This is a genomic window from Armatimonadota bacterium (genome assembly GCA_023511795.1).
Classification (GTDB): domain Bacteria; phylum Armatimonadota; class UBA5829; order DTJY01; family DTJY01; genus JAIMAU01.
In genome coordinates, this window is record JAIMAU010000010.1 from 1 (window position 1) to 57,671 (window position 57,671).

41 protein-coding genes (1 of these 41 running past the window's edge) are annotated in these 57,671 nt (G+C 48.5%); 30 read left to right on the top strand and 11 right to left on the bottom strand.

Annotation, left to right across the window (positions count from 1 at the left end):
* The 8 genes from K6T99_09265 to K6T99_09300 form a co-directional block, all read left to right on the top strand.
* Positions 1-1,492, top strand: a 1,492-nt coding sequence (locus tag K6T99_09265) for an insulinase family protein (protein MCL6520011.1), incomplete at its 5' end; no start/stop codon positions are given.
* Entirely contained in the window at positions 1,493-2,806 is a 1,314-nt protein-coding gene (locus tag K6T99_09270; GenBank protein ID MCL6520012.1) for an insulinase family protein, read from the top strand.
* A 97-nt stretch (positions 2,807-2,903) separates the two neighbouring features.
* Positions 2,904-7,451 carry an FtsX-like permease family protein gene (locus K6T99_09275; protein MCL6520013.1) on the top strand — a complete coding sequence of 1,516 codons (4,548 nt, stop codon included), beginning with the start codon at positions 2,904-2,906 and terminating at the stop codon, positions 7,449-7,451.
* Between the two features lie 54 nt (positions 7,452-7,505).
* Positions 7,506-9,485 carry a peptide transporter gene (locus K6T99_09280; protein MCL6520014.1) on the top strand — a complete coding sequence of 660 codons (1,980 nt, stop codon included), beginning with the start codon at positions 7,506-7,508 and terminating at the stop codon, positions 9,483-9,485.
* Positions 9,486-9,557: 72 nt separating this feature from the next.
* On the top strand, positions 9,558-10,469 hold the full coding sequence (locus K6T99_09285; protein ID MCL6520015.1) for a hypothetical protein: 912 nt from the start codon (positions 9,558-9,560) through the stop codon (positions 10,467-10,469).
* The gene (locus K6T99_09290) at positions 10,470-10,907 is read left to right on the top strand and encodes a PqqD family protein (protein ID MCL6520016.1); all 438 of its coding nucleotides are present in this window, start codon (positions 10,470-10,472) and stop codon (positions 10,905-10,907) included.
* Positions 10,885-11,514, top strand: coding sequence for an FtsX-like permease family protein (locus tag K6T99_09295; protein ID MCL6520017.1), 630 nt, complete (start codon positions 10,885-10,887; stop codon positions 11,512-11,514). The genes K6T99_09290 and K6T99_09295 overlap by 23 nt, the downstream gene beginning before the upstream one ends.
* Positions 11,515-11,632: 118 nt before the next feature.
* Positions 11,633-12,373, top strand: coding sequence for an ABC transporter ATP-binding protein (locus tag K6T99_09300; GenBank protein MCL6520018.1), 741 nt, complete (start codon positions 11,633-11,635; stop codon positions 12,371-12,373).
* Between the two features lie 81 nt (positions 12,374-12,454).
* On the opposite strand, the gene K6T99_09305 is transcribed toward K6T99_09300, so the two are convergent.
* Positions 12,455-15,127: an FAD-dependent oxidoreductase gene (locus K6T99_09305; GenBank protein MCL6520019.1), complete on the bottom strand. Its 2,673-nt coding sequence runs from the start codon at positions 15,125-15,127 to the stop codon at positions 12,455-12,457.
* Between the two features lie 133 nt (positions 15,128-15,260).
* Here K6T99_09305 and K6T99_09310 point away from each other — a divergent pair, with 133 nt between their 5' ends.
* Together K6T99_09310 and K6T99_09315 are read left to right on the top strand one after the other, a co-directional pair.
* Positions 15,261-18,383: a hypothetical protein gene (locus K6T99_09310; protein ID MCL6520020.1), complete on the top strand. Its 3,123-nt coding sequence runs from the start codon at positions 15,261-15,263 to the stop codon at positions 18,381-18,383.
* 31 nt (positions 18,384-18,414) lie between these two features.
* Positions 18,415-19,647, top strand: a complete 1,233-nt coding sequence (locus K6T99_09315; protein ID MCL6520021.1) for a hypothetical protein — start codon at positions 18,415-18,417, stop codon at positions 19,645-19,647.
* Here K6T99_09315 and K6T99_09320 read toward each other — a convergent pair.
* Genes K6T99_09320 through K6T99_09345 form a run of 6 tightly spaced genes read right to left on the bottom strand, consistent with a single transcriptional unit; the run spans position 19,644 to position 31,841 of the window.
* Positions 19,644-22,757 carry a DUF6259 domain-containing protein gene (locus K6T99_09320; protein MCL6520022.1) on the bottom strand — a complete coding sequence of 1,038 codons (3,114 nt, stop codon included), beginning with the start codon at positions 22,755-22,757 and terminating at the stop codon, positions 19,644-19,646. The genes K6T99_09315 and K6T99_09320 overlap by 4 nt on opposite strands.
* A gap of 57 nt (positions 22,758-22,814) precedes the next feature.
* A complete protein-coding gene (locus tag K6T99_09325) occupies positions 22,815-24,563 on the bottom strand; it encodes a hypothetical protein (protein MCL6520023.1) in 1,749 nt (582 codons plus the stop codon).
* Between the two features lie 10 nt (positions 24,564-24,573).
* Entirely contained in the window at positions 24,574-26,571 is a 1,998-nt protein-coding gene (locus K6T99_09330; protein ID MCL6520024.1) for a glycoside hydrolase family 20 zincin-like fold domain-containing protein, read from the bottom strand.
* A gap of 7 nt (positions 26,572-26,578) precedes the next feature.
* Positions 26,579-27,970: an FAD-dependent oxidoreductase gene (locus K6T99_09335; protein MCL6520025.1), complete on the bottom strand. Its 1,392-nt coding sequence runs from the start codon at positions 27,968-27,970 to the stop codon at positions 26,579-26,581.
* Between the two features lie 46 nt (positions 27,971-28,016).
* Positions 28,017-29,183 (bottom strand): ADP-ribosylglycohydrolase family protein, encoded by a 1,167-nt coding sequence (locus K6T99_09340; protein ID MCL6520026.1) that lies wholly within the window; start codon positions 29,181-29,183, stop codon positions 28,017-28,019.
* A 30-nt stretch (positions 29,184-29,213) separates the two neighbouring features.
* A complete protein-coding gene (locus K6T99_09345) occupies positions 29,214-31,841 on the bottom strand; it encodes a hypothetical protein (protein MCL6520027.1) in 2,628 nt (875 codons plus the stop codon).
* 267 nt (positions 31,842-32,108) lie between these two features.
* Here K6T99_09345 and K6T99_09350 point away from each other — a divergent pair, with 267 nt between their 5' ends.
* From K6T99_09350 to K6T99_09405, 12 genes are all read left to right on the top strand, one after another.
* A complete protein-coding gene (locus K6T99_09350) occupies positions 32,109-33,200 on the top strand; it encodes a VanW family protein (protein MCL6520028.1) in 1,092 nt (363 codons plus the stop codon).
* Positions 33,201-33,368: 168 nt separating this feature from the next.
* A complete protein-coding gene (locus K6T99_09355; GenBank protein MCL6520029.1) occupies positions 33,369-34,613 on the top strand; it encodes a competence/damage-inducible protein A in 1,245 nt (414 codons plus the stop codon).
* A 92-nt stretch (positions 34,614-34,705) separates the two neighbouring features.
* Positions 34,706-35,275: an RNA 2',3'-cyclic phosphodiesterase gene (gene thpR, locus K6T99_09360; protein ID MCL6520030.1), complete on the top strand. Its 570-nt coding sequence runs from the start codon at positions 34,706-34,708 to the stop codon at positions 35,273-35,275.
* Positions 35,276-35,372: 97 nt separating this feature from the next.
* Entirely contained in the window at positions 35,373-36,425 is a 1,053-nt protein-coding gene (recA, locus tag K6T99_09365) for a recombinase RecA (protein MCL6520031.1), read from the top strand.
* 81 nt (positions 36,426-36,506) lie between these two features.
* A complete protein-coding gene (locus tag K6T99_09370) occupies positions 36,507-37,157 on the top strand; it encodes a RecX family transcriptional regulator (protein ID MCL6520032.1) in 651 nt (216 codons plus the stop codon).
* Positions 37,158-37,338: 181 nt separating this feature from the next.
* Positions 37,339-38,877 carry a ribonuclease Y gene (rny, locus tag K6T99_09375; protein MCL6520033.1) on the top strand — a complete coding sequence of 513 codons (1,539 nt, stop codon included), beginning with the start codon at positions 37,339-37,341 and terminating at the stop codon, positions 38,875-38,877.
* A gap of 18 nt (positions 38,878-38,895) precedes the next feature.
* Positions 38,896-39,681 carry a TIGR00282 family metallophosphoesterase gene (locus K6T99_09380; GenBank protein MCL6520034.1) on the top strand — a complete coding sequence of 262 codons (786 nt, stop codon included), beginning with the start codon at positions 38,896-38,898 and terminating at the stop codon, positions 39,679-39,681.
* Between the two features lie 77 nt (positions 39,682-39,758).
* Positions 39,759-40,667 (top strand): PKD domain-containing protein, encoded by a 909-nt coding sequence (locus tag K6T99_09385; GenBank protein MCL6520035.1) that lies wholly within the window; start codon positions 39,759-39,761, stop codon positions 40,665-40,667.
* A 5-nt stretch (positions 40,668-40,672) separates the two neighbouring features.
* A complete protein-coding gene (locus tag K6T99_09390; GenBank protein ID MCL6520036.1) occupies positions 40,673-41,545 on the top strand; it encodes a decaprenyl-phosphate phosphoribosyltransferase in 873 nt (290 codons plus the stop codon).
* Between the two features lie 180 nt (positions 41,546-41,725).
* Positions 41,726-42,169, top strand: coding sequence for a BlaI/MecI/CopY family transcriptional regulator (locus tag K6T99_09395; GenBank protein ID MCL6520037.1), 444 nt, complete (start codon positions 41,726-41,728; stop codon positions 42,167-42,169).
* Between the two features lie 198 nt (positions 42,170-42,367).
* Positions 42,368-42,934, top strand: a complete 567-nt coding sequence (locus K6T99_09400; GenBank protein MCL6520038.1) for a hypothetical protein — start codon at positions 42,368-42,370, stop codon at positions 42,932-42,934.
* An 85-nt stretch (positions 42,935-43,019) separates the two neighbouring features.
* A complete protein-coding gene (locus K6T99_09405; GenBank protein ID MCL6520039.1) occupies positions 43,020-44,762 on the top strand; it encodes an FAD-dependent oxidoreductase in 1,743 nt (580 codons plus the stop codon).
* Positions 44,763-44,765: 3 nt separating this feature from the next.
* On the opposite strand, the gene K6T99_09410 is transcribed toward K6T99_09405, so the two are convergent.
* Complete coding sequence (locus tag K6T99_09410; GenBank protein MCL6520040.1) at positions 44,766-45,749, bottom strand: sugar kinase; 984 nt, start codon at positions 45,747-45,749, stop codon at positions 44,766-44,768.
* A 38-nt stretch (positions 45,750-45,787) separates the two neighbouring features.
* Positions 45,788-46,432 carry a bifunctional 4-hydroxy-2-oxoglutarate aldolase/2-dehydro-3-deoxy-phosphogluconate aldolase gene (locus tag K6T99_09415; GenBank protein ID MCL6520041.1) on the bottom strand — a complete coding sequence of 215 codons (645 nt, stop codon included), beginning with the start codon at positions 46,430-46,432 and terminating at the stop codon, positions 45,788-45,790.
* A gap of 144 nt (positions 46,433-46,576) precedes the next feature.
* Here K6T99_09415 and K6T99_09420 point away from each other — a divergent pair, with 144 nt between their 5' ends.
* Genes K6T99_09420 through K6T99_09430 form a run of 3 tightly spaced genes read left to right on the top strand, consistent with a single transcriptional unit; the run spans position 46,577 to position 49,033 of the window.
* Positions 46,577-47,770, top strand: coding sequence for a family 10 glycosylhydrolase (locus K6T99_09420; protein ID MCL6520042.1), 1,194 nt, complete (start codon positions 46,577-46,579; stop codon positions 47,768-47,770).
* A 16-nt stretch (positions 47,771-47,786) separates the two neighbouring features.
* Complete coding sequence (rsmG, locus tag K6T99_09425; GenBank protein ID MCL6520043.1) at positions 47,787-48,509, top strand: 16S rRNA (guanine(527)-N(7))-methyltransferase RsmG; 723 nt, start codon at positions 47,787-47,789, stop codon at positions 48,507-48,509.
* 11 nt (positions 48,510-48,520) lie between these two features.
* On the top strand, positions 48,521-49,033 hold the full coding sequence (locus K6T99_09430) for an isoprenylcysteine carboxylmethyltransferase family protein (protein MCL6520044.1): 513 nt from the start codon (positions 48,521-48,523) through the stop codon (positions 49,031-49,033).
* Here the strand turns inward: K6T99_09430 and hemB are convergent.
* Positions 49,020-49,991 (bottom strand): porphobilinogen synthase, encoded by a 972-nt coding sequence (gene hemB, locus K6T99_09435; GenBank protein ID MCL6520045.1) that lies wholly within the window; start codon positions 49,989-49,991, stop codon positions 49,020-49,022. The genes K6T99_09430 and hemB overlap by 14 nt on opposite strands.
* A gap of 40 nt (positions 49,992-50,031) precedes the next feature.
* Entirely contained in the window at positions 50,032-50,844 is an 813-nt protein-coding gene (locus tag K6T99_09440; GenBank protein ID MCL6520046.1) for a sugar phosphate isomerase/epimerase, read from the bottom strand.
* 235 nt (positions 50,845-51,079) lie between these two features.
* On the opposite strand from K6T99_09440, the gene K6T99_09445 reads away from it, so the two are divergent.
* The 5 genes from K6T99_09445 to gltX form a co-directional block, all read left to right on the top strand.
* The gene (locus K6T99_09445; protein ID MCL6520047.1) at positions 51,080-51,343 is read left to right on the top strand and encodes a LuxR C-terminal-related transcriptional regulator; all 264 of its coding nucleotides are present in this window, start codon (positions 51,080-51,082) and stop codon (positions 51,341-51,343) included.
* A gap of 263 nt (positions 51,344-51,606) precedes the next feature.
* Positions 51,607-53,817 carry a DNA translocase FtsK gene (locus K6T99_09450; GenBank protein ID MCL6520048.1) on the top strand — a complete coding sequence of 737 codons (2,211 nt, stop codon included), beginning with the start codon at positions 51,607-51,609 and terminating at the stop codon, positions 53,815-53,817.
* A 14-nt stretch (positions 53,818-53,831) separates the two neighbouring features.
* The gene (gene rimO, locus K6T99_09455) at positions 53,832-55,190 is read left to right on the top strand and encodes a 30S ribosomal protein S12 methylthiotransferase RimO (GenBank protein ID MCL6520049.1); all 1,359 of its coding nucleotides are present in this window, start codon (positions 53,832-53,834) and stop codon (positions 55,188-55,190) included.
* Complete coding sequence (locus K6T99_09460) at positions 55,187-57,049, top strand: hypothetical protein (protein ID MCL6520050.1); 1,863 nt, start codon at positions 55,187-55,189, stop codon at positions 57,047-57,049. The genes rimO and K6T99_09460 overlap by 4 nt, the downstream gene beginning before the upstream one ends.
* Positions 57,049-57,671, top strand: partial view of a glutamate--tRNA ligase gene (gltX, locus tag K6T99_09465; GenBank protein ID MCL6520051.1) — the 5' portion only. The gene runs 850 nt beyond the window's last position; only the first 623 of its 1,473 coding nucleotides appear in the window; its start codon is at positions 57,049-57,051; the stop codon falls past the right edge of the window. The genes K6T99_09460 and gltX overlap by 1 nt, the downstream gene beginning before the upstream one ends.

Below are 57,671 nucleotides of genomic sequence, written 5' to 3' on the forward strand. Positions count from 1 at the left end.
CTCTAGCCAAACTGAGCTACACCCCGACAAAACAAATTATATCATTACTCGCCAAACAATGCAAGTAAATCGAATCGCAGAAATCTGTTCTCAGATGCGTTTGGAGGTTTTATATACGCGAGTGTTTAAAATAAGCTTATCACTTGAAAGCCGGAGATCCCCAAACTTGAGAAGTCTTTGGAACTTATCATTCATTACATTTTTCCTTTTTCTACTAGCCAATCTTGCCCAATCGGACCCAACCGATATGTTAGTAGCTAAGCTGCCAAGCGGCTTGACTGTCATCATACGTGAGAAGCACACAATCAACCTAGCGGCGGTTGATATTTGGATTAAAGCTGGTAGCATTAATGAGACAGAAGAGAATCGTGGTGTTTCTCATTTCGTTGAACATATGATCTTTAAAGGCACGCAAAAGTACGGTCTTGGCGAGATCGACCGCACTGTCGAAGGAATTGGCGCCGAGCTGAATGGCGGTACATCAAAAGATTATGTACATTTCTACACAACGGTTGCTAGTGAGTACCTGCCGGTAGCATTGGACGTTTTAGCAGATGCAATTATTAACGCACGCTTTGCACCAGAAGATTTTGAAAAGGAGCGTGGCGTCATTCTAGATGAGATTGCACGTGCAGAGAGCGACCCTTCCCAAAAAGCAATCAGCTTGTTCATGGAGACAGCCTACTCGGTTCATCCTTACCGGTTTCCTAGCACCGGAACGCGAGAATCTGTCCAAAAGCTTACTTTAAAGGATTTAGATGAATATTATTTAGCCCACTACACACCGGAAAACACCTGCATAGTAATAGTAGGGGATGTAAACTCTGAAGTGGCGCTCAATCTTGTAAAGACAAAGTTTGCAGATTTTCGCATGAAATCATCTAGGGCCGTGCAAGTCCCGCAAGAGCCCCTGCAGACAAAGCCAATTGTTCGAAGGGTTCATATGGATATCGACCAGGCTTACATTGTTCTGGGTGTGCGGGCACCCTCGGCATCCGAGTTCAAGGATATATGCGCACTTGACATACTTCTTGGTGTGCTGGGGGACAGCTACCGTGGACGGTTGTCCTCGATATTTACCGAAAAAGGGATACGGTTCACGAAAATTGACCCTGATTTCACGACTCGACGAGATCCAACTGTTTTCTTAGTGCTCGTAGCTGTTGACCCTGAGGATGCAAAAGAGGCAGAGACGGCTCTTCTGGGCGAATTTGATAGGCTTGCCCAGGAAGGATTGTTGGAATCGGAGATAGGCCAAGGCAAGCGTCTCGCCGTGGGAAGCGACCTTTTCGAGCGGGAAACTTTCTCTGGCGAAGCGCGGACGCTTGGTCTTGGCTATGTGCTTGGATTGCCCGAACTGGCATCGCACTATGCAGAGACCGTTCAGAACCTCGCCCGTGCCGAAGTTAACGCTGCCGTTCGGAAGTACTTTGGCGGGAACAAATATACTCTTGTGATAATAGAACCGCAAGTTTCAATGGAAGGAAGTTAGATGTATATTCGCCCTATCATAATCGCAATTATCATAACATTTGTTTTTAATTTTCCAGTAGCGGCTGCCAATCAGCCTGCTGTAAAAACAATTTTCAGCAACGGCTTGGTGCTAATAGTCAAACCTGAGCCGGAAGCCTCGACCGTGGCGATTGAAATCTTTATAAGAATGAATGTCAACGGTGAAGATAAGGCCACCCAGGGGTTGGGGCACCTGTTTGCAGGGTCAATCCTGGGCGGCACGAAAAGCCGCTCGCCTGGGAAAGTAGCACGCCTGTTCTCCGAGGTCGGAGGAAGCTTTCATGCAGTGTGGCAATGGGACTATCTGGAAATCTATGGTGTGACTGTTCCCGGGATGTGCAATGAGGCGCTGGCTCTGCTAGCTGATTCAGTTCGAAAGCCAGCATTTTATCCGGAAATAGTGGAATACTCTCGCTCGGTCGTACTCAAACAGGCAAAGGCATTCGAGAGCGAACCCTTCAACGCTGCATATGCCGAGCTCAGAAAGTCTCTTTATCCAGCAGGTCCTTACAGGCACGCATTTATTGGAGACCCTCAAGCCATTGGTAGGGTATCACGAGAACAGCTTGAAGCTTTCCATAGGCTTTGTGTAGCGCCAAATGATATAGTAATCTCTATTGCCGGAAAGGTCTCTTTTGAGAAAGTTTCTGAACAGGTGCAGAAACTTTTTAGCAATATGCCCTTTATTCAAAGGAGCGAAGGCACCCAAAAGTGGGACTCACCGGCTGAAGGCAAATTCGTCGTCAAAAATGTTGGGCCTGCAACATACTTAATGCTTGGTTTCCCTGCAGCAGGCATGGCATCGCCTGATTATCCAGCATTGGCAGTGGCGAACGTTATGCTTGGCGGCAATAAAAGTTCTATGCTATTTCGCAGACTCCGGGAAGAACTAGGAATAGGCTACCAAGTGGGAAGCTTCTATCCGAGCCTGCGAGGGCCAAGCCACATAGTAGCTTTTGTGGGGATGGATTCAGGTCGGGCAACTCAGCAGGTTATAGATACTGCAAAGGATGCCATCCTCCAGCAAGTGGCCAAACTTAAAGAGGGATTATTCACCGATGATGACCTTGAAAGAGCAAAGCGATATTTGATAGGGACGTACGCCGTTAAGCACGAAAGAGTAAGAGACCGAGCATTCTATCTTGGCTGGTACGAGATAATTGGCCTCGGTTATCAGTATGACACAGAGTACGCCAGCAAAATTAGAGCCGTTACGAGGGAGGATATTTGTCGAGTATGTGAGCGATATTTAGGCGTTCCGATAGCTTTTTCTAGTAGCAGTGCTAGCAGTTAACGAAACCCTTGACTATCTGTTGATTTTGCCTATATTGGTGTGCTATAATTCTGGCGCTTCAGATACACTGAAGCTTAGTTTTAGAAAGGAAAGCGGAATGTCTGTACGAAGGACTGTCTCCTTAGTTTTCCTGTTTTGCTTTCTAATCTTATCCGTATCCTACGCTGCCGAGCAGACCAAAGTAGATCCGGTTCTAGCTGCAAACTATCAAAAGCTTGCAGGCGAAGTAAGCGCTGCTAATATTGCCCGGACGATCAATACTCTATCGGCACAAGAGTCCCGTGTTGCCGGTTATCCAGGCTGTGATGCGGCAACGCAATATGTGTTAAACGAATTCAAGAAATTGGGGCTTGAGGATATCAAGGTTGAACCCTTTAAGGTTGCCGTCCCTGTTGATAAAGGTGCATCCCTTGAATTCAATGGAAAGTCCTACCGTCTTTATCCAATATGGCCCAATCTTGTACGGACATCACAACTTCCTAAAGAGGGCATAACAGGGCAATTAATTTACGCTGGCTCAGGAAAGCTCGCAGAGTTTGATGGATATGATGTTGACGGAAGCATCGTCATGATGGACTTTAACTCTGGTTCTGAGTGGCTTAATGCTCCGAGGCTAGGTGCCAAGGCGGTCATTTTTATTGAGCCTGACAGCACGATGCGCGGCGAAGCTGAAGCTAAGTTCATCTCCATCCCCGTTTCCATCCCTAGATTCTGGATATCGAAGGCAGACGCAGCATCACTTCAGGCACTTTGTGCAGTGAATCGGCCTCCTGTTGTGCGTGTCAAGTGTCGTATGCCGTGGGAGCGTCGCACGACCTATAATATTTCAGGCGTCATTAAAGGTACCGACCCAAAGCTTAAAAATCAGATTATAATTATTGAATCTTATTACGACTCGACCTCGGTAGTTCCTTCTTTATCGCCGGGCGCGGAGAATGCCTGTGGCATTGCCTCGATGCTCGAGCTGGCGCGAATCTTTAAAAAGCATCCGCCTGGTAGAACTGTTTGGTTCATAGCGACCAGTGCCCACTTCCAAAGTTTGCAGGGCATCCGTGAATATGTTGACCGCCACCTTCATGAGTTCCAGCGGCCGGGCACACGCGAGAAAATGGCCGCATGGTTCTCTCGAATCATCCCTGGAATGGGCCATCGGACTGTCCGCAAGCCGCCCCAAATTTATCTATTTGTTGGGCTGGACCTATCAAGCCAGACAAAGGGAGTTGGCGTTTTCTATAAAGGCTATTTCTATGATTGCAGGGAAGATATTCAAAATAAGTTTTCCGACATTGCCAGAGTCTGCCGCGAGAACACAGAAAAAATAGGAGCTGTACTTGGCTTTGACCCTGCGAAAGCCTTTGCGGACGGCGTGAACCCAATTGCGGGAAAGAACTGGCGAAACTTCATTCCAGGCAAAATCGCCCTTGATGCGGAAGCAGTCACGCTTGCGGGAGCTAGAGGAATATCGTTTGTAAGCACAGATGATGGCCGCGCACTTGTAGATACGCCGTTTGATGTAGCCGAGAAGGTAAACGTAGCAAATCTTGTTCAGCAAACTAGGCTACTTGCATGTCTTTTTTATCACATACTGCATGACACTAATAGCCCTGAGGCTGTGGATGTGCCTAAGTTTCCAATCACCGAGCCGTCAAACTTCGCTCGAATGACGCTTCAGGGCGGCTTCGCCAGGCTTCAAGGTCAGGTGCTAATCTTAAACCTGAAGAAGAGCTTCATCCCAAACACACCCGTGCCAAACACATTGGTAATAGTTAGACACGTTCATTTAAACAAGACCCTTATGGGCGTTCGCGGGAACATGATCGGAACTGTAGATAAGGAGGCAAGGTTTAGCTTCCCAGGGGTTGCGCCGCTGACCACATATCCTGGCCCACCCAGAAAGATGTCCGTGGCGGCTTATCGTCTTGATCCCGACAGCGGCGAGATCATATATTCACCTGACCAAGGCATATGGGGCGCGGATTTCTACCCCACGGAAATTCCAATAAATACTGGGATTAAGGACATACCTATTGTTGTATTCAAGTGCCGCTCGACTGCAATTTTCGACCTAATAGATCCCCAGTCTCTGCGCACCCTGCCGCAAATAGACATCTTTGAGGGCGAATCAAATGCAAGGCCTAGAATGTATGGCGTCTCCCTAGCCGTACCGGAGTGGCAGGTCTCGCACGTTGAAGATGTTGCCGTCATCTTTACAATGCCGAACACCCTTTTGAAGATAACAATGTCTGCCGGCCCGGCGGCGACTCGCCTAGTATTAATAAATGCCACAAAAGAGAAGCCTGAGGGCATAGGATATGTTGTTGGCAATGGCGTGCCGATAAAAAATACCTCCCTCAGGGTTGCAAAAGATATGTGGATTCTCGACGATTTCCGCATCAATCGCTTGAGAAAATACCGCATCATAAACGAGGGCATAGACAAACTTCATAAGCTAGCGGCAGACGAAATCAAACTTGCAGAAAAAGCATTGGCTGAGAAAAAATACTCCGTCTTCGATGCACATGCCCGTGCAGCTTGGGGTTATGAGTCTCGGGCCTATCCCGATGTCCAAAAGACGGCTAAGGATGTAGTAAACGGCGTCATTTTCTATCTAGCCTTGCTTTTACCCTTCGCATACTTTGCAGAGCGGCTACTCTTTGGGTTCTCGGACCTAAAGCGCCAATTGGCAACAGCGTTTGCCATTTTCTTGGGAATATTCGCGACTTTCCGATACTTCCATCCTGCGTTCGACATTACAATGAATCCGGTGATCGTGTTTATAGCATTCACCATGCTTGCGTTAAGCTTCCTTGTCACGGTGCTCGTAACAAACAGGTTTGAGGAACAGTTGAAAGCTCTGAATCGAAACATGAGCGGTGTTCACAAAGTTGACATCGGTCGGATGAGCATAGCGGCAGCGGCATTCTCGCTGGGCATCTCGAACATGAGAAGGCGGCGGGCTAGGACATTCTTAACATGTATAACGCTTATTCTTCTAACGTTCACAGTGCTTTCGTTTACATCCATTGTCCAGACGATGCGATTCAACAAAGTCCCAGCGCCAGGAAAGCCTAGGTACAACGGCTTGATGCTCAGAACCGCAATGTGGGAGCAGCTGCAAGAGCCGGCTTACCGGCTCCTCAAGGATGAGTTTGGAGCCACTAGAGCTGTCGCCCCACGGGCTTGGTACTACGGCGCCGCTCCTGGAGAGCAGACGTTCATGACCCTAAAGCGCAACGATAAGACCTTCGACGCCAGGGGGATTGTCGGATTCACTCCTGAAGAGAAGCGAGTAACTCATCCTGAAAAGGCATTGATAAAAGGTCGGTGGTTCAGGCCTAGCGATCGTTATGCAATGATTATTCCAGGGGCGATTGCAAAGGCACTCGAAATCACCGAGGAGGATGTTGGGAAGGCAAAGGTCACATTTAGCGGCGTAGAGTATACAATTATCGGCATAGTAGACAATGATAAATTTAAAAAGATAACCGACCTCGACCGCGAGCCTTTGACGCCAGTTGACTTTATCATGATGCAGAAACTTACCCAGCAGGGCAAGACGATGGGTGAAGCCGGATTCCGAGAATACACCCATCTTGAACCTGATACCGTCTTCTTCGTACCTTATCAGACTTTAATCAATTTAGGCGGAGAAATTCGCTCCATAGCCATCAACTTTGTAACTCCTGAGGAAGTCAAAGAGGTTTTGGACAAATTAATGCCAAGGCTTGGATTGAACCTCTATGCAGGGCTTGGCAACCGAACTTTCCGATACAGCTCCATTGCAACTAAATCCGGCAAGGGGTTCAGTGCAGTATTTATTCCTGTGCTTATTGCTGCCTTGATTGTTCTCAATACAATGTTAGGTTCTGTATACGAGCGCGTTCGCGAAATCGGCATATTTAGCTCACTAGGCCTGGCGCCAAACCATATTGCTATGCTTTTCATCGCCGAGGCGATGGTCTATGCCGTACTTGGCGCAGTTGCTGGCTATCTAATTGGGCAAGGCGCCTCGAAGTTGATTTATACATTCCATCTCTTGCCAGGGCTTTATCTGAACTTCAGTTCGCTATCGGCGGTGCTCTCGACGCTTATAGTAGTAGGCGTTGTCCTGCTCTCAACAATCTACCCCGCGAGAAAGGCATCAGAGGTGGCAACGCCTGCAATCGAGCGAAGTTGGAAGGTTCCAGACCCAGTAGGCGATGTTTGGAACATTTCACTTCCGTTTGCAGTAACGGGTGCGCAGGCGACAGGCGTCAACAAGTTCATCGCTGAATGGTTCGAGGCTTATGAAGAATACTCAGTTGGCGATTTCGTTACACAAAACGTCGAGACATCGGCATATGACTCTGAGTTTGGGAAAGCTTACCGAGTGCAGTGTAGGGCCTGGCTTGCGCCGTTTGACCTGGGCGTTAGCCAGGAGGTAATTCTCGATACAATTCCAACCTCGATGGAGGATGTATACGAGGTTCGCTTGACAATCAACCGCGAAAGCGGAGACATATCAAACTGGAAACGCGTTAACCGCAGGTTCCTAAACACACTAAGAAAGCAGTTCTTGATTTGGCGAACGTTGAGGGCAGAGGAGCGGGAGCGCTACCTTGCGACAAAGCCCCAAGCTGAGTCGGCATCTGCTCCTCAGGCCTAACCAGAGCTGCGTAATAGAAAGGAAGAGTTTAGGTTGCCGGTCGAAGAAAGTTCCATAGAAGCGGCCCGAGAAAGGGCTGAAGAAGCATCGTCTGAGGAAGGGCAGACTGAGAAATTTGAGGAAGGTTTTACTGGGAAGGCAATTGTAGGGGCGTTATTTATTGCCTTTATAATGCTTCCCGGTGCGTTGTATCTGGGTTTAGTCGCAGGCCAAGGACTTGGCCCAGCTGCACAATGGGTAACTATTGTTCTTTTCGCAGAAGTAGCCCGCCGCTCATTCATGCCCTTGAAGCGCCAAGAAATTTACATTTTATTCTACATTGCAGGCGGCCTTGCACACATGACAATGGGCGACCGCGGTATCTCCGGTGGGCCGTTTGGCACGCTGATATGGAACCAATACTTTGTGCAGAGCCCTCAAGCAGCAGCAATAGCCCATGAAATTCCCAGATGGGTTGTGCCCCAGCCTGGTTCTAAGGCATTAATCGAGCGGACTTTCTTCCACGCGGACTGGCTTGCCCCCATTCTTCTTTTGATAGTTGGCGAAATCCTCGGAAGGATGAATTGGATAGGCTTAGGTTACGCGCTTTTTAGGATTACCTCCGATGTTGAAAGGCTCCCCTTCCCGATGGCTCCAGTCGCGGCCTCGGGAGCAACCGCATTGGCGGAAGCATCTACTAAAGAGGAGTCTTGGCGGTGGCAGGTATTCTCGATTGGAACGATGGTTGGGCTAGTATTTGGCTTCTTCTACCTGGCGGTGCCGATTTTTACAGGTGTTGTGTTGAGCAAACCACTCATGTTGATACCAATTCCGTTTATTGATTTTGCGCGTAATACGGAACGCATACTGCCCGCTGCGTTGACCGGGATATCAGGCGACCTGGGAGGCGTTTTGACTGGCTTCGTGCTTCCATTCCAGATAGTCGTTGGGATGTTTATAAGCTCCATTGCATGTCAAGTAATCACAAATCCAATATTGCAAAGGCATGGTTTACTTCCAACTTGGCGATATGGAATGGATTCGATCAACACCCACCTATCGGTAAGTATTGACTTTTGGATGAGCGTTAGCGTAGGCATTAGTGTTGCGGTGGCTGTAATTGGCATATATGCAGTAATATCCTCGGCGGTTAAAGCCCGCGCCAATGCTCGCGAAAGCAGATTGGCACCGTACAGAATACCAGCTGGGCGCGGAGATTTTCCAATCGTAGTTGCAATTGCAGCATGGTTCTTTGCCACGCTAGGTTATATAATCATCGCACATCGACTTGTGCCGTTGTTTCCACTTTGGATTCTGATTGGCTTTGGTTTCTTCTATTCGCCGATCATGTCGTACGTTTCCGCTCGAATGTTCGGCTTGACTGGGCATGGCGTTGGCTTTCCATACGTAAGAGAAGCAACAGTCATCAAGAGTGGTTACCGTAATGCAGACATCTGGTTTGCGCCAATCCCCATTTATGATATGGGCTGGGCTGCGGCAAGATTTCGCGAAGTTGAACTCACGCGAACAAAATTTACAAGTGTTCTAAAGGCAGAGGCGCTGATGTTGCCTGTTATGCTAGTGGCGAGCTTCTTGTTCTGGGCTTTCTTTTGGCACACAAATCCAATCCCATCGCCGCAATTTCCCTATGCACAGAAATTCTGGCCGCTTTCGGCCACATTCCAATCCATATGGCTGACGGCAAACAAAGCTGGGGAAAGCAATTTCTTGCTTCAGGCGTTAAAGCCGAAGCTCATGGTCTATGGCGGCGTTGGAGCGTTTATGGTATTTACAATTTTGGCAATGGCAAGGGTGCCCCAGCTTTACTTCTATGGACTAGCAGGAGGAGTGGGTGCGTATCCCCACAGCACTATACCGCTTTTCATTGGGGCACTGCTAGGGCGGTACTATTTCGGAAGGCGGTTTGGTACGGATAAGTGGAGGATGTACACTCCCGTGTTATTGGCGGGATACTCCTGCGGTATGGGACTAATGGGTATGAGTGCTATTGCCCTTGCTTTGATTTCGAAGTCCGTCCAGGCGTTGCCATATTAGGGTTTCAATTTACATGATACCAAAACTTGCAAAAGTTTGACCACCTGCGATCAACAGTTATAAAATGGAGGTATGAAAAAAGAGAAAATTAGACGCACACTCGTCGGCTGGCAGGGAATTGTCGCAGAGGTTCCCTGTGATTGGAGCCTTGCCTCAATCGGAGGTGACGGGAAAAGCGGATACTTTCGCGTTGACAGCCCGCATAGCTTATCGCTCGAAGTTAAATGGTTCACTGGTTCTTCTGAACGGATTGACGTCCGCAGGCGGCTTGAGGAGTTTCTGAAAGATCTCGGAAGGAAAGCCAAAAAGCGCAAGGTTAATTTCGAACATAAGATAAAGTCGAAAGAAGACGGAACCATATCGTTTACATGGCAGGCTGATCGCAAAGCGGTTGGGAAACTCACGAGATGTGATCATTGCAGGCGTATCCTGATCGCCCAAGTAAGTGGTTTGAGCTCTGACAATGTTTCCGGTGTTGCATCCCAGATCCTGTCGTCGCTCATGGACCATTCCGAGGATGGTTGGCAGACATGGGCGGTTTATGATTTAATTGCCGAAGTGCCGCCTGACTACCGGTTGGAGAAACACCAACTAATGGCCGGTTATATTAGGCTTAACTTTCGCAAAGGTGTAAACCGTCTAACAATCGAACGATGGGGGCTTGCAGACGTAGCTCTGAGGAAGTGCACTTTTACTGAGTGGTATGCGGACAGGGTGCGTTATGATTTCCGCCCATTCCGATATTCTATGCAAGAGGTTGACTTCGATGGCGAGAGTGCTATCGAGGTTACGGGAAGGCGGCATGGGTTGAAAGAAATATTAAGGTCGGCTAGCGAGCTTCTCCGAGGAAAAAGTCCGGCTATATTTCTGGATGCTTGTGCTTGGGTTTGCGAGGAATCGAATAAGATATATGCGGTCCAAGCTGTACATTCACGGCAAGAGAAAGTATTTGACGAAGTAGTAGATAGAGTGGAGTGTCATTAGGTGGGTTCGCTTTATACTATCGCGGCTCAATATCTGCCTTTTATTAGAAAGAAGCCAGCGCTGAGCCGCCAACAAGCGCTCAAGACTCGGCCTATCAGGAATCCGCTGGTTGAATGGACGAAGGACGAACTGGGTGAGGTAAGCTTGTTTATTCCTAGGCGAAAAGACCGCATAGCGCGGATTCTGTGTTGGCTGTTTCGTGCGCCTGAAAAGCGCGAGATTGTGCTTGGTGAAGTCGGCGGCTTTGTCTGGGAGCTCTGCGATGGTGAACACAGCGTTGATTCGATAGTTTCAGCAATCACCAGTCGGTATAAGATTACACGACGAGAAGCAGAAGCGTCGGTGGGCGTATACCTGAAGATGCTAGCCGACCGAAAGCTTCTTGGTTTTCGAGTTGGAGGCAGTGGCAAGAAAAATGAACAAACCAGTCGAAAGTAAAGAAATTGGTCGGCAAATTCAGCTTCCATTGAGCAAAGCTTTCAGGATTAGCCTGACAAGTATAAGAATCAGATTTTGGCGCTCTATGATTACAGCTGGCGGCATATTTTTGGGAATCGCATTTCTTGCGTCAGTGCTTACGACTGCGCTAATCCAACAACATCTGCCAGGGCCTTCTGACCCTGCGGTTGCGGCGGAAGCAGCAAATCGTCGAACTTGGTTAGTAATCATGTCGCTAGTGGTCTGCACTGTGGGCATCACGAATTCCATGCTTATGTCTGTTACCGAAAGGTATAAAGAAATTGGCACAATGAAATGTTTGGGAGCGCTTGATATTTTCGTTGTGGAGCTTTTCTTATTGGAGGCGCTAATTCTTGGAATCATAGCGTCGTTCCTTGGTTGGATTGTAGGTTTCGGAAGTATCTCTCTTCTTGCACTGGCTACCCATGGCTGGGCGGTGGTTGGCAAGATTCACTCAATCCAAATATTAGAACACCTGGGGCTGTCCATGTTGGTTGGCGGATTGCTGACGGTAATTGCGACAATACCACCTGCAATAAGAGCGGCGAAAATGCCACCCGCAATTGCCTTAAGGGTGGAAATATAGCTTTAACTTTAGTTTGTCGGTTATGGGAAGCTTGGCGGGGCGGAGCAAATTCGTTCTGTCGTCTTTCTTGAAAAAGCATTATTTGCAGCCAACAGTAATTCTAAAGGGTGATAGACGAATGGCATCAAACGAGTATGTAGTTAGAACAAAGGACCTCTGCAAAGAGTTTGTTATGGGCGACACAGTTTTGCGGGCGCTCGATGGTGTGCAGCTCGATGTGCGCAGGGGTGAGTATATCTCAATAATGGGCCCCTCTGGCTCGGGGAAGTCTACGCTGTTTAACATGATTGGCGGGTTGGATAAGCCAACATCAGGTTCTGTATTTATTAATGACGTAGACATGGCACAGCTTGATGCACATGAGCTTGCTTATCTGCGGTGCAGAACCATCGGCTATATTTTCCAAACTTTCAACTTAATACCAGTGATGACAGCCCTAGAAAACGTCACCTTGCCGACAGTTTTCGCCGGAACCCCCACAGACGAAGGTATCGAGAAAGGTATAAAACTTCTGACTCTTGTTGGACTTGGTGATAGATTGCATCATAAGCCCTCTGAGCTTTCGGGTGGTCAGCAACAGCGCGTTGCTATCGCCCGAGCCTTAGCGAATGACCCCGCCATAATTCTTGCCGACGAGCCAACCGGAAACCTTGACCTCAAGACGGGAAAAGAAATAATACTGCTTCTAAAAAGGCTCAATCAGGAACAAGGGGTAACTATTATCTCCGCGACCCATGACCTTAAGATGATTGACGTCTCCGACCGCGTTGTCTGGATACGAGATGGCAAGATAGAGCGCATCGAGGAGAGGTCGGAAATTGAGCTAAAGGTAGGCGAACTTGAGGGCGTCGAGCAGTAGGCAGTACCGCTAAGGATTTCGTTCATAGGGGACAGGCTGTCAATCACGCGCTGTAAAAGCAAATAGGCGTTTTCTGTGTTTTTAACCGCGCCGAAGGTCTTGGTCGATTGTACGTGCTGCGCGCATGCCCTCCGCAACCGCCTGCACGACAGTAGAGCCACCATTAACTACATCTCCGCCGGCATATACTCGGGGCCGTGAAGTTCGGCAATGCTCATCAACCTTAATCAGCCGGTCTTTGGTAAGTTCTACACCTGGAATTAGGTCTGCTATATCAGGGGAAAGCTCCTGACCGAGCGCCTCAAGCACCAGGTCGACCTCCAAAAGGGATTCGCTTCCAGGCAAAACCTTGGGCTTGCGCCTTCCCGATGCATCCGGTTCTTGCAGTACTGTGCGAGCAATCTTAATCCCAATCAGCCGCCCTTCAGCGTCATACTCATATCCTAGCGGTTGTGTAAGAAGCAGAAAGTGGATGCCAAGAGCCAGAGCCTGAGTCCTTTCCGCTGGCCATGCGGGCATCTCAGCGAACGAACGCCTATAGATGAGGTAAACGTCATGCGCACCAAGAAGATTCGCCTGGTTGGCAGCATCCATGGCGGTGTTTCCTCCGCCGATTACAGCAACGCGAGAAGGCATGCTCACTTTTCCCTTTTTGCATAGATATAAGAATCTGATGGCTTCTTCAACTCCTAATAACCGGCCAGCCGTATTAAATTTGCCCTCAGTTATGGGAAGAGACCAACTTTGCGTTTTCCAGTTAGTTAACTTCCCCGTTAGGCCAATGCCAAGGAAAACAGCGTCATATTCCTCAAGGAATTTGTCAAGCTGCCGTTCTTTGGACAACCCCTGGCCTTTGCGGATTTTTATGCGGTCTTTGGGAATGCCTGCTAAAATTGCTTCGAGCTCAGCTTCGAAGTCGCTTTGTTTAATGCGGTTGTTAGGAATTGCAGTGGCCGCTATGCCGCCGATTTCATCCTTTTCAAATATATCAACAGAGTGTCCTAAGCGGAGGATTTCGATTGCACATGCAAGTCCTGCTGGACCCCCACCGATTACTGCAATGCGCTTTCCGGTCTGCTGGGCACTTAGGTGAAGAGCTGATAACCCTCTTTCCCGTGCGACTTTTGAGACATAGGATTGAAGCTGGCGAATAGGAACCGGGTTCTGAGAGAATATGTTTTCAATACAGTGGCCCTCGCATTGTATTTCTGACGGACACGTGCGCCCACATAATTCGGGAAGGACATTCTGTTCACTAAGGGTCGCATACGAGCGCTCAATATCACCATCCGCGAGAGCGCGAACAAATTTCGGAATATCTACTCCGGCTGGACATCCATCTCTACAGCGAGGGTCGAAGCAATTCCAGCAACGTGAAGCTTGGGCACGAATATATTCTAGGTCGTTTTGCCTTCCCTCACGATAGATTGGAGCATACACCTCGCTGTCGAAAGGCACGCACCCAGTCATACCGCCATCACGCATAATCTGCGTGCATGAGGAGCATGTGATGCAAGTGTGGCGGCGGTCGAGCCGACCGGTCTCTATAATCTCTTTGGCAAAGCTTGGAAATGCAAATGCTTGTCGTCCTAAGCCAACCATTTGGATACTGCCGCGCTTAATCTCGGCAGCTGCCACGTGGGGCCAATGGTGGCGCAGCCATGAATATCCGCTACCGACAACTTTGATATCTGGCAGGCCTTCGCGAACTTGGCGTACAAGTTTAATTAATCTTTCCTCGCCGACAAGTGGGTGTTCCTGTGGAATGGAGCCGCCTGCAATTGGGCGGTCGAATGGGCGGTTAATATGGGGATTGTAGTAAGGATTGCCCATAGTCATGTTGATTAGTGTTATGCCCATCTCGCTCAGTTCTTTTACCAAGCGTTTGGGCTCATCTAGATTTGGCTTGGTGGGTTCACTTGAATCCATTCCCCAACCGTAGGGATATGGATGTGCATCATGGATGTTCAGGCGACAAGTGATGACCTTATCCTTTCCAAGATTGTTTTGTATCTTGAGAATGATATTCTTTAGAAACCGAGTGCGATTCTCGTAGCTTCCGCCATACTTTCCTTCCCGAGTATGCGCCGCGAGGAGCTCATTCACCAAATATCTATGGCAGGCTTTTACATCTACCGCATCAAATCCTGCTAGAAACGCTAGTCGAGCCGCCTCAACATAAGCATCCTCAAGAGCCTCTAGTTCGTCATCGGAAATGATGGGCTGGTCGGGGGATATGCCGCGTGTAGGGTCGAGATAGGGATCATGGTAAGCAATAATCGGTGCTGGGTCGCATCCAGGCTTGCTATACCTGCCGGAATGCGTGAGTTGAAGCACGAAGAAGGGACAATGCTGATTGCCCATTGAGTCGGCTGCAGCCAGGCGAGCCTGCTCAAGCATCATGGCAAATGCGTCGACTGTTCCTTTGTGTATCCATAGTTGGCGAGCATTAGCCCGGCCTTCTGGGACAACAGCACAAGCCTCAACCCAAAGCAATCCGGCTCCACCTGCTCCAAACCTTCGATAGCGGCGATTGGTAAGCTCGCCAGGCGCACCCTCAGCGGTTCCGTCGCACCCTTCCATCGGCTGAATTGCCATACGGTTTGGTATGAGTCGCCCGGTAATTTCAATCGGCTCAGTTAGGCAAGTGATATCTTCCTCGATTGAAATGTCCAAGGCAAGCTTATGGATTGCAGCGCGAAGATCGTCTAGAGTGTTTAGACTAAAGGTTCCATGGACTGCTCGATCTATCATGTAGTTATCCCCCATAGCAAATTTAACATAATCGCCCGACAAATGTCTTGTGCAGGAGGTAGAAAGGGTGAATAAGAAGAACGATTAGGTTGCGAGAGACTTTTCTTGGAAATGCGAGAAAGGAAGGTTCCACATGGAGTTCAGCAAATTTCAGAAACCGGAAAATATACTCCGTCCCGCGCCTTTTTGGGCTATCAATGATCGGATAACTCCTGAAGAAACTGCCCGGCAGTTGGAAGATATGATAGATGTTGGCCTTTCGGGTGGCTTCTTTCATTCGCGTGCGGGTCTCATAACCGATTATTTAGGTGAAGACTGGTTCAAGGCAATGAGGGCTGCTCTTGACGTAGCAAAAAAGAGGGATGGATACCTTTGGCTTTATGACGAAGACCTCTGGCCAAGTGGGAACGCTGGCGGCCAAGTAGCAGGAATGAAGGATGAGTACCGCCAAGCTGGTCTCCAAGCAGAGTTCGTCCCGGTTGGCAGAGAAGCACTACCAGATGGCAATGATGAGCCCAAGGCGGCGTATGTTCTAGTTGGCCGAAAAGGTGCAAAAATTGAACGAGCTGAGCAAATTGACTTTGATAAAGCGAGAACTTATACCGATTACGAACGTCTTCTATTTCGCCGCCACTATGCTGATAAGACCCCGTGGTGGGGAGGAGAGTCATATGCAAATCTTCTCAATCCGGAAGCAATGCAGCAGTTCATACAGCTGACGCATGAAGTCTATAAGTCCCACCTGAGCTCAGAGTTCGGCAAGCGTATACCTGGTATATTCACCGATGAGCCACACGTTCGCCAGGGTGGGAACACAATGGCTTGGTGGGAAGGACTGCCAGATGCCTATAAAAAGTGGTATGGACGCGATTTTTGGGCGGACCTACCCTACCTCTATTTCGATGGGCACGAATGCCGCAAGATTCGGCTTTTCATCCACCGCACCATACACCGGCAGTTCCAGGAAGCTTTCAGTAAGCCCATTTACGAATGGTGTGAAAAGAACGGCTTGGAACGTACGGGCCATTATCTTATGGAGGACAGTTTTGAGGGCCAAATTTCATGCTGCTATGGCGGCGTAATGCCGTTCTATCGATGGCACCAAGCTCCAGGGATTGATCACCTTTGCCGACAGGTTGACGGCATACTCCTAACGGCAAAACAAGTTGGCTCAGCGGCGAGGCAGCTGGGGAGAAAGCGTGTGCTGGATGAAATATTTGGTGTTACACGCCACACAAATACCTTTGAGGACTTCAAGTGGATCGGCGACTATGATCTTGCGCTTGGCGTGAACTTTTTCTGCCCTCATTTGACATTGTATTCGATTCGCGGACGGAGAAAACGCGATTACCCTCCAAATTGGAACTACCAGCAGACTTACTGGAAGGAACTTAAGCCTCTCAATGATTATTTCACCCGACTGGCGCAGGTCCTATCGAGTGGGAAGGCGAAGCCTGATGTGCTTATCCTTCACCCAATTGAAAGTGGCACTTCGGGCCACAGGTTTGGTATCAATCCGCCACGGAAATACGGTGTGAAAGATACCAAGGAGCTCCTTATGCCTGTTGATCTCCCGGGCGAGGAGTGGGGTCCTGCACGACATTTCGATGGCTTGCTTAAACGCACGCTGGATTCGGTGCTGAACGCAGGTTATGATGCTGACCTTGGTGATGAAAGCTTTCTAGAAGAAATGGGGGCAGTTGAGGGTGATAGATTACGCGTTGGCGAAATGACTTACCCTGTGGTAATACTTCCTCCAGCCCAAACCTGGCGACCTAAGACATTTGAGATGCTCAAGCAGTTTGCGGCGAATGGCGGGAAGGTGCTTATCCTAGGCAAACTTCCAACCGAGTTGGACTGCGATGATGCAACAAACAAATGGAAGGATTTCGCCTCATCCTTGAATGTATATCCTCTTCCATGTGGAGCAAAGCACATCCAAGAGGCACTCGACAGAATCACGCCGAGGTCGTATTCTCTGCGGGGTGCAGATGGCCACCCCGTGCCGAAGTTGTACCTCCAGCATAGGGTTGACGGTGAGGATGAAATATTCTTTATCGTGAATTCCGACCGAGACCGGGCGCATGATTATGTGCTCACCTTCTTAACTAGAGAGGTCGAGGAAAGGGAAATTGCTATTTGGAACCCGCTGGATGGAACGCGCAAGAGAATAAGGCCAGAGAAAGTAGGCGACAATCTTCGCTATGCTTTCAGCTTGCCGCCAGCCGGTTCGATTCTTATTGTTGCTGGCCCAAACGCAGCTGGTGATGCACCCGATGCCGACATACCACCTTGTCTTAGCCTTGGAGAAGTTATGCGGCTGCCGGACAGCTGGCAATTTGCTCGCTCAGAAAAGAATGTACTGGTTATGGATCGCTTAGCTGTTTCGGTGGATGGGGGCAAGACCTGGTGGGACGAAGATATGGAGTTTCGTGTGCGCCGCCGACTAGCAGAGCACTTTGGCACGAGTGACGCCCTCCATTGGCAACCGTGGGTTGCCATTCGAAAGGGTGCATTTAACGGCAAAGGCGGCCCCGTGATTCTCCGGTACAAATTCAAGAGTGTCATTGCGCACCCGAAAAGCGCGTACCTGGTAATGGAGGACATGGATAAAGGCCGGGTAGTTGTTAACGGCGTAGCTATTGACCTATCAAATATGGGGTGGTACTGGGACCGGAGCTTTGGAATGGTGGAGATTACTAATCTAGTGCACAAGGGCATTAATTTGGTTGACTTCCACTTTGATTATAATTTCCTAAGCGAAGTGGAGGCGGCATATATAGTAGGCGACTTCGGCGTTAGGCTTGTTAACCCTTATGAAGGTGAAATTGTCGAAGAGCCAGCTGAAATTTCAAACGGTTCGTGGATAGTTCAAGGTTATCCATTCTATTCGGGGATTATAACTTATCGAACTCTTGTGCATGTTCCTGCTGATGGCAAGCGCACCTTTCTTCGACTTATTCACCCATCAGGGATAATGTATAAGGTTCGTGTAAATGGGCGGAAGGCAGGAAAGATTCTCGGGCGGCCTTTCGAACTTGAGTTGACTAATTTGCTAAACGGTGGCATGAATGAACTTGAAATCGAGGTAGTGGGAAGCAGGCAAAATACTTTTGGCCCGCTTCACGAACGCGATGGTGAGGATTTCCCGTACTGTGGTCCGAATGCCTTCGAGGACGAAAATGCTGTCAAACCAGAGCTGAGTTTATTCGATTATGGTTTGCTTGGTGGAGCAGAGTTGGTCAGGGTTAAATAGTCTGACGCAAAATTTCAGGGGGTGAGAAGCAGTGAAATTTGAGCGTAAAGATAAGGAAATTTTGCGCGAGCTTGCAGGCAAAGTTGCAGAGGCTGCGGCCCATCCACGGCAGGCTAAGCTACGGGAGATGTGGAAACGTCACAACCGATTAGAAAAGGTAAAGCCGATGGTTCTAGTCTATCCCGAATGCTCGTGGATGGAAATACTTCCCGATTCTGCTCTCCAGTGCACTAATGATTTGGCAAGAAGATACGAGAAACAGCTTCGCCAGCGCATTTACTATTGGGAATATCTGCGCGATGACAGCGTACAGGAGCCTTGGGTGAAGGTGGATTTGTGCTGGTGGACTACGGGCTGGGGTATTACTCCTACCACAATTCCGAGTCCAGTGGAGCGCGGTGCTTGGGCTTTCAATCCACCAATCAAAGAGGAATCGGACATTGAGAAGCTCGAATTTCCAGACCTTGTTATTGATGAGGAAAGAACACAACAAAACTTCGAGGCGCTTCACGACGCAATTGGCGACATCCTAGAAGTTAAGATTCACCGGAGGATTTTTGCTTGGAACTTTACTGGACTGGCGAACATTTTTATATACCTTCGCGGCCTTGACCAGATGATGTGGGATATGGTTGAGCGTCCGAAATGGTTACATCGTGTCATGTCATTCCTGGCAGAAGGGAATATGCGACTTCTTGACCAAGTGGAAGCTTACGACAAACTCGACTTGGTGAACACCGATGATTATGTTGGCTCGGGCGGATTGGCGTATACCGATGAATTGCCAGGGCCAGGGTTCCAAGGGCGAGTGAGACTTCGCGACCTATGGGGATTTGCCGAGGCACAAGAGCTGGTTGGCGTATCACCAACAATGCACGAAGAGTTCATCTTTCAATATCAGCGGCCATTGCTAGAACGATTTGGCTTGAACTGCTATGGTTGTTGTGAGCCAGTTACTGACCGCTTGGACTATGTATTCAAATTTGCGAGGATGCGCAGAATCTCAATTAGCCCTTGGGCCGATCGCCGCATAGCCGCAGAGAAGCTCCAAGATAAGTATATATACTCATGGAAGCCAAATCCTGCGCATCTTGTGGGTGGTTTTGACGCTGATTTTATTCGCAGGTATATCCGAGAAACGCTCGAGATTGCGAAAGACTGTATATTGGAGATTATTCTTAAGGACGTTCACACGGTTGAATACCATCCCGAACGCCTTTGGGAGTGGGTGCGGATTGCACAGGAAGAGACTGGTGGATTCTAGTTTTTTGCCTTTGTGCTTCTATCAACCTTCAATTCCTTTACGACGCATCCCACATCCCTTGGGCCAATTTCTAACGTAAGGTAAGCAATCTCGCCTACGATGCGGGGCTTGAGCTCACGGCCATTCCATACGTCGTAATACTTAGCACCTGGGGTATGCTCGACGGCTAATAGCTCTCCACGCACTGTTGAATAGTTTGCATTAAAAAGCGTCCAAAGTGTGCGCTCCTTCGCCGGGAATTTGTTTGCAAATACTAACTTCTGCCCCGTCGGAACAAGCGGCACCGGTGATAAGGATGTGAAGCAATCTTCGTATTTTCGCATCACTTTATGCATCTTGCGGATGAAAGCTAGTACTTGTGGCGCAAACCATTTGTCTGCTGGTCCTTCCAACCAAATACCTTCGCCGTTGAAGAAGATTTGACGCACAGCAGTCAAACGGTCTCCAAGGGGTTTATCACACACAATGATTTCAAAGGTCTTAAAATCCAGCAATGCAAAGCGAGTTAGATTTATATGCGAGGGCGACCAGGCATCCGAAACGCTTGAGATTGCGTAGGTGAAGCTTCCATCTTGATGTTGAGTATTTACATCAGCAGGTGTTTCTTCGGTATAGAGGGCGACGTCTGGACCTAGCGCCTGCCTAATTTTCTTTAGAAGGTCTCGCTGTCCCCTAAGCGGTGGCTCTGGCACGGAATGTCCATGATTTTCGGCGTAGCAGAAGTGCCCTGGGTCTGCAAATCCCATTTCATCGCAGTAATAGCCTAGTGCGTGGGTTTTTTCCTTTATGGTGCTGTAGACCGAAGCAAGGTAATCCTGCCATTCTTTCACCGCTGAGCACATGTTTAACGCCGGTGCAAAGAATGGAAGGGGCTTGCCATCTTTGCCGATAATTTGCCACTCTTTACCGTGAGCTTGAGCTATGCGCGACTGCGGGTCAACCAAGTAGCCTTCGATATAAAGGCCCACAGGAATTCCAGATGCTTGCGTCTTTGTAATTGCGTCGCGGAAAGCTTCTACACCGCCAATCTCATCCCAGGGGTCGTAGTCACCGCACCTGCCCCACTTTTCTGAAGCACCCCAATCGAAGAGATGGAGATAATCAACGCCGCCGAATGCCTTTGAATCCTCGGCAATGCCTTCAGCAAAAGTGTACTTTTTCTTTTCCTTGTTGTAATACTTTTCCCCGCCTGGTATGTAGAACCGCAAAAACTGCTGGCGGAAGTTGAATACTTTACGGAACCAATCCTTGCGTGGCGCATCAGGCTTATACCATGTGCCAATCCATTCCTTGTACGCATTAAATGCCGAGTGCCAATCGCCTTTGTGGAACCCAATTGTTGTTGCTGGAGAAGTGAAGCGCGCCCAGGGAAGCACTTCCTGCTCTAGATACTCCACGCTCATTGAAATGCCCTTGGCATCCTTTCGCAGGTGGAAGTAGCGGTACGTTGCTAATGTGTCCATCGTTATTAGGTACATTCCACCGTCAGGACCATAGACGTCCATGAACTGCAAAGGCATTAAGCCGGAATACGGTTCGCGGAGTTCAATGGGAATGTCGTTGATGACTGCCCCGCGTCTTGGAAAACAATACGAGAGGTTTGCACCCCGCAGACTTTTGATTTCTGATATCGTCGGAAAGTCTACTTGAATTTTGCTTTTCTCTTTTGTCCAAAGGTCTAACTGAAAATGGATGCGGTCACCCGATTGAGGTGTTATACTCAGTAAGCCGTTGATGCCAAGGCCTTTTCGGTCAGTCAACTCAAGAGTGGAGAATACGCCACGTGACTCGACTACTGAGCCTTCGAAATCCGTGGATTCGAGAATCTGGTCGCCCATGCGAACTCGCCAAAAACTTCCTTTGGCTGATATGCTTGGCGGTCCCTCTTCGCCTCTTATTTCGATTGAGACGCCTGGTCTATAGCGAACCACCACTCGAGTTTCGCCATTGAATATCTCGATTCGCTCGCTAATAGGACTCACATAAGCATTCCAATTGTAGTTTCGCTTTGCCTCTGAATAAATATGGGCCTTTGCGCCGCCTACCTTCAAAGGTCGTGCATGTGCGGCAATATTAGAATCAAACCCAATGGTCGCCGAAATTAGGTAGAGCGACACGCTAGGTATGTTTTCTCTGATTATCAGCTCTTTGATGGGATGCTCTCTTGAGGTGGTTATGGCATAGACCCCAAAGCCCTGAGCAAGCCCAAATCCTTCGGGAATTCGCGCTGGTATGGTTTCATCCGCCATGGCACGCGAATACACAATCTTTGCAGAAAACAAATGAGGCTCAGGGGAAAGGCTGACTGCATCTTTATTTTTTGATGCAGTGGCTATAAGCAAGAAGATTTCTGAGGCCCTGACCTCATTAAGCGGGATGTGAAGTTCTGTGGGCTTGTCAGCATAGGTCATGGCAAGGCTTTTGGGACCGGAGTAGATTCGGAAGGGTATGCCCGAGACTATGATTTCATTCTCTTTTGACCACTCGCTTATGTTCAACTCTTCCATTAGAACTTTGTGGCTGGAGTTGAAAATGGAGCGCAAGTCAACAGGCTTAAAATTTTTGCCAGCTTTCTGCTTATCCGTTGCCAGAAGCTCTGCAAACGTTAGTTTGGGGGCATTTTCATGAAATTCCAAGCGTGATATTTCGATTGTTCCATTGGGACGGGCAGCCTGCAGCTGAACTGCAAGCATATCTGCCATGACAGGGTTAGCCTGTTTCACCAATGTATGCCATCTTCCGTCAGATATAAAATCGCTCGGCTCGGCGATAAACTGCTCCTCGCCCTTTGTTCCATGGATGTAGACAAAGTACCCCAGTGGATGGTCGGCGCCAATCGCACGATAGCGTATCAGCAACCAAGGGGTCTTCGCCAAATCAAGTGGTTGCGAAATCTCGGCAGTCCACTTCATTCCTCTTCCAGGTTGTTTGACTTCAAAGCGGGTGACCTCGGGCGAACTGCTAACTTTATGAAAGTCCGCTGGATTGTGAACCCAATCGGGGCGAGCGTTCCAGATTAACTCGGATGTCAGGTTCGCCCCGACTGCATTGCAATCTAGCGTTAGGGCTAGCAAAAAGGTTAATGTAGGGATGATTTGAAATACTGTCATTGTGATTTGCCCATTTCTTAATACTTTTCACGAACCCTATTCTCTTATTTTTGGACCTTAGTAGTATCCTTCTTGAAGAACCACCACATGCTCTTTGTGCTCTGGCGAGAATGGGATGGTTACGACAATCCTGCCTTCCTCAATAGTTGCGGAGCCATCTTTGCGATAGGGATTGTGAGGCAAAACAGGCCAAGTCACGCTAGACCCCTCGGGTAGCGAGAGCTTCCACCCCGCGTGTGCTATCCATCCCCCAGCATTACGGCTTGACAAAGTGAATCCCTCTTCGCCTAAGAGCTTCTCAGCCATTTTCTCAGCGCGAAACGGCTTGCCGATATGTGGTATTAGAGTTAAGTGTGCAGCGACCGGCAAGCCCGATTTATTTGTCGCCATTAAGCGAATTTTTAGTGTGGAAGCGTCTACTGGCTCCACCTCAATTGAGCATTTTTCCTCGCCATATACCAGCCCCAAGCCGGGTGGATCCGTCTTTTTAAGCCCAGCCACGGAAGGCACGTGGAATAGTTGTCCTTCAGGCATAAAGTTCGGATTCTCATCACCAGGCTTGTGTTTCAGAAGAGAGATATCCCCAACAGTAAAAGTGCTCCAGAGTGGTTGGAGTTTCGTATTTCCACCGCCAACAATAAGACCGCAATTGTCGTGAAATATGCTTACCAAGTTTTGTCGGTCTTGTAGCCATCGACTTTTTGGAATAGGACAATGGTAAGCTGAAAGGCAAATGAACCATGGGCCTTTGCGTCGTATCAGCGACTTTCCATCGCTTGTTATGAACGTTCGGTCGGATTCCTGAGCTGCTGTTGGGGTGACTGGGCCTTCTTGACCGTACATGAGAAAGCTTGCACATGAATCCGCCGAAACTTTGCCGCCACTCTTGGCAAGCAGGTTGAGCTCCTGAAGCACATATCCCCTGCCCTCTGGCGTGAGCGTAAAGGCAACGTTGGGGAATCTTATCCTGCGGTGGTAGGGTGTCCGCTCATCGACAGTCTCAACGGAGGTGCCATCGGGATATGTAAAGTTTGTATGAAATCGAATTGCCCGCTCGATTGCCGGAAGTACGGTTTCATCGTGTGAAACCGCATAGTATATTCCTAGCGCGTTTGTATAAACATTTCCATATCCTACCACTGGGCCGCAGTTCTCGGACCAAAAACCTGCCGGGTCCTGTGCCGCGACTACTTTCGCCATGAACTCCTTTGCCTGTTTGCACCATTCTGGACGGTCGAACACTTGACCAGCGATGTATAGGCCCATGGCATGATGGGTAGGGATATTGTGAACCCGCTTCAGAGCTGTTTGCGAAATCCCAGTGTATCCATGAATTAGTGCATCATCCCAGCGCTTCTTTTGCGAAGGAGTCATGCCTTCGCGAACAAGTCCATAGGACATTATCCAAGCTGAATACGTCCATGGCATGTAAATGTTGCCCCAGGTCGAGCCATCTTTCTTGCGAAATTCCCACTGTCCATCAGGCTTTGCCTCGGCGATTAGTGCGTCACCAGCCTTGACAACAGCCTCCAGTACTTTTGGATCATGGTAGTATGGGTTCGCTGGCGACTTCAGCGCCCACGCTACTGCAAGGCTGAACATTATGTTCTGGTCGTTTACAATCCATATGCCTTTTCCAAAGCGTCCTGTTTTAGGGTCCTGGTCCTTTAGAATATCAGGCACCGATGCCACGAGCATTCGCAGGAACTCGTCCTTGAATCGCAGTTCTTGTGGTTGTTTATCTGATGAAGCATAAACGCCTACAGCAAATATAAGAGTCAAGATTGCAAAAAGGTACTTTTCCATTTTATCGCTCTCATTCTAGCTCAATGCCGAAGCCAGATGCTACGCATTGCATCTCACCAATCATGCGGGTAATAACTGCGATTTGTTTGCCAGTAAAAATTTCATTAGGCGACCTTCCTGGTACAAGCGCTTCCCAGTTCGGAAGTTGGCTGACCACCTGGTTAAGGCCATCCACGTAAGCCTTGAAGTAGTCTAGTGCTTTTCCCTTGTTTTCAGGAGCTATGCCCTCTGGCTTAACAATCTTCCTGAGTTCCCACAGAGCATTTAGAGAGTTTATGTATCCCTGGATGATTAGGCTCTCGCTCACTAATATTGGGATTTCTATTTCTTTTGCGAGTTTGACAGCTTCCGCAGCGGCGGCAACGTCATTTTTTAGTTGCTCCTCGCTTTTGATGTCTCCGAATGGCAATCGGTAGGCATCCCAAAGGACGAATCCCAGTTCGGGCAGTGTGCCCTCTTTGAGTCTTTTTGCAGAGTGGCCAGGTGTGTTCCTTTGTTCTCCAGCTGGCCAATGAGAGCCATACACATCCCACGCAACAGGACTGATAAGCTCCACCCAGTCTGCGAACTTCTTGGGGTCCTTTAGTCCTTCACGAACGGCCCACGATTCGGCAAATTCACGTGGTGTTCGCCCCTTGGAATTCCACGACCATTCGGCGGCTGCCTCAACATTGAACCTGTTGTAGTGGACCCGCGGCGTGGCATATCCCAGCAGACCCGAAAGGCCCTTATCAACGAACTCGTTCATGCGATAATGGATGAAATGAGGACCAGTAAACGGGCTTGTCCAATGCACACCAGCGTCAAGGTTCGGCACAACGCCCAGCCAATGGCCGCTCTTTGCATAATCCTCTAGGTATTTGCGGAGCATGGGTACTTCGCCGTTGTCGTAGGTCAACAGGCTATGATAGTACCAGACTTTGACTTCCTTTGGAAGTTCTTTGAATATCAACTGGTTACTACTTTCCGTTTCTTCACTCGTGAGGATTCTAAGGCCTAGATGAGGAAGTTTTTTCTTTGCTTTATTCCAGGCGGCTAAGACGGTGCGAGCTTCAAGGACGCTTCGGTCTACCTTCTTGCATTCTTCGCATGTGCATCCGCCTTGTTGATCAAGGTTTTCTGCAAGCCACACGTCAACTTCACGAACATGTGGTATCTTTCCAAGCGAAACTATCCAATCTGCTAGTACATCTACAAATTCAGGCTGTGAGTAGCAGATTGCACCCTCGCCACCGCCCTTTGCTTTGAGATTAGGATAGGCTGCGAATACGCCTTTGTTGCCAACCTGCTCGAGGTGCAGGACTACCGGAACGAAATTTATTCCGTAGAGTGGCCCCTCCGTAAATAAGGGCTCATGGCCATCCTTTGGCCTAGCTGTTGCGATTTTCCTCTCATCAACGCTGACATAGCAGATTTGCTCAACAATGTTCATCTTCCGGTCTGCAAGCCACTTCAGGTGCAGGAAAGAGTCCGAGCCCCACAATCCCCTGTCTGCAAGGTCGGGCCAGTCGGTTATTTCGGCTATTGGCATATCAACCTTTCCCGCGGCGGCGTGCGCCTTTATAAGCTGCTGGAGGGTTTTCGCAGCGTAATATAATCCTCTGGGGGTTTGGGCAATGAGGCGCAGTGTCTTTCCACTTGCATCGGGGACAATCTTATAGGCTTGGTCAGAGTTCTTTAGGCTTTTGAGACTTGATGCTTCCGGCCCGCCTAGCTTGAGAACGATTGTGAATGCTGGTTTTGAAGGCGACTTAGCTTTATTTGGTATGCCGATTGCCTGCCGAAGTTCCGCACATGCCTGAACAACTACCGGGTCGGTGCTGTCAGCCCTGATTATGACTTGGTCGGCAGGAATGGTGTTTTTTGCTGTAATCTTAACTGACTTTGGCAGAGGAACAAGATGCATAATCCATGCCTTGGCTTGGTCAGGTTGTATTGGTGAAACTGCTCCTAAAATTGGCGTGGCTAGAAGATAACAAATAATTATTCCCATAATAACTCTTAGCATTTCTTTCTTACCTCCTAAATCTATCCTCTTCGCCGAGATAAGCTCCTTGAGCGATTAGCTGTTTTTGAATATCGCGAATTGGTACCTGCTCGGCGGGTGTGTTTGATTGAGCTCCCAGGGCAGCTGCTACTCCTGCTGCTTCGCCTAACGTCATGCATCGAGACATTCCTCTAAGAAGTCCAACAGGGTCTGTGGAGACGCTCTTCCCGCTGGCAACTAGAAGTCCCTCTACTCTTTTTGGAGCCATTACGCCGAATGGAATCTCGACTCCATAGGGCGGTTCACCAGGCGCTTTGAGAGGAAATCGGCCGATTACATCGTCCCACTCTCTCCCATCTGCTACGTCATCCTTGGTGAGGGTTGATCTTCCTTCAATAAGTCGGTTTCGGCGCTGCCCCCAATCTTCTGCCGTCTGAATTACTACGGCGTTTTCGAAGCCTGGGAGGTGCTTTCGTAGGAACTCGGCCACTTTGTGGCACATTCGCCGCCCTTCAAGCTCAGCACGAGTATACTGGCGTGCGTCTACGTCGGTCAACCAGAGGTAATTCGAGTTGATGACAACCGTGCCGTCGCCAGCTAGCCCATACATCCCAAAGGCATTCAGAGCATACCAATCGCCGTCCTTTTCAGAGTATTCTCCACGCTCGATGGCATCATTCCAAGGTTTGAACGCCTTGCCACCATGGTGGGGGAAGAAGAAAAATCCAAACTCTTTCCAATTTCGACGGAAAGTATCGTAATCTTTTACTCCGTCGCTGTTGTTTGGGAATGAATCACGGTGCTCGCCAATCCAATCAACTGCGCGGTCGAGATCAACATTCGCCAGCCTGAAGAGCATGCTCCCGCCACTTGCGACAATCCGGCAAGGGGCCCCAGCATAAGAAGCAATGTCGGCCTCGCCGGTCGCATCGATTACGTTTTTCGCAATTGCTGCCTGCCGCCCGCTTTTACTCTCAATAAGAACTCCAACAACCCTGTTGCCCTCCTTAATTGCCCCAACCGTTAGCGCGTGAAGCAGAACTTCCACGCCTGCTTCGCGGAGCATATCAATAAGGACAAGCTTCATTTTTTCAGGATCAAAAATGACGCCAGGTTGTTCGGGTCGGTGCCAGCAAGGTTTTGTGCCGCCCTCAAATACTAATCGCTCAACAACTTCGCGAGGGATTCCCCTTACCACGGGAAAGTTTTCGTTCGTCATGAATGCGTTCCCAATATTCGCCATCAATCCTGCAGTGGCCGTTCCACCCACAACGCCATTGCGCTCGATGAGCAGAACCTTCGCTCCGTTTCTAGCTGCCGAAATGGCTGCCGAACACCCGGAGACTCCTCCGCCAACAACGATGACGTCGGGTTCATAAACAATTGGTATATCACGAGATGGCTCATGGTAGGTTTTCATTGTCTCTCCCCTTATAGTAAAAGAGTAGTCTATGGTGTTTGCGGTGTCAATCTCCTTCTAATTTGGTAATTTTAGGAGGTCTGGGGTGCTGGATGGGTATGAAAAAGACATCGTCTTTTATGAGGCCGTCAGAACGCAGTATGTTTGAGCGTGCAATGCGTAAGCACGTGGGGATAAGGGTTGAAAAACTATACGGGACATACGAGAACTGTTTATCAGAAATTGCAGGGATGCCGCTCTTGTATTCGTCAGGGATGGCGTTATAGCCAAGGATTGTGCACAGTATCCCAGCTGCGGTCGAGGGATTACAGTCAGAGTCTTGCCCGCAACGCGTTGATATCTCGAGCGTCTTGGACAACGAGCCATTGCCGTAGAGTAATCCAATTACAACGTAGGCACCGTTTAGACTTGCGTCTATATTGAATCCATTTGGGTCCGAGGAGCAGTGACCGCTGGGTTTGGAAGCCCATTTTTCCTGAACTCTCTGCCAGGTTTTGCGCCAATCGTCTGGATATACCCAATGCCAAATGATAACATCGCGAATAGTTTTGGCATAAGTGCTGTTCGGCGGAATTGCGCGAAGACCGAAGCGCACAACCTTTTCAACGTCGGTTTCAAAGAAAGCAGACGTGTACATCGCGGCGGTGAACATTCCTCCATAGAGACCATCTTCAGAATTCATTAAGCGGCCAAGTTTGTTGCACATTTCATTCGAAGAAAGCGGCATACCAGGGCTAATCAACCCAAAGAGGTCAGATTCGATTTGGAAATCAATGTCGGCATAGTGGGCATTGTACTTCGGGCTTCCGGAGTCGGGCGGCATGATTCCTTTGCGCACATTCTCTCTGCCTTCGTTGTTTGCATGCCATAGTTTGAACTTAGTGGCTGCAAAAGCCTTTCCAATTTGCTCATTTGAGATGTCGAGCCCATACTTTTCGATTGCCTCGAGGAAACTAAGTTCAACGTAGATATCATCCTGTCCAAGAGAGTTGGAGACGTTTTCCGGCGACCACTTTATCGGCTCGTCGAAAGTTCTGCCGCACGCTTTGAACTCCGTGGGAGCACCGTATGAGACGCCGATCATCTGACCAGCCCATCCACCCTTCATTTTGTCTAGATAAACGCTGACTGGCAAAGTCCTAAACTGTGCTCCGTGAGCTGTTTTGAGCATTCCAAAAATTAAAATTAATGAAAAATATTTGCTCTTTCTCATTTGCTAGCCTCCTCGGTGAATGAAAAATTATCAATTGCCGGGTAATGTTGGTAAAATTTCCACAACCGCCACTTCTTCAGGGTAAAGTGCAATCAGTATGTCACCTTTATCAACGAAGAGCGGCTGTTTTCCAGGCAATTTGAAAGCTGATTTTGGCTTGCCGAGTTTAGCGTCCAGTCTCAGCCTGGCAGTTACGCGTTTATCACCCCTGTTGCGCACGGTAAAGTACAATGTGCCATCCTTGCCCGGTCCAAAGCGTTCAATTTCAACCCTTGAATCAGAGGTCCTAGCCATCGTTACCGGCTCCCAGCCGGCTCGCGCGATCTTTTGAATTACTGGTAAATACTTTTTAAATAGCTCACGGTCTCGTTCATAGTATTTTTGTTGCTCGAAATAAAGACGAGTTGCCGCATCTGGGCTGAAAAATCCTGGGAACATTCCCCAGAACATGCACCGCTGGAAGTATTTTTCGACCAGGCTATGGTCGAAAGCCTCATAATCTGTGTTCATGAGGTAGCAGAACGGTTTTTTATAGCAAAGCGTTCGCCTAAAGTCCATAACATCGTCGGGCAGAGGGTTGTATTTTCCATTTGAAAGCCAGTTGGTTTCGATACCCATAACATCTAAGAGATGTGCCATGAAACCAAAGCTTGTCGGTATGCCGTTTGCCATCATGAGCTTCCCCATCTTGCGGATGTCGTCGGCCATTGTTTTTGCAAACTCATAGGTAGAAAGTATCTGAAGGATAGCAGGTTTCTTTGTTCGCCTGCAGAAGGATAGAGGACGAATGGCATATTTGAAATGCTCTCGGCGAGTGTTGACATATGGTGCCCCCATTTCCGCAGAGTCCAAATACTCCCCAGAAAGTTGGGGCTTTGTCTTGTCGCCATAAAGCTTCTCAGCTATTTCTTTGTTCCAAGATATACTAGCACGTGTGGCAGGCATATCACCCTTTGGAATCGCTGGGTTAGGGTTGAGTAAGAACATTGCCCCATCGCACCAGGGAGCGTCGAAGAAAAACAGCCGGGGTTTGCCATATTCGTCGAGGGTCAAACAAGTCTTCACCGCAGAAGCCCAATCCCGAAGTGCGACGTCATTGGTTTGCTTTAGATTTTCCTCTATCATTTTGAATGCCTGCTCTTGAGTTCGCGGCAGGCTTTTCTCCATAGGCATCCAATAGGACATTGGCTCTGTATATCGGAACGAATAAATGCCGTTTGCCGCATCCCACTCTATGTCATTATCGCCTTCGTGGAATGCAAAGCAAAAGTCCTCCCAACCTCGAACTTTTCGTACCTGCAGGAATGCCATCCAGTTGCCTTCGCGCTCAACTCTTTTCTCGAAGTATTCTGGGAAAATGCGGTAATATTTCTCAACTGCTTCCCTCATGCCTCCAGCGCTGGTGGTTTTGTAAATAAGGAACGAGAACTTTTGTTTTACAACACCCTGCTCGGGGCAGAAGCCGAGGTCGAAGGCAATGTAGTACCACCTAATTGCACCATTATATCCAATACGATAAACACATGGTTCGTCCATGGGGATCGCAAGATTGATCGCATCATTACGTCCACTCATGCAGGAAAATGGATATTTTGACATAAGTCCCACTGCTCCGGCTTCTATGGGGACGCCGTCGCAGAAGGAATTGTCGTCTGATGTCTTCTCCGACGACCGTATACTATGCCACCAGTACCAGTCCTCTTTTGGCATTGGGATTGCAAAGCCAATCGTTAGCGCACGGTCACAGCCCGTCTCATCTTTGGCCTCGCAGTCAAAACGTATATGATTCTCGCTAGCGGTTGCGGTGGCATTAATCGAAAGCCTTAGCTTGCTACAGCTACCGGAAAGTATCCATTTCCGCTGGGATGTCCTCTGTATATTGAGCTTATCTAATCCTAGCACATCTGACCCGGCGGCTACGTCCCTCAGGTAGAACCCTCCGCCCGCAGGTAGAACGGTTTTACCAAGCCGTCCGCTTAGAATCGAGCCGTCTTGTGCGAGAATTAGATCAATCCCATCGAGGGATGTGAGCCTGACTGCCTGCTTGCTTTTCTCTAAAATTGGCCTCGAAACAAACATTCCATCGAATAATGCTGTGTTTCCTTTTGCCCTGATTTCCTCAAGCCGGCAATCATCGAACCATGCTTTCCCAACACATCGGCGGAGCAGAAGATACACGTTTACTAGCTTAATTGGTTTTTCTGGATCAAAATATACCTCGCCGCGCTGCCAGCCATGAGTTCCGCTATTGAAGTCGTAAAGTTGCCCCCAAATCCATGTACCATCAGCGTATTGGATGTCAAGGTAGAGCGCATAATCACCTTTCCAAGCCGGGCCCACGCCTCCTGCTTTGCTCCATACGCTCGCTCGAATAGCTTTGGGAGACTTCTGATTCAGGACAACGGTTTGAAAAGCTCCTGCCTCGATTTCTGAAGATGAATTCTCACAGCGAATGCTCATCCTGCCAGCGCGTCGCACGGAAGAGTCGAAGGAGAATCCCTTGCCAAATGGTTTCCAACCTGACTCTTTCTTCTCAAAGCTAGAATTCACGAGCAAGTTTTTACCGACGCCTGGTCCTACAATATGAAGCAACGTCCGACTTTCGGCAACAGTGGGAATCATTGAAAGAAGACTCACAAGTGCAATAATAAACCTCATAGCCATAACTCCAAAATTAGGATTATCCGGAAGCTGGCTTTAAACCTCCTAGTGCTTAGCTTGCCTGTTTGACTTTCGATTAATCTGCTGAAACTGCATTTGCGGTAGAATTTTTGTAAAACAAGGCTTTTTTGCCACATTCTAGGTTTAAGGTGCCGCAAAATATGGAGCAACCATTGCAATCGTGGTATAATAGCAAGGCAATTGTAAAAGGCGTTGCGTTTAGTAGTGCAAGTTGATGCAGATTTGTTGTTTAAGGAACAAGTGGTGAATCCTCGAGTCCATTTTGGCGTGAAGCTAGCCCTGAGCCTATTTCTCACGGCACTTGTTGTGTGGGATTTTGGTACGGTTGAACTAGCCGGCTCCCAACAGAAAACGAATCAGCCAACGCCGGCGCCATCTGTCAGCCTACCTGATATTGTGCTGACGCAATTTGGGGCTATTCCTGCTTCAAGTGTGCCTGATGATGCTCGCGAATCTAAGCTGTTGAGCAGGGCATTTGCCGCCCGCACATCCGAACTCATTGGCTCATGGGTTATCCCGCTCGACTCGAAAGGCGACAATGTAGTTACAAATATCTCATTGGCTTCGGAAGCGGTAGATTTTACAATTCTGCGTCCGAATGAAATTTTCTCATTCAATGAAATAGTTGGACCACGCACGACGGAAAAGGGCTACAAACCGGCAGCACAGTATTCAAATGGTGAGATGGTTATTGGGATTGGCGGGGGGATATGTATTCTCTCTACAGCCCTCTATAACGTGGCGCTTGAGACCGGACTTGAAATAGTAGAGCGCCATCCACACTCAGGTCCTGTGAAGTATGCGCCGCCAGGGAGGGACGCGGCTGTATCGTTTGGTTGGGCGGACCTGCGTTTTAAGAATGATACTGGGAATGTGCTCTTTATAAGATCAAAGGTCGAAGACTACCGTTTGGTAGTTGCATTCTATGGCACAAAGATCCCCGGCAGAACGGTAGAAATTCTTTCAGAGGACTACGAAGAATTGCCATTTAAGGTTATCGAACATGAAGACGAAAGCGTTCCCGAGGGTGAGGTTATCGTAAAGAAAGAACCACGGCCCGGTTTCGCTGTTACTATTGTTCGGTTGATTCGACAAAATGGAAAGCTAATCAAGCGTGAGGTCATAAGTCGTGACACTATCTTGCCTAAGGATAAGGTGGTTCTTGTTCACCCGAAGAAAGATACAAATACGGAACAGGAGTTTCCTGACCTCAATCTTCCACCCGTAATCATCCCGCTACCCGACCTGCCACCCAAACCAAATCAAACGCAACCTTTGCCAATTAGCCCAACAGATGCTGGCCAGCCGTCTGCTGCTCAAGACCCAACTTCGTGAAAGCAAGTGAATCATTCAGAGGATTCAAAGTTTTCGTTTTTGAATGAGTTTGCATAATTTTCACATACCAATATTTTACTCCAATCGTCTCTTCAGCGAGACGATCTAGCAAGTTGAATTCCTTATACAAAATAGCTATAATACTTATCGAAATATCGGAGGACGTGTGTGCGCGCTGAGATAATCTCAGTCGGAACCGAATTGCTTTTGGGGCAAATCATAGACACGAATGCCCCCTACCTTGGGAGAGTGCTCTCCACTCTGGGAATCGATGTCTACCATCGGACTACCGTTGGTGATAATGCTTCACGGCTTGCGGATGTGCTAAAGACCGCCCTCTCACGAGCAGATCTCGTAATCACGGTCGGCGGTCTAGGGCCTACGATGGACGATCTCACAAAGGAAACCATCGCAGAGGTCCTTGGCGAAAAGCTCGTGTTGGATTTAGATTCTGAGAGGGCAATACGCGAATTTTTCGAGCGCAGAGGAATCAAGCTGGTTGCAAGCAATTTTAAACAAGCACTGAAGCCTGAATCCGGGACTGCCTTGCCGAACTCCGTTGGGACGGCGCCCGGTGTGCTTGTCGAGAAGGAAGGCAAAATTGTGGTTGCTCTTCCAGGTCCCCCAGGTGAGCTCATTCCCATGGTTGAAAACTATGTGGTTCCATATTTGGAACGCAGGCTTTCAGGGGTCCGCTCAGTTATTGAATCTCGTGTGCTTAAAGTATGTGGGATTGGCGAGTCAGCAGCTGAGGAAAAGGTTAAAGACCTGCTTGACAGCGAGAACCCAACGATTGCACCTTACGCAAAAAGCGGCGAGGTTCATTTCAGAATCACAGCCAAAGCAAAGGATCATGAAACTGCAGTACGCATGATCTCTGGGCTCGAGGAAGAGGCTAGGAAGCGGCTAAGCGATTATGTTTATGGGGTAGATGACGAAACTCTTGAGTCGGTAACAGTGCACATGCTAATAAACCGAGGTTTAACACTTGCATTAGCGGAATCATGCACCGGCGGTCTTGTTTCAAACCGAGTAACCAATGTCCCAGGAAGCTCTGAAACGTTCCAAGGTTGTGTGGTAGCATATAGCAACCGGGTGAAGACGGAGCTACTGGGCGTATCCAATGAAATGATTGCCAAGTATGGTGCAGTGAGCTCCGAGGTGGCGCAAGCTATGGCTGAAGGTGCGGCCACTCGGATAGGCGCCGATGTTGCTTTAGGTCTCACGGGTATTGCAGGACCTAGCGGCGGAACTGCGGAAAAACCAGTGGGTCTCGTGTATATTGGGCTCAAAACTCCCGAAGGCACAGAAGTTACCAGGAACATATTCGGGGGCAGTCGTGAAGAGATCAAGCTAAGGGCGTCCACGGCGGCACTTAATCAGCTAAGGATGTACCTGCTGAAGACGCCTTAAGTTGGAAGCCATAGAGAGCAATAAAAGCATAGATAAAAACTCCAGGCAAAACATCAAGGTTAATATTGTGAATTTGTTATTTAGCATTGAAGATGGAAAAGATACGAACGTTCATAGCAGTCCTTCTGCCAGCGGAAGTTCGGTCTCGACTGGCGGAAGTCAAGAAACAGCTAATTGCGACTAAAGCTGACGTTAAATGGGTTTCCGAGGAAAACTTCCATATAACACTTAAGTTCCTCGGCAGTATAGACGCAGCAAAACTCGATGCCGTCACCGATGCGGTGCGAGAAGCCGTAGAATCTATGAATAGGTTTGAAATATTTTTAGAAGGTGCTGGTGCGTTTCCAAGGCCTAGTAGTCCGAGAGTTATCTGGGTTGGTGTCAAAACTGGCAAAGACCAGCTAAAGGAAATCGCGAGGCGCGTCGACACAGCTTTGGAAAAGCTCGGATTTCCACGCGAAGATCGTCCATTCACTGGCCACGTCACGCTGGGCCGGGCTAGAAGTTCCCAAGGCGTGGCCCCGCTTCGAGAAAGTATTGATAAGCTTAGAGACGAGTCCATTGGCACTGTAATGGTGGATTCGGTTGCAGTGATGAGGAGCGATCTTCACCCGACGGGCCCAATCTACACCGCTTTGAGAAAGGTTGAACTTGTAGCATAAGAAGAACTGGCATCCTAACAGATAAGCCGTGGTATTGTGGAAGAGCAGAAATTCGTTGGGAAAAAGGATGGCTTAGTGATTAGATAGCGACTAAAAGATGAGAGGAGATCAAGTGTTGGATAAAGGTAACGGCAAAGAAAAAGAACAAGCGCTCGAACTGGCTTTGAGCCGAATCGAGAAGCAGTTTGGCAAAGGTGCAGTAATGCGGCTGGGGGAGGCGTCGCGGCTGAATGTCTCGACGATTTCTACTGGTGCTTTAGCGCTTGATATTGCTCTTGGCGTAGGCGGCATCCCCAGAGGGAGGATTACCGAGATATATGGCCAAGAGTCGTCAGGTAAGACAACCATCGGCTATCATATCATTGCTGAAGCCCAGAAGGCTGGCGGAATTGCCGCCTTTGTGGACGCTGAGCACGCGGTTGATGCCTCTTATGCGCGGAACCTTGGCGTAGATGTAGACTCGTTGTTGGTATCCCAGCCCGACACTGGCGAAGAGGCCCTCGAAATTATAGACGCGCTTGTCAGAAGTAATGCGGTTGATGTCGTGGTTCTGGATTCTGTTGCCGCGCTTGTGCCCAAGTCTGAAATTGAAGGCGAGATGGGCGATTCTCATGTAGGCCTTCAAGCGAGGCTAATGTCGCAAGCTCTTAGAAAGATTGGCGGTTCTGTCAGTAAGTCAAACACAGCCGCTGTTTTTATCAACCAAGTTCGCGAAAAAATAGGCGTAATGTTCGGTAATCCCGAGACAACTCCAGGTGGGCGCGCTCTAAAGTTCTGGGCATCGGTTCGTTTGGAAGTGCGAAGGGTTGAGACCCTCAAGGTAGGAAACGAAATGACTGGCACTAGGGTGAGGGTTAAAGTAGTGAAAAACAAAGTCGCTCCACCTTTCAGGCAGGCTGAGTTTGACATCATGTTTGGCAAAGGCATCTCGAGGTCGGGAGGAGTTATTGACATCGGCACAGAACTAGGATTTATAAGCAAAACCGGCACTTGGTTCACATACGGCGATATAAGACTTGGCCAGGGGCGTGAGAACGCAAAACAATATCTGGAAGAGCACCCCGAACTGATAGATGAATTGGAAGCCAAAATACGCGAAGAGGCCGTCGGAAAGGTGTTTCTTGCTCCGGCGGCCGCTATTGAGGATTAGCGGGAATCCTTATAATTTGAGGCAATTGGACTTCAATTTAGCCCGCAAAACATTGCTTTTCTACGTGAACTAGGTAGAAGGTTGACCGCACATCAGCATAGAATAACAGCAATAGAGGCACAGGAGAAGCGGCAAAACCGTCGGTCTATTTTCGTTGATGGCAAATTTGTGCTAGCTGTGGACGCGAATGTAGTTGATGACCTTGGTCTTCAAATTGGCCAAGAGATAAGCGAGGAGCGGCTCAGAGAAATCGTCTACGCTGAGCAGTTAACGAAAGCCAAGAAAAAGGCGCTTAATCTACTTGGTTATAGGGCGCGCAGTCGGGCTGAGATTGCGCAAAGCCTTAGGCGAGGTGGGTTCGCCGAAGATATTATTGAGGATGTTCTAGCATACCTTGAGCGGCTTGAACTCGTAAATGATGAGCAGTTTTCCCAAGCGTGGGTGAAGAGCCGGTTGGTCGGCAAAGGTATGGGAAAACAGCGAATCAAATGGGAACTCAAGCAAAAAGGTGTGCCAAACAACGTGGCAGAGGATGCTCTGTCTGAAATTGATGAGGAGACAGAATACCAAACAGCGCTTGATTCCGCAAAGCGCCGCTGGGCCAAATATAAAGATGCGGAGGTTAATACCAAACGGCGCAAATTGGCATCATTCCTGCGAAGGCAGGGCTTCGGTTGGGAGGTTATATCGCAAGTATTGGGCGAACTTTCCACCGATAACGACGAGGAATAGGTCCATCGAATGTTGTGCGATGGCTAAGATTCAAACATGAAGATGCTTTATGGAAAGGGTAAGGGGGAATTTATCTGCATCGCGGAGGCGAACTTTAGCGCCCCCGCGCTAGGTCAGCCGGATTCAAAGGTCCTGTTCGCTCAGCCTCAATCCGACTTTTCGGGGAGAGGAGGCCGACCTTATGAATACATTGTATGCCGTCGGATGCGTCATAGCATCCCTGGCGATTGTCTTGCTGGGATTCGTTTTCTGTGTTCTTCCAGCAAGGCGCAAAGCGGAAGAACAGTTATCGGAAGCTCAGAGGATTAGAGAGCAAGCCGAAAAGGATATCGAGACAAAAAAGAAAGAGATCCTTCTTGAGGCAAAAGATGAAGCCTACAAACTCAGAGCAGAGATCGAAAGGGAAAATCGCGAAAAGCGAGCTGAAATACAGAGGTTAGAGCGAAGGCTGACGCAGAAAGAAGAATCCCTGGATCGCAGGTTGGATAACCTGGAGAAAAGGGAGAAAGCATTAAGTGTAAGGGAACAAGAAAACGCCAAAATAAGAGAAGAGTTAAACAGCATTTTGGAAAAACAGCGTGCGGAGCTTCAGCGCATAGCTGGGCTTACTACGGAAGAGGCAAAAAACCTCCTATTAAAAATGGTCGAGGAGGAGTCTCGTCATGAGGCCGCCAAGCTGATACGTGACATAGAAGCCCAAGCTCGTGAAGAAGCTGAAAAACGTGCGCGCGATATTATTACGCTTGCAGTTCAGCGCTGTGCAGTTGACCAAACTTCAGAAACGACGGTCTCGGTGGTGCCCCTGCCTAACGATGAGATGAAGGGCAGGATCATTGGCCGTGAAGGAAGAAACATACGAGCATTTGAGACACTCACCGGCGTGGACCTAATCATTGACGACACGCCAGAAGCCGTCGTACTTTCTGCGTTCGATCCAGTTCGCAGAGAAATCGCGCGAATTGCATTAAGTAACCTAATATCGGACGGGCGCATTCACCCAGGGCGAATCGAGGAAACAGTTGCAAAAGCAACAGCTGAGGTCGAGGAGCAAATACGACAAGCAGGTGAGCATGCGGTATTTGAGACAGGTGTTACTGCTCTCGACCCTGAGATTGTGAAGCTACTCGGGAAACTAAAGTTCCGCACAAGTTATGGCCAGAATGTCCTTGACCATTCCATCGAAGTGTCCCATCTTGCAGGTGCAATGGCGGCCGAACTTGGCGCAAACGTGTTGCTTGCTCGACGGGCAGGACTTCTGCACGATTTAGGGAAGGCAGTGGATTTTGAGGTTGAGGGGCCGCATGCGGTCATCAGTGCGGATATCTGCCATCGGTATAATGAGCATCCAGAGGTGGTTCATGCAGTCAAAGCACATCATTCGGATGAAGAACCCGAAACCATTGAGGCTGTTCTTGTATCGGTAGCAGACGCCATCTCAGCGTCAAGGCCTGGCGCTCGGCGTGAAACCCTGGAAACTTATGTTAAGCGTCTACAGAGGCTGGAGACAATTGCGGACTCCTTTGCCGGTGTTGAAAAGACGTATGCTGTGCAGGCGGGGCGGGAAATCCGAGTGCTTGTAAAGCCGCAGGAAATTGACGACCTTGCCGCGGCAAAGCTAGCCCGCGATACTGCTAGGAAAATCGAGGAAGAAATGGAATACCCCGGCCAAATCAAGGTCACCGTTATTCGCGAAACGAGGGCTGTGGAGTATGCCAAGTAAAAGTCTGGAGGCAGCTGCTTGCGGCTTCTGTTTATAGGAGATATAGTGGGAAGGCCGGGACGAGAGGCCGTTTCTCAGTTGCTACCGGCACTAAGAGAAGAATACTCGCCCGATTTCATCGTTGCGAACGGCGAAAATGCGGCAGGAGGTATGGGAATCACCAAGGAAACTGCCGCCGAGGTCTTCCAATCTGGCGTTGATGTTGTAACCCTTGGCAATCACGTTTGGTCAAAAAAGGAAGTCTATACTTATCTCGATGAGGAACAGCGTTTGCTTAGGCCGGCGAACTATCCAGTAGGTGCGCCCGGCCGGGGATGGAACATATACCTGACTAAGAGTGGCATTCGCATTGGAGTTATCAATTTATGCGGAAGAATCTTCATGGAAAACCTTGAAGACCCATTTCGGACAGCGGATGCTATACTTCTTGAGATCGGTCAGCATACGAATTTAATTTTCATTGATTTCCACGCGGAGGTGACATCAGAGAAAAGTGCTCTAGGATGGTACCTTGACGGCCGCGTCACTGGCGTGCTCGGCACGCATACCCATGTCCAGACTGCCGATGAGCGAATTCTGCCAGGGGGAACCGCTTTTATAAGTGACGTTGGAATGACTGGCCCAATAGATTCGGTTATTGGTGTAAAAAAAGAGCTTATTATCTCCAGGTTCATTACGCAAATGCCGACAAAATTTGAGATAGCCGAAGGAAAGGCAATGCTTTCGGCTGTTCTGGTTGAAGCAGACTGCAGTACCGGGCAGGCATTGAGCGTTACGAGAATCCAAAGAAACCAGTCGGCATAGGGAACCGAAGTAGTGCGGTTGGCAGTCGAATACATGGGCGTTTTACTAAAAAACGATTGAGGTGTGAGTTAGTCAAAATGTGGACATTATTGACAAATCGAAGAGTAAGCGCTGTCCTTTTGCTCGGCGTTGTGATTTTCTGCAGAGCATGCACATCTGCGCTAGCTCAGTTTTTCGAAGAAGAAGGTTTGGTGCTCTACAATGGCGACCCAGCAGACCAGGCAGGTTTGAAAATAGGCAGTTGGGGCAGTGGAAAATATGAGGAAAACCCCCGCCTCGCCTTCAGCGGAAGGTTCTCGATAAAGGTTAGCGGACGTAGCCTGTATGATGGTGTTAGGTTGGACTTTCAGGATGCCCCAGACATCACGGCCTATTATAATGACAAGAACGGCTATATCCAGCTTATAGCCAGGTTCCGCGTGCAGGGCGAAGACACTACATATGGCTACAGTAGCACATATGGCACGAGTTCTTCTGCTACCAAACCAATTCGGAGGGTCAGGGTTGCCATGACCCTTAACGGAGAATGGGTGGAGGGCCAAGTGCCCCTCTCAGCATGCCAGGTCGGTGAAGATGGATGGATGCGCATTTCAATTCCATTTGCGGCATTGAAAGCTAATAATGGTTTAAAAGAGGCTAGGTTGAAGCGCTTGGTGATTACTGGTGACGGCAATGAATCTTTCTACATTGGCGCAATCCGGGTAATCACCGACAATTCTGAAATTCAGGTATTCCCCAACGAAGACCAGTACGTCGCGGTTGGAGATGACGTCATGTTCAGGGCTTCTTGTAATCCGGGGGCAGCAGCGGTAAAGTATTCATGGGATTTTGATGCTTCAGATGGTATTCAAGAGGATGCCGTGGGTGAGCTTGTCTATCATAAGTACCGAAAATCTGGTGAATACACGGTTACTCTGACAATATCTGATCTTTTCGGTGTTAAAAAGAGCGTTAGCACCCAATCAAAGGTAACCGTCTACGACTAGGTGATGTGTTGATAGCCACGATTCTTCAAGCAATGCGGCCGCGACAATGGTCGAAAAACCTGTTCGTGTTTGCCGGCCTGCTTTTTACTTTGGATCGCCAGCACCCTGTTTCTGATTACGCTAAGGTCGTGCTGGCTTTTGCCTTGTTCTGCATTTTGTCTGGGAGTGTGTACATAGTAAACGATATCTTAGATGTAGAACGTGACCGGCTGCATGAGAAAAAATCACAGAGGCCCATTGCATCTGGCAGGCTAGCTATTCGAACAGCGTGGATTGTGGCCACGCTCCTCTGCATAGGAAGTTTGATACTCTCCTTCGCACTTGACTTTAGGTTTGGTAGCATTAGCCTTGCGTATCTAGGACTTATAACAGCTTACTCACTTGGGCTAAAAAAGATAGTTATCCTGGACGTTTTAGTAATCGCGGGTGGGTTCGTTCTTCGAGCGGCAGCAGGGGCGGCGGCAATCAGTGTGTCAGTGTCTCCTTGGCTGTTTGTCTGCACAGTGCTTCTTGCCTTATTTCTTGGACTAGCCAAGCGACGGCAGGAGCTTCTAGTTGTCCAAAAAGCACAAGAACATAGGCCAGTGTTGGAGCAGTACTCGATTCCACTTCTCGACCAATTAATCAATATCGTCGCTTCTACAACAATCACGGCTTATGCGTTGTACACCTTTTTCTCGAGAACTGGAGCCGCACATCCCTACATGATGGTCACATTGCCTTTTGTCATATATGGCGTCTTCAGATATCTGTTCCTAATCCACAACAATTCGGGTGCCGAAAGCCCGGAAACATTGGTAATTACAGACAAACCTCTTCTGGTTTGTATTATCCTATGGGCTCTAGCTGCTGGCCTCATAATTGGTTTAGGAAAATAGATAAGCTTATGTAAAATTTTCCTCGTTTATGCCTTGCTTCTGCTTAGAGCTTCTAAATTAGCATCTTTATAAACCTTCATTGCTTGACAAACGAGTAGCAATCCTGTAATATATTGCCATGCAAACGATTTCACAGATAACCTAAAAGTTGCTGTTTTCCAATTGAAAGGAGAAGTACTAATGTCTTTAGTAGATCGCCTATACAAGGCAGTAAAAAAAGACGATAAAGCTGAAGGCGGGGCGCCAGCAGTTTCTACTTACTCCCTTGGGGAGCTCGAAGCACAAATCCTCGATGTAATTTGGGACCTTGAGCCACCCGTCAATAGTACTCAAGTATTCAAGATAATGTATCCTAAACGCGAACTTTCTTACTCTACCATCATGCTTACAATGGCAAAGCTTGCCAAGAAGGGCATACTAACACAAACGAAAACAGGCGATAAGAAGACCGACGCTTTCGTGTACACGCCAAACATCACTCGCGAGCAGATGGGCAAACTGCTCCTAGATGAGGTTTGTCGGAAGGTTCTCGGTAAGCCATTATATAAAGCAGTACGTGACCTCCTCCCTGATTACTCAGAAGAGGAACTCAGGAAAATTGAAACTGCCCTCCGCGATGAGTAATTTCTAGAGCAGCACGGTTTTGCAACCGTGGCTACTTAGATAACTAGAACCAAAGCCATTGACCAATCGGCCATCTGCTAAATAGATGGCCGGTTATTTTTTCTAACCTTTAATTAATTAGCTATTGACAAATTAGTGTTCTACCGATATACTTTTAATGGTAGACAGATGTCTCCTATTTTATCCCAGGAGGGCCAAATGTCCAGAGAATTGTGTCCAAAGAACAACGCTAGAACGCTAATTGGCAAGCGGCAAATGCATCCCGAGGTTATGGAAGTAATCGCCGATGTTTTACTTGCCTGTCATGCTGAGCGGAATCCTGACTGCCCTACTTATACAGAGCGGCAACTCCTCAGGAAGTGTCGCAAGGCGGCTTCCCTGCCTGAAGGGTTTACATATGGTTCCGCCGAGGTAGATTCAGACGAACTATTTAATATCGAAATGTCTTTAGTAAGCCACCATACACGAATGTCCTCGTCTGAGAAGCGTGCTTGGCAATTGTATGCCATTGGTTACAATTTTAAGGAAATTGCAAAACTTATGGGTGTAAGCCAGCCGACCGCTGTTAGATTTGTTCGTTCAGCCGCTCGCAGGGCAGATGCTGATGACTCCAGGTATAAAGGCTTGCGCAGCGTATACCGTCAAGAGACGAGAAAGTATATATATCACAAGCCAAAGCACTGTGATGAACGCCACTGTGAAAAGCTTGGCTACTGCCGATTTGCACTTCGCGGAAAAAGCATTTTCGAAGAAGGCGCACTTTAGATTGCCATTAGAATTGCCTGCGTGCGTTGACACCTTTCTGCTACTCCGTTATAGTTAACCGTAAGGAATTGGAAAGGGATTAGATATGCTAGAGCTTGAGGCTGACGTAATAGTAATTGGTGCTGGCGGCGCAGGATTGAGGGCAGCTGTTGCAGCCAAAGAAGCGGGTGCCGACGTGCTTGTTTTAGAAAAAGGCATTGCTGGCAAGAGTGGGTGCACCCAAAATTCTGCTTCAGACTGGATGGCATATGGAGCAGCATTCGGCCATGCCGACCAGAGGGACAATCCGCACGAACACTGGCTCGATATAATGATAAAGGGCGCATTAGTTGCGCGCCCTGAACTTGCACGCAGGATTGCTTATGAATCACCCCAGAGGCTGCTTGACCTTGAACGATGGGGAGCGTCGTTCGACAAGAAAGATGGCAAGTTTGTGCAAATACTTTCCGACGGCGCACGCTTTCCCAGGGCATGTGGGAAGGGAACAAACACCGGGCCCGAAATCGAGCGTGTTCTGCTAGAAAGAGCACGCGACCTTGGCGTTAGGTTTGTAGAAGGAATTATGACCGCCGACTTAATTATGGCCGGGGAGCAGCCCGGTCGGGTAATTGGGTGTTGGGGAATTACTGAAGGTGGTAGAGAGTTGGCGGTGTTCGGCGCCCCAGCCATCATATTAGCTACAGGTGGCGCGGGCGAGCTGTACTCCTTCAATGTTTTTCCTGAAGACATGACTGGCGATGGCATGGCGATGGCATACAGAGCAGGGGCGGAGCTTGTGAACATGGAATTCATACAAATCGGTCCTTGCATCATCCATCCGTTAAAGTTTGCCCTTTCTGGTGTTTTCTGGCGAATGAACCCTCGTCTTTTAAACGGCAATGGTGAGGAATTCCTGTCGAAACGCATCCCAAAGGGCATTAACATTGGGAATGCACTTACACTAAAAGGAGTTTCATTCCCGTTTAGTGTTCGAAATGAATCCATGTACATAGATATCGCTGTCTACGAGGAGATTGTAACAGGCGTGCCAGGCCTTCATGGTGGAGTTTATCTCGATATCTCGCACAACTCATCAGCCGAAATCGAAACAAGAGCTCGCGTGCCCTTTGAGCATCTTTTGGCACGTGGCATCGACATCAGGAAGGAACCAGTGGAGTTCGCACCGAGCGTTCAGCACTTCAATGGCGGTGTGCTTATTGACGAGCGGGCATCAACCAAGATTAAGGGTCTTTATGCGTGCGGTGAAGTGGCAGGCGGACAGCACGGAGCTGACCGTCCTGGAGGAAATGCGCTTGCAGATTCGCAAGTCTTTGGGGCAATTGCTGGTGCCGAAGCGGCGAATTATGCCATCGGACAGAAAGTTCAGCCAGAATTAGTCAAGGTGATAGTTGAACAGCAAGTTCGATCTTATCAAGCGGTTCCAGTGAATGAGCAGATTGAATGGGAGGCATTGCTCACGTCAATTCAAAGAGCGATGTGGAGAAACGTATCCGTCGTCCGGACAGAGTCGAGATTAGGCATGATGGAGGCCTCAATCAGAGAAGCAAAATCTATTTTAGCCAAAGCCAGGCCGGCTGATATGCGTCGCTATTTTGAGATGCGGAACATAATTGATGTTTGCCATATGATTGTAACGGCTGCCAGGGCGAGAACTGAGAGCCGAGGAACCCACTATCGAGCTGACTATCCTAGAAGAGACGATGGCAACTGGCTTAAACAAATAATTCTAACGCGCGCTGATAAAAAGCCGCATGTCAGCATGGAGAGGATTGAGGTCCCTAACGATATTATCGACGGTCTTCGAACAGGAACATTAGTGATGGATTAGCTTCTACCTTTGTATCCTTATGCCACCTCCTTTTAGAAGATTCTCAACCTCTTCTAGCGTTGCCCAATTGAGGTCGCCGGGAATTGAATGCTTGAGTGCTGAAAATGCTGCACCATAATCCACGCCTTTACGAACATCGCCTGTAAGGTATCCGTATATGAAACCGGCTGTGAACGAGTCTCCTGCACCTACGCGGTCTATTAATTCGCAAGGGTATTTCGCACTTTCATAGAGTTCCCCATGCGAATGTGCAAAGGCAGACCAATTGTTGCGCAAAACTGATAGGTCTTCCCGCAAAGTTATTGCTACAACATCGAACCCAAATTTCTCATGAAGCTTGATAGCGACATCCTGATAGCTGCTCTCTCGTATGCCAAAAACAATACCTGTGTCTTCCTCTGTGGTAATCAAGAGATCAACAAACTCCATCATCGGCACAAGGCAGGCGTTTGCTTCCTCAGGAGTCCACAATTTCTTGCGGTAGTTGACGTCAAAGCTCACCTTTGCACCTGCATCTTTTGCAGCTTTTACAGCCTCCAAGGTTGCTTCTGCACATGACTTGCTCAATGCGGGCGTGATGCCACTTACGTGGAAAATGCTACATCCTTCGAGTGCTTTTTTCCAGTCGACCTCCCCAGGAGCGAGCGTGCTAACCGCCGAGCCTGCGCGGTCATATAGAACGCTCGATGGCCTGGGGCTTGCACCAAACTCTAGGAAATAGATGCCGACCCGCCCTGATTTTGTCCAGACAATGTGCGAAGTATCGACACCTTGCTCGCGTGCCTTGTTGCGCACCAACCTACCAAGCGGATTGTCTGGTAGCTTGCTAACCCAGCTGCTTTTGAGTCCAAGCCGGGCAATACCCACCGCTACGTTTAACTCTCCACCGCCAACCTTTAAGTCGAACGAGTTGGCCTGCTCCAATCTGTGGAAGTCTGGCGGCGAGAGCCTTAGCATTGCCTCACCAAGGGTGACAACATCTGCCATTTATTCTCTCCTTGAAGTGTGAAGTGTTCCCAGCGTATTTAATCCCTAAATTGCTTAACTATTTGCATAAACCTTTGGGCTCGCTCTTTGATTTCTGTGAAATTGCCCTCGTCCATCAATTGTTTGTTAATAAGGTCGCTGCCTACACCTAGAGCAGAGGCGCCGTTCTCAAGGTATGCCTTCGCTGTATCAAGAGTAACGCCGCCAGTTGGTATGAACTTTACCTCAGGAAGTGGCCCACGAAGGTCTTTGAGATATGTTGGCCCCATAACGTTAGCTGGGAAGATTTTTACCATATCTGCTCCAGCTTGCCAGGCGGTAACAACTTCGGTTGGAGTCAGTGCTCCCGGAAATACAGGGGCACCAAGAGACTTAGCTTTGTCAATTACCTCGAGATTTGTGCAAGGACTTACTATAAACTGTGCACCTGCTTGGATTGCATCCTCAGCCATTTCGGGCGTAAGAACCGTGCCTGCACCTAATATTACGTCATCTCCAATATTTGCCGAAAGATGCTTGATAATTTCCAGTGCGTTCGGCACAGTAAATGTAATCTCTATGACGACTACACCGCCTTCCAAGGCTGCCTCGATAGCCTTGAGAATTTTTTCCGCAGATTGTCCTCTTACAATTGCGGCAATTCCGCATTTTATTATCTCATCCAAAATCTGCTGTTTGTTCATCATGTTCGCCTCCATCTCGAAATGTAGCAAACTGAGCCCGAAAAGGTCAAGTGTTTTATCGTTTGTCATACCCAAGGTGGGTAAAATATGGTAGAATATCAGGCGTACGGAAAGTAACCTATTTTAGTTAGGAGAGATTATTATATGAGATCTAGATTTTTTGCTCTAACGTTGCTGTATTTTGCGATGTTAGAAAGCTTGTATGCTGCCGCTAAGCCAGAGTTTCGAGCAGTAGGTGTGCATACGTGGATACCAGGCATGTTAAGCAAAGCTGAGCTCGACGATACAATCCGATGGGCAAAAGATTGCAATATGAATGTGCTAGTTGTTCAAGCGCGCCGAACAGGTGATGCGTTCTATAATTCGGCAATAGAGCCTCGTTCGGCAGATATTAAAGAAAAAGACTTCGACCCAATTGGTTATGCAGTCGAGCAGGGCCACGCAAACAACTTTGAGGTGCATGCTTGGTTTAATGTGTTCCGTGTATGGGGAAGCTCCAAGAACCCTCCATATCCAAATCATGTAATCAACTTGCATCCTGAATGGCTGTGTAAGGATGTCAATGGTAATACAGCGTCGAAGGACGGTCGTTTTCTTGACCCGGGAGTCCCGGAAGTCCGCGAATACACAATTAAAGTGCTTACCGATTTGCTTACCAAATATGATATCGATGGCATTATGTTGGATTTTATTCGCTATCCTGGTCGAGAGTGGGGATACAACGACATTGCTGTGGCTAGATTCAACAAAACGTATGGCAGAACCGGCAAGCCAGCTCCTGAAGACCCCCTTTGGGGACAGTGGCGACGGGACCAGGTTACGCAGATGGTGCGTGACATCTATAAAACTATTCAGAGAGTCAAACCTCATGTAAAATTATGCGCTGCGACAATTCCCTGGGGCGATTGCCCATCCGACTTCAAGAAGACCGACGCTTACGCTTGGGTCTTTCAAGATTGGAGAGGTTGGATGCAGGAAGGCATTCTCGATGCAAATATGCCTATGAATTACAAAGATCCTTCCAAACCCAATCATCACCGAATGTATCTTAACTGGCTTGACGGGATGAAAAGATGGTCATATGGCAGGCATGCTTACACGGAGAACATGGTTTTTTGCAACAACATTGAAGGAGCGATTGAGCAAATCAAGCAGGCGCGGAAGAAAGGAATTTTGGGCGTCTTTGGATTTGCCTTTAGTCAGTCCCAGTGTCGAGAAGCTCTCGGCAAGGCGCTGAAGGAGCATGTCTTTCAGGAGCCTGCTCCTGTTCCCGAGATGCCTTGGAAGCCAAAGGCAAAAAAGCAAGCGGATTCCAAACTTGAAGCTACCAGCAAGTAGCTTGAGGCGCTAAAGTATGGCCGGAATGTTGAGGGGAATTCTGGCGTCGGGTGCGTCAGAGCTGGGGATTCATTTGGATGAGAAACAGCTTGACGCATTTGATATCTTTACGTCTCTTCTTTTGGAATGGAACAAGAAGTTTAATCTCACCCGCATTACGAATCCAGAGGAGATAGCAATAAAGCACCACCTTGATTCTCTCGCGTTGTTAAAATTCGTCGAGATACCTCATAGCTCATCGCTTATAGATGTCGGCACGGGGGCAGGTTTCCCGGGGATACCACTAAAGATAGCATGCCCAGAGCTGAAGCTAAAACTTCTTGACTCTGTTCGGAAAAAGCTTGTTTTCCTTGAAGTTGTTGTCGAGAAAGTAATGCTAAAGGACGTTGAGCTGGTGCATGGGCGTGCGGAAGATATTGGAAGGGTACAATCTTATCGAGAGTGCTTTGATTTTGTTGTTTCGAGAGCTGTTGCACGGTTGAATGTGCTGGCAGAGCTTTGTCTGCCTTTCTGTCGAATTGGCGGCTTATTCGTGGCTTACAAAGGGGCGCATATAGAGGAAGAAGTGGAAGGCGCCCAAAGGGCGATTGGAATTCTCGGTGGCGAAAAACCTATCATAAATGAGCTTGTGATTCCACACAGCGACGTGCGGCGTACACTGGTGATTGTTCGGAAATGCCGAAGCACGCCAGCAGCATATCCAAGAAAAGCTGGCGTGCCCGAACGGAATCCGCTTTAGGAGGCGGTGATATGTCTAAAATAAGGATATTTATTGGCTTCTGGATTGCTCTAATAGTGTTCGGCATTGTTTTCCCAGGAGCCTTCTATTTAATTAGTAAATGGTTAGATAATTTGCTTGGCCTCATGCCATTTCCGCCTGAAAGTGTTAATCAGTTTTTGGCGGCATTCGCTTTGCTGGTGGGCATTTTTTGGGTACTTTGGGCATACTCTTATTTGCACTTTGTTGGTCATGGTTCTCCCATCGAAGCTTTCGGGATTGCTTTGTACCCTACACAAACGCTTGTCACTACTGGTCCATACGCCTACACTCGAAATCCAATGCTTTTGGGCGAGCTTTTCATCTTACTCGGCATTGCCTTTGCGGCTCGCTCTCTTGCAGGGCTGTTGCTCATCCCAGTGCTTGCAGTGGCGGCGGTTGTCTATCTAAAGTTATTTGAGGAACCAGGGCTTGTCCGTCGTTTTGGTGAAGCTTATATAGAATACCGACGTAGGGTTCCTGTTCTTATTCCTAAATTTCGCTAAGCCATCTGGCGGCATCTTTTGCATGATATGTTAGGATAATGTCGGCTCCAGCGCGCTTGATTGAGGTAAGGACTTCCATTACCGTTTTCTGTTCATCCAGCCAACCATTCTGTGCAGCAGCCTTGACCATCGCGTACTCGCCTGAAACATTATATGCCGCAACGGGGATGTTGACTACATCCTTTACTCGCCTTATGATATCCAAGTAAGGAAGGGCAGGCTTCACCATCACTATGTCTGCGCCTTCCTCAATATCTAGCATGACCTCCTTGATTGCCTCGCGGGCGTTCGCAGAATCCATTTGATACGACTTGCGGTCGCCGAACTTTGGTGCGCTTTCTGCCGCCTCGCGGAATGGGCCGTAGAATGCTGATGCATACTTGGCTGAATATGCCATTATCGCAGTGTCTTCGAATCCATTTTCATCGAGTGCCTGCCGAATTGCCGCAACTCTGCCGTCCATCATATCAGATGGTGCCACAATATCGGCTCCGGCTTGTGCATGGGATACGGCAACTTTGGCAAGAAGGGGGAGTGTGAGGTCGTTAATTACTTTTCCATCTCGAACAATGCCACAATGACCATGAGAGGTATACTCACATAGGCAGACATCAGTAATTATGAGGAGATCATTCACAGCCTTCTTGATTGCTTTTATTGCTTTTTGGACAATTCCATCTGGAGCATATGCTTCTGTGGCAATTTCGTTTTTCGACTCTGGAATACCAAACAACAAAATTCCTGGGATGCCAAGAGCGCGAATTTCCTTTGCCTCTTCGACTAATCGGTCGACGGAATAGCGTGCACATCCTGGCATTGGTTCGATTTTCTCGCAAATTTCTTTGCCTGGCACTACAAAGACAGGGTAGATGAAATCATTGACCGAAAGCTCTGTCTCGGAGACTAACCGTCTAATGGCTTCTGAAGTCCTAAGTCGTCTTGGACGAACTTTTATCATTAGCGTCTACCTTCTCTCACCCAACTTTTTTATAAAATTCCTAACAGAGAGGTTCTAATATTTTTATTGCATGTTTGATATCAATGATTTGTTGTTCGCCACTAATTTCTCGCTCTATTGTAAGTGCACCTGAGAATCCAAACGACTTTAGCTTCGGGATGAGCACTGGGAAGTTAACCCTTCCCTGGCCCAAAGGCTTCTCGATGCCGAGTTTTCCTGGGTCGGTGGGATACTCGCCGTCCTTTGCATGGACTCCGCGGATATACGGGCCAAGAACATCAAGTGCGTCAATGGGGTTGGCTTTTCCATACATTAGCAGGTTTGCGGGGTCGAGGTTCACACCGAGGTTGTCTGTTCCAATGTCCTTAATGGCTCGAAGAAGCGTAATAGGCGTTTCTTGCCCAGTCTCAAAACAGAAACATATTCCGGCGCGCTTGCAGTGTTGTGCAACTTCTGACAATGCTTTGATCGTGCCTGCATATAGTGGATCTTTTGGGTTCTCTGGTATGAAGCCTGCATGGGTAGTGATAGAGGAAATTCCCGCTTTAGCGGCGAAGTCAGCAGCTTTCTTCAAGGCATCTACTCGCATGCTTCGATATTCGGGAGGCACTAAGCCTATTGTTGCAGGGCCATCTATGAAGTTCCAAACTGCCGGTCCAGGATATCCTGCCCAAACTGAAGTTACTTCAACGCAGTATTTCTCGCAGGCATTCATAAGTTCCCTCAGAGTGTTATCATTATATATATTAGGGTTCCAACATGATACCTGACAAGTAGGGAGCCCCAAATCATGCACCTTCTTTATCTCGATTTCCGCGCCCTTTGCAAGCCCCACTATCACTCCCAAACGCAATTTGTTGCTCATGAACTTTCCTCCTTCAGTATTCACTAGGCAATTACTTCAATAAATGGGCTTAAGTATCCTTCGCATTTTTAATTTTCTGCTCCGTATTACTGGGAACGCCAAATGATAGAGCAATAATTTTCGTTTGCGTTTTGACACAATTAGGGTATTTTTTCTCTCAAATCCCAGTAAAAGTATGGAAGAACTTTCCTTGGAAGCGGCGACACGAGAAAGGAGTTGGGCTATGACGGCTGTGACTATGCCCCAAGTTCGAGAGGATAGAACCATCCGACTTACCAAGCGGGAGATTGAGGTTCTATCGCTTGTAATCGAGGGGAAGTCGAGCAAAGAGGTGGCGGAGGAGCTGTACGTGAGCAAGCGAACAGTGGACTTTCACCTCGCAAACATCTACGAGAAGTTGCAGGTAAGCAACAGAGTACAAGCCTACCGCAGAGCAACCAGCCTCGGCCTAATACCGCTCGAGCCTGCTGAGGTTAGATCGAAATAATCGCCCGATGCGGTCTAACCTGCTCCAATTGGTGGGGTGGGAGTAATGTGCCGAAATGGCGAGTGTAGCTTTGCCGTGTCGCACTACAAAAGTTAATCTCCTCCGAGGTTACGTCGGAGGAGATTTTCTTTTTGCAACGCTGAAATCACGCTGAATCCTCGCACTTCACAACAAACCGGAGCACTTCAAACATGCATGCGAACAATGCATTTCTTGACCGGTGCGCTTCTCTCTGATATACTTAGCCACAAGAGGCTGATTCCATGAATCGCACGCGGCGGAAAATCCAGAATGATTCCCTAATGCAAGACATCGCCGGCATTGCTTGTATCACCTTCGGCGGTATCCTTTTTGTTGGAATCGTTGCCCCACAGAGCGGTCTACTTGGAGGAGCACTGGGTGTGGGAGCAAGGATGGTCGTCGGCCTTGGCGCATACGTTGTGCCCTTTCTCTTCATTATAGCAGGCGGTGTTCTTGTTACAGGTGCGCCTCGGTCGGCAACAACTACAAGGTTAATTGGCTTCTTTCTTCTTTTTTTGGTATTTGTGACATGGTCGCAATTTGCTCGCACTGCAAGTGTGACGGCGCTATTCTCCCAACCTAGAATTGATCCGCTGGACGTTCAGCTTGGGGGTGGATACCTTGGCCTCGGCATGGGATATCTCCTTGAATTAATACTTGGGCGCATAAGTAGTCACATCTTCCTAACAGCTGTATTGATTATTTCACTTGTGCTGATTACAGGTGTGCCTTTTATGATGTTAGTTGCACTCCCTGTTGCAGGCATACGGCTACTGTTTTCAGGCAGAGGAAAACTGCGAGGGTTCGATGTCCGGCGGCCAGTCGAGCTAGAGCGCAACGGCTCTGAGAAGAAGGAACGTCCCAAAGTACTCACCATTCTTAAAAAGCCGGTGGTCGTCAACGGTGAAAAGTCAGACGTTGTCACAGGTGCGGTCGTTACGGGCAAGATAGACCGCGGCCAGTCTGCGGCTGCTCAGCTACCTCGGGAAAGCAATGCTGAGTTCCAATTGCCGCCCGTTACCTTGTTAAATGAGCCGCCACCGCCGCCAAAACGAATTCAATCCGAGCTTAATTACAAGATTGATGTTATTGAACGCACACTTGAGGAATTCAAAATCGAAGCAGACGTTGTCGAAGTTTGCCACGGCCCTACGGTAACGCGGTATGAGATTCAACTTGCGCCTGGAATTAAGGTCAACAAAATTGTGAGCCTAGCAGATAACCTTGCAATGGCGCTTGCAGCAATTGATGTTCGCGTGGAAGCGCCCATCCCAGGGAAATCAGCGATTGGCGTCGAAGTGCCAAATAGTAATCCTGGTATAGTTACGCTTAGAGAAGTCATAGACAATGAGGAGTTTTGGAATGCGCCCTCAAAGCTGACGTTCGCGTTGGGCAAGGATATTGCCGGCGAACCGAAATTTGCCGATTTAGCTAAGATGCCGCATATGTTGATTGCGGGCGCTACCAATGCTGGAAAAAGTGTATGCCTTAACTCAATGATCGCAAGCTTGCTTTTCCGAGCCACCCCGAAAGAAGTTAAGTTTATACTAATCGACCCAAAGCGAGTTGAACTAAGCTTATTTGATGGAATTCCACATTTGTGCACGCCAGTTGTGAGAGATATTAGGCAGGCGGCGGGGATACTCCGTGCAACCCTTAAAGAAATGGAGCGGAGGTATGACCTCTTTGTTCAAATGGGTACGCGGAACTTTGACGGATACAACGCGAAGGCGAAGCCCGAGGAGCGTCTCCCATATTTGGTTTTAATAATTGACGAGCTTGCCGACCTAATGATGCAGGCTGGCCCGGAAGTAGAGTTTGCGATTTGTCGCCTAGCACAGCTTGCCCGTGCTACTGGTATCCATCTCGTAATAGCTACTCAGCGTCCTTCGGTCGATGTGGTTACCGGCACTATTAAAGCGAATATCTCCTCCAGGGTGGCGTTTGCAGTTAATTCGCAAGTAGATAGTCGCACAATCCTCGATATGGGCGGTGCAGAACGGCTTATTGGTAGGGGCGACATGCTATTCAAGCCTGTTGACGCTGCCAAGCCTGTTAGAATCCAGGGTTGTTTGATTACCGAAAGAGAAATCGAGTCGCTTGTGAAGTTCCTGAAAGACCAGGGGTCGCCAGTATATACAATGGAGCCAGCTCAAATCACCGATGTTGCTGGCGCCGCTGACGATGGAGTAAAAGACGAATTCTACGAACCAGCGGTGCGATTGGTAGTGACCCAAGGCTATGCATCAACATCAATGATCCAAAGGCGTTTCAAGATTGGCTATACCCGTGCTGCAAGGATTGTTGATGCAATGGAAACCCAAGGTATCGTTGGCCCGCCCGATGGCGCTAGGCCAAGGGAAGTGCTAATCACAGCCGAGGACTTAGACCGTGTGCTAGGCGGTGCTACTTTCGGAGAGGAAACGAACAACTTCGACGAAGAGGACAATTAATCTTTAGATAATCAATGGCTAAAATAGGAGTAATAAATCTCGGGTGCCCAAAGAACCGTGTTGACGCTGAGGAAATACTTGGGGAAGCTGATAAGGCGGGCTACGAAATTGAGAACGACCCGTCGCGGGCAGACGTCCTCATTGTAAATACTTGCGGTTTCATTGAGAGTGCGAAGGAGGAGTCCATCGCAGCAGTTCTAGACGCCGTTCGTTGGAAGGCAAAAGGTGCTTGCCGTTCTGTAATAGTCACTGGATGCCTTGCACAGCGGTATGGCGATGATCTTGCCAAAGAACTACCCGACGTTGATGCTGTTATTGGCTTGGGTAGGTCAAGCAAGTTTGGTGAGATAATAAAGCAAATTCTCGAAGGCGAACGCGTCGTCGAAGTCCGGGAACCTGGCAAATGGTGGACGGTACCAAGATGTCGCATGCTTTCGACGCCGCCGTGGACTGCATATTTAAGAATCGCCGATGGCTGTGACAACAGATGCTCATACTGCGCGATTCCAAATATCAGGGGCAACTTTGCAAGTAGGGCCGAAGACGATATCCTTGCCGAAGCTGAAGGGCTCGCCAAGCTTGGTGTGAAGGAGCTTAATTTAGTAGGGCAAGACATTACCAAATATGGTTTCGACACCAATAACGAGTTCCGTTTGGCAAAGCTTATTGAAAAGCTCGCTAGGCTAAATGGTATTCGATGGATTCGCTTGCTCTACTGCTATCCGACGAGGATTACAGACGAGCTGATAAGAACAATTGCTCAGAATGAGAAAGTCTGCAAATACTTGGACGTACCGCTTCAACACTGCTCAGACCGAATCCTTAGAGCAATGGGCCGCCAAGGAACCGGGGATTCATATCGAAGGTTATTTGAGCGCATCCGTGGCGTATGTCCGGAGATTGCACTAAGGACGACTTTCATTGTTGGTTTCCCTGGCGAAACCGATGAGGATTTCGAAGAATTGCTTGCGTTCGTGCAAGATATAAGGTTTGACCGGCTAGGAGCATTCGTTTACTCACCTGAGGATGGCACGCCTGCTGCAAGTTTTGACAAGCAAGTAGACAGAAAAACTGCTAACAATCGACTTCATAAGTTGATGTCGTTGCAGAAGGAAATATCGAAAGAAAAGCACCAAATGCTCGTGGGGACAACGCTTGAAGTGTTAGTTGAGGAGAATGACGGTCGGCTGGCAGTGGGGCGCTCCTATCGTGATGCGCCTGAAATAGATGGAGTTGTTTATATAGAGGATTGCTTGGAAAAGCCTGGGCAATTTATTCAGGTAGAAGTTATCGAAGGCAGTGAGTATGACCTATTTTCGCGTCCAATCAAAGCAAGCAAGAGGAGAAAACATAATATGGAGGTACTGAATTGAATAACGCGACTATTGAGAACCAAATAGAACGGGATGCAATGCGTCTTCTTGAAGACCAGGTTTATATGGTTTTGCTTGGTTACAAGGAGCCAGTGAGATCTGCTGACATCGCAGGTGCACTTGACAATAAATATTCAGCAAAATTAATCAGGCATGTGTTGGCTGCAAGCCCGAGATTTGCCCAAATCGAGCGCAAGTGGGATCTTGAGGTGCGCTATGAGGATAAACAGCGGCCGATGGAGCGCGTGCTGCGCGAAATAATCTCTTGGTGCGGGCGCCCAATGTCAATTCAAAATATCGCCAATGAGCTTTCGCAAGTTTACGAGCGTCCTGCTGACTATTATGAGTTGCTATTACCAAGATTACTCGATAACGAAGAAAAATATTTTAAAACGGAAGACGGCTTATATGGGCTTAGTGAATGGTTATTTAAAATAACCTCCGAGCTTGAAGAAGATATTGTCTTTGATAACGAGTTAAGCGAGGATGAAATTCATTCTCTCGAAAAAGTAGCAGCAAAAGTTGAGTGGACCGATGAAGACATTGCACCGCAAGTTGCAAAGTTCATAGATAACATAAAGGTGCCAGTCAGCAATAAGCTTATCTCATTGTTCCGTTGGCGTGCGATTGGTGAGGACCTAAACCCAGCCGAGTTCTACAATGAACTATGGAAAAGTGACATGCTTATTTGGATGTCTGATGGGCGCTGGGCAACTAAGAAGATTACCGAAGGCTTTGAGAAAATGCTCCGCGATCTTGCTGAAAAGCTTGAGGAGGAAATAATTGAGGAAGCGCCGCCTGAGGTAGTGGAGCGTGCTGAAATTGAAGAGGAAGTTCCACCAGTGCTCACGCTGACTATTTCGGAGAGAGATCTCGATGAGGTGGCAGAAATTGTATCAGCTGAAGGAGAGGCTAGAATACAAACAATCCTTGAGAAAATATTTGAAATCTCGCCGCGCGACCGCGAGTATGCAATAGCCGCTGAGGGATTGAGTGATGCTATGCGTGCTGACCCTCGATTTGCATGGATTGGCGGCGAGCGCTGGCGGATGGCGGATACGATTCCTGAATATGTCAAAATTGTTCCACCTGAGTTAGTAATCCCGAAGTACTCGTTCGAAACATCAAGCGGCGAAAAGATTGATGTGGAGTTGGACGATGAGGGTCTGGAAGGAACGCTTGCAACCGAAATCAGAAACCCGCTAGTACAGGATGTTGGCGACGAAGAGGAGATTACCGAACAAGATAAGCTTCCCGTCATGGATTCAGCTAGGTGTGTGCTTAAATATCATCACCAAAAACTTGGAACGTTCCCACTGTGCCAGATTCCGAAGACCTTTTTCCCTTTGGGACCGAGATTGATACAGGTAACGCTTTGTAATGAAGACAAGCGGGCGGATATATGGGTGAACCGCGAGACAAGCCTTATCTACGAAATGGCTCCGTGGTATACCGAGGATATGCCCGAATCTGGCGCAGTGTTTGAGTTGATTAGGACTGATAAACCCGATGAGTTTAAATATGTGTATGAAGGTAAAACTGACCCCCTAGTGCATATCCCTTCAAACCGTGTTGCCGAGCTTCTTAGATTGAGGCAGGAGGTTGAGGCCGAGCCGGTCTCTACGTTCGAGATTATGTGCCGCATCATGCCTGCACATAGGAAAGGCATAGAGTTTGTTACTCTGTTTACAGAGGTAAATTTAGTGCGGCGGGCAACACGCCGGTTGGTGGCAAGCATTCTAAGTTCATATTATGCTTTCTACCAGAAGCCTAATTCGGCGCTCTGGCACTTTGATGAGAAAAAGGTTGACCAGGGCTTTAAAAAGGCCAAAAGGAAGTACGTGCGAAAGGAAGATTGATGAAAGAAGTTAAAGTAAGGTTCCCACCAAGTCCAACAGGTTTTGTTCACATTGGGAATATTCGTACGGCGCTCTTTAACTGGCTTTTTGCTAGGCATAGTGGCGGTAAGTTTGTGCTTCGTATTGAAGATACGGACAGGGCCAGGTTGGTTCCTGGTGCTGAGGAAGAGATTTTCGAGAGCCTAAGATGGATTGGCTTGGTGTGGGATGAGGGGCCGATAGTCGGAGGAGCCTATGGGCCCTATGTACAGTCTGAGCGATTGGAGATTTACAAAAGGTATGCCGAAGAACTGCTTGAGAAAGGTGCTGCTTATTACTGCTTTTGTACGCCGGAACGATTGGAACAGATGCGAAGAGAACAAGAAGCTCGTAAAGAGCCTACTGGATATGACCGCACTTGTGCTGCCTTTACTGCTGATGAGGTTAGGGCAAGATTGGAAAAGGGAATCCCGGCAGTTATTCGCTTCAGAGTTCCCGACACAGGACAGACAACCATCCAAGATTTGGTTAGGGGTGAAATCACCTTCGAGAACCGCTTGCTGGATGATTTTGTGATTATAAAGTCCGATGGATATCCTACTTACCACTTTGCTAGTGTGGTAGATGACCATGAAATGCGCAT

Coding starts and splice junctions, on each gene's coding strand:
- K6T99_09270 (MCL6520012.1), top strand. CDS start 1,493: ATGTATATTCGCCCTATCATAATCGCAATTATCATAACATTTGTTTTT.
- K6T99_09275 (MCL6520013.1), top strand. CDS start 2,904: ATGTCTGTACGAAGGACTGTCTCCTTAGTTTTCCTGTTTTGCTTTCTA.
- K6T99_09285 (MCL6520015.1), top strand. CDS start 9,558: ATGAAAAAAGAGAAAATTAGACGCACACTCGTCGGCTGGCAGGGAATT.
- K6T99_09295 (MCL6520017.1), top strand. CDS start 10,885: ATGAACAAACCAGTCGAAAGTAAAGAAATTGGTCGGCAAATTCAGCTT.
- K6T99_09300 (MCL6520018.1), top strand. CDS start 11,633: ATGGCATCAAACGAGTATGTAGTTAGAACAAAGGACCTCTGCAAAGAG.
- K6T99_09305 (MCL6520019.1), bottom strand. CDS start 15,127: ATGATAGATCGAGCAGTCCATGGAACCTTTAGTCTAAACACTCTAGAC.
- K6T99_09310 (MCL6520020.1), top strand. CDS start 15,261: ATGGAGTTCAGCAAATTTCAGAAACCGGAAAATATACTCCGTCCCGCG.
- K6T99_09320 (MCL6520022.1), bottom strand. CDS start 22,757: ATGACAGTATTTCAAATCATCCCTACATTAACCTTTTTGCTAGCCCTA.
- K6T99_09325 (MCL6520023.1), bottom strand. CDS start 24,563: ATGGAAAAGTACCTTTTTGCAATCTTGACTCTTATATTTGCTGTAGGC.
- K6T99_09330 (MCL6520024.1), bottom strand. CDS start 26,571: ATGCTAAGAGTTATTATGGGAATAATTATTTGTTATCTTCTAGCCACG.
- K6T99_09335 (MCL6520025.1), bottom strand. CDS start 27,970: ATGAAAACCTACCATGAGCCATCTCGTGATATACCAATTGTTTATGAA.
- K6T99_09340 (MCL6520026.1), bottom strand. CDS start 29,183: ATGAGAAAGAGCAAATATTTTTCATTAATTTTAATTTTTGGAATGCTC.
- K6T99_09345 (MCL6520027.1), bottom strand. CDS start 31,841: ATGAGGTTTATTATTGCACTTGTGAGTCTTCTTTCAATGATTCCCACT.
- thpR (MCL6520030.1), top strand. CDS start 34,706: ATGGAAAAGATACGAACGTTCATAGCAGTCCTTCTGCCAGCGGAAGTT.
- recA (MCL6520031.1), top strand. CDS start 35,373: ATGAGAGGAGATCAAGTGTTGGATAAAGGTAACGGCAAAGAAAAAGAA.
- rny (MCL6520033.1), top strand. CDS start 37,339: ATGAATACATTGTATGCCGTCGGATGCGTCATAGCATCCCTGGCGATT.
- K6T99_09385 (MCL6520035.1), top strand. CDS start 39,759: ATGTGGACATTATTGACAAATCGAAGAGTAAGCGCTGTCCTTTTGCTC.
- K6T99_09395 (MCL6520037.1), top strand. CDS start 41,726: ATGTCTTTAGTAGATCGCCTATACAAGGCAGTAAAAAAAGACGATAAA.
- K6T99_09400 (MCL6520038.1), top strand. CDS start 42,368: ATGTCCAGAGAATTGTGTCCAAAGAACAACGCTAGAACGCTAATTGGC.
- K6T99_09405 (MCL6520039.1), top strand. CDS start 43,020: ATGCTAGAGCTTGAGGCTGACGTAATAGTAATTGGTGCTGGCGGCGCA.
- K6T99_09410 (MCL6520040.1), bottom strand. CDS start 45,749: ATGGCAGATGTTGTCACCCTTGGTGAGGCAATGCTAAGGCTCTCGCCG.
- K6T99_09415 (MCL6520041.1), bottom strand. CDS start 46,432: ATGAACAAACAGCAGATTTTGGATGAGATAATAAAATGCGGAATTGCC.
- K6T99_09420 (MCL6520042.1), top strand. CDS start 46,577: ATGAGATCTAGATTTTTTGCTCTAACGTTGCTGTATTTTGCGATGTTA.
- rsmG (MCL6520043.1), top strand. CDS start 47,787: ATGGCCGGAATGTTGAGGGGAATTCTGGCGTCGGGTGCGTCAGAGCTG.
- K6T99_09430 (MCL6520044.1), top strand. CDS start 48,521: ATGTCTAAAATAAGGATATTTATTGGCTTCTGGATTGCTCTAATAGTG.
- hemB (MCL6520045.1), bottom strand. CDS start 49,991: ATGATAAAAGTTCGTCCAAGACGACTTAGGACTTCAGAAGCCATTAGA.
- K6T99_09445 (MCL6520047.1), top strand. CDS start 51,080: ATGACGGCTGTGACTATGCCCCAAGTTCGAGAGGATAGAACCATCCGA.
- K6T99_09450 (MCL6520048.1), top strand. CDS start 51,607: ATGAATCGCACGCGGCGGAAAATCCAGAATGATTCCCTAATGCAAGAC.
- rimO (MCL6520049.1), top strand. CDS start 53,832: ATGGCTAAAATAGGAGTAATAAATCTCGGGTGCCCAAAGAACCGTGTT.